Source organism: Acetobacter sp. DsW_063 (genome assembly GCF_002153745.1).
Taxonomy (GTDB): Bacteria; Pseudomonadota; Alphaproteobacteria; order Acetobacterales; family Acetobacteraceae; genus Acetobacter.
Genome location: NZ_JOPL01000006.1, coordinates 1 through 56,971, shown reverse-complemented (window position 1 = coordinate 56,971; position 56,971 = coordinate 1). Strand labels below are relative to the sequence as shown.

The 56,971-nt window shown below is 62.6% G+C and carries 46 protein-coding genes and 2 pseudogenes; 23 read left to right on the top strand and 25 right to left on the bottom strand.

Going from position 1 to position 56,971, the window contains the following annotated elements; genetic code table 11:
- Nucleotides 1–205: 205 nt before the first annotated feature.
- The 4 genes from ilvC to miaA form a co-directional block, all read right to left on the bottom strand.
- Nucleotides 206–1,225, bottom strand: a complete 1,020-nt coding sequence (gene ilvC / locus HK28_RS01545; protein WP_026396933.1) for a ketol-acid reductoisomerase — start codon at nt 1,223–1,225, stop codon at nt 206–208.
- A gap of 81 nt (nt 1,226–1,306) precedes the next feature.
- On the bottom strand, nt 1,307–1,867 hold the full coding sequence (gene ilvN / locus HK28_RS01540) for an acetolactate synthase small subunit (protein ID WP_035376147.1): 561 nt from the start codon (nt 1,865–1,867) through the stop codon (nt 1,307–1,309).
- Between the two features lie 162 nt (nt 1,868–2,029).
- Entirely contained in the window at nt 2,030–3,847 is a 1,818-nt protein-coding gene (gene ilvB / locus HK28_RS01535; protein ID WP_086642867.1) for a biosynthetic-type acetolactate synthase large subunit, read from the bottom strand.
- Nucleotides 3,848–3,984: 137 nt separating this feature from the next.
- On the bottom strand, nt 3,985–5,010 hold the full coding sequence (gene miaA / locus HK28_RS01530; RefSeq protein WP_086642857.1) for a tRNA (adenosine(37)-N6)-dimethylallyltransferase MiaA: 1,026 nt from the start codon (nt 5,008–5,010) through the stop codon (nt 3,985–3,987).
- Between the two features lie 30 nt (nt 5,011–5,040).
- Here miaA and serB point away from each other — a divergent pair, with 30 nt between their 5' ends.
- Together serB and HK28_RS01520 are read left to right on the top strand one after the other, a co-directional pair.
- Nucleotides 5,041–5,937 (top strand): phosphoserine phosphatase SerB, encoded by an 897-nt coding sequence (gene serB / locus HK28_RS01525; protein ID WP_086642866.1) that lies wholly within the window; start codon nt 5,041–5,043, stop codon nt 5,935–5,937.
- Nucleotides 5,938–6,466: 529 nt separating this feature from the next.
- Nucleotides 6,467–6,751 (top strand): hypothetical protein, encoded by a 285-nt coding sequence (locus HK28_RS01520; protein ID WP_198945755.1) that lies wholly within the window; start codon nt 6,467–6,469, stop codon nt 6,749–6,751.
- Nucleotides 6,752–7,018: 267 nt separating this feature from the next.
- On the opposite strand, the gene HK28_RS01515 is transcribed toward HK28_RS01520, so the two are convergent.
- Nucleotides 7,019–8,707, bottom strand: coding sequence for an ABC transporter substrate-binding protein (locus HK28_RS01515; RefSeq protein ID WP_086642856.1), 1,689 nt, complete (start codon nt 8,705–8,707; stop codon nt 7,019–7,021).
- Between the two features lie 111 nt (nt 8,708–8,818).
- Nucleotides 8,819–12,334 (bottom strand): bifunctional proline dehydrogenase/L-glutamate gamma-semialdehyde dehydrogenase PutA, encoded by a 3,516-nt coding sequence (gene putA / locus HK28_RS01510; protein WP_086642855.1) that lies wholly within the window; start codon nt 12,332–12,334, stop codon nt 8,819–8,821.
- 163 nt (nt 12,335–12,497) lie between these two features.
- Here putA and HK28_RS01505 point away from each other — a divergent pair, with 163 nt between their 5' ends.
- The 13 genes and pseudogenes from HK28_RS01505 (at nt 12,498) to leuD (ending at nt 22,586) form a co-directional block, all read left to right on the top strand.
- Nucleotides 12,498–13,739 (top strand): amine dehydrogenase large subunit, encoded by a 1,242-nt coding sequence (locus tag HK28_RS01505; RefSeq protein WP_086642864.1) that lies wholly within the window; start codon nt 12,498–12,500, stop codon nt 13,737–13,739.
- A complete protein-coding gene (locus HK28_RS01500) occupies nt 13,736–14,293 on the top strand; it encodes a MauE/DoxX family redox-associated membrane protein (protein ID WP_086642854.1) in 558 nt (185 codons plus the stop codon). Before HK28_RS01505 ends, HK28_RS01500 begins: the two co-directional genes overlap by 4 nt.
- Nucleotides 14,290–14,898: an alkyl hydroperoxide reductase gene (locus HK28_RS01495; protein ID WP_233140287.1), complete on the top strand. Its 609-nt coding sequence runs from the start codon at nt 14,290–14,292 to the stop codon at nt 14,896–14,898. Before HK28_RS01500 ends, HK28_RS01495 begins: the two co-directional genes overlap by 4 nt.
- The gene (locus HK28_RS01490; protein ID WP_086642853.1) at nt 14,888–15,481 is read left to right on the top strand and encodes a methylamine dehydrogenase light chain; all 594 of its coding nucleotides are present in this window, start codon (nt 14,888–14,890) and stop codon (nt 15,479–15,481) included. Before HK28_RS01495 ends, HK28_RS01490 begins: the two co-directional genes overlap by 11 nt.
- Entirely contained in the window at nt 15,478–15,948 is a 471-nt protein-coding gene (locus tag HK28_RS01485) for a cytochrome c (RefSeq protein WP_086642852.1), read from the top strand. Before HK28_RS01490 ends, HK28_RS01485 begins: the two co-directional genes overlap by 4 nt.
- Nucleotides 15,949–16,008: 60 nt before the next feature.
- Nucleotides 16,009–16,509, top strand: a complete 501-nt coding sequence (locus HK28_RS01480; protein ID WP_233140286.1) for a cystathionine beta-lyase — start codon at nt 16,009–16,011, stop codon at nt 16,507–16,509.
- A 166-nt stretch (nt 16,510–16,675) separates the two neighbouring features.
- Nucleotides 16,676–18,070: a signal recognition particle protein gene (gene ffh / locus HK28_RS01475; protein WP_086642851.1), complete on the top strand. Its 1,395-nt coding sequence runs from the start codon at nt 16,676–16,678 to the stop codon at nt 18,068–18,070.
- Between the two features lie 49 nt (nt 18,071–18,119).
- Nucleotides 18,120–18,464 (top strand): 30S ribosomal protein S16, encoded by a 345-nt coding sequence (gene rpsP, locus HK28_RS01470; protein WP_026396948.1) that lies wholly within the window; start codon nt 18,120–18,122, stop codon nt 18,462–18,464.
- A 32-nt stretch (nt 18,465–18,496) separates the two neighbouring features.
- Nucleotides 18,497–19,048, top strand: coding sequence for a ribosome maturation factor RimM (rimM, locus tag HK28_RS01465; RefSeq protein ID WP_086642850.1), 552 nt, complete (start codon nt 18,497–18,499; stop codon nt 19,046–19,048).
- A pseudogene (gene trmD / locus HK28_RS01460) lies at nt 19,045–19,722 on the top strand (tRNA (guanosine(37)-N1)-methyltransferase TrmD); the annotation flags it as partial. The gene rimM and the pseudogene trmD, both read left to right, overlap by 4 nt.
- A gap of 149 nt (nt 19,723–19,871) precedes the next feature.
- Nucleotides 19,872–20,261: a 50S ribosomal protein L19 gene (gene rplS, locus HK28_RS01455; protein WP_086642848.1), complete on the top strand. Its 390-nt coding sequence runs from the start codon at nt 19,872–19,874 to the stop codon at nt 20,259–20,261.
- Nucleotides 20,262–20,533: 272 nt separating this feature from the next.
- The gene (leuC, locus tag HK28_RS01450) at nt 20,534–21,949 is read left to right on the top strand and encodes a 3-isopropylmalate dehydratase large subunit (protein ID WP_086642862.1); all 1,416 of its coding nucleotides are present in this window, start codon (nt 20,534–20,536) and stop codon (nt 21,947–21,949) included.
- 13 nt (nt 21,950–21,962) lie between these two features.
- Nucleotides 21,963–22,586, top strand: a complete 624-nt coding sequence (gene leuD, locus HK28_RS01445) for a 3-isopropylmalate dehydratase small subunit (RefSeq protein ID WP_086642847.1) — start codon at nt 21,963–21,965, stop codon at nt 22,584–22,586.
- A gap of 121 nt (nt 22,587–22,707) precedes the next feature.
- Here the strand turns inward: leuD and HK28_RS01440 are convergent, their stop codons facing one another.
- Nucleotides 22,708–23,268, bottom strand: coding sequence for a CHRD domain-containing protein (locus tag HK28_RS01440; protein WP_369823572.1), 561 nt, complete (start codon nt 23,266–23,268; stop codon nt 22,708–22,710).
- Between the two features lie 146 nt (nt 23,269–23,414).
- Here HK28_RS01440 and HK28_RS01435 point away from each other — a divergent pair, with 146 nt between their 5' ends.
- Nucleotides 23,415–24,362 (top strand): ribokinase, encoded by a 948-nt coding sequence (locus HK28_RS01435; protein WP_086642846.1) that lies wholly within the window; start codon nt 23,415–23,417, stop codon nt 24,360–24,362.
- Between the two features lie 228 nt (nt 24,363–24,590).
- The gene (locus tag HK28_RS01430; protein ID WP_086642845.1) at nt 24,591–24,830 is read left to right on the top strand and encodes a hypothetical protein; all 240 of its coding nucleotides are present in this window, start codon (nt 24,591–24,593) and stop codon (nt 24,828–24,830) included.
- 17 nt (nt 24,831–24,847) lie between these two features.
- Here HK28_RS01430 and HK28_RS01425 read toward each other — a convergent pair whose 3' ends face one another.
- From HK28_RS01425 to HK28_RS01410, 4 genes are all read right to left on the bottom strand, one after another.
- Nucleotides 24,848–25,441 (bottom strand): histidine phosphatase family protein, encoded by a 594-nt coding sequence (locus tag HK28_RS01425; RefSeq protein ID WP_086642844.1) that lies wholly within the window; start codon nt 25,439–25,441, stop codon nt 24,848–24,850.
- Nucleotides 25,442–25,490: 49 nt separating this feature from the next.
- Nucleotides 25,491–26,423: a ribose-phosphate pyrophosphokinase gene (locus HK28_RS01420; protein ID WP_086642843.1), complete on the bottom strand. Its 933-nt coding sequence runs from the start codon at nt 26,421–26,423 to the stop codon at nt 25,491–25,493.
- 253 nt (nt 26,424–26,676) lie between these two features.
- Complete coding sequence (locus HK28_RS01415; protein WP_233140285.1) at nt 26,677–27,492, bottom strand: siderophore-interacting protein; 816 nt, start codon at nt 27,490–27,492, stop codon at nt 26,677–26,679.
- A gap of 43 nt (nt 27,493–27,535) precedes the next feature.
- Nucleotides 27,536–28,174, bottom strand: a complete 639-nt coding sequence (locus HK28_RS01410) for a PadR family transcriptional regulator (protein ID WP_086642841.1) — start codon at nt 28,172–28,174, stop codon at nt 27,536–27,538.
- 478 nt (nt 28,175–28,652) lie between these two features.
- Here HK28_RS01410 and HK28_RS01405 point away from each other — a divergent pair, with 478 nt between their 5' ends.
- On the top strand, nt 28,653–29,720 hold the full coding sequence (locus HK28_RS01405; protein ID WP_158093351.1) for a nucleoside hydrolase: 1,068 nt from the start codon (nt 28,653–28,655) through the stop codon (nt 29,718–29,720).
- Nucleotides 29,717–31,138: an amidohydrolase family protein gene (locus HK28_RS01400; protein WP_158093350.1), complete on the top strand. Its 1,422-nt coding sequence runs from the start codon at nt 29,717–29,719 to the stop codon at nt 31,136–31,138. The genes HK28_RS01405 and HK28_RS01400 overlap by 4 nt, the downstream gene beginning before the upstream one ends.
- Before the next feature lie 218 nt (nt 31,139–31,356).
- On the opposite strand, the gene HK28_RS01395 is transcribed toward HK28_RS01400, so the two are convergent.
- The 7 genes from HK28_RS01395 to fliI all read right to left on the bottom strand — a co-directional run bounded on the left by HK28_RS01395 (nt 31,357) and on the right by fliI (nt 43,677).
- Nucleotides 31,357–32,298 (bottom strand): metallophosphoesterase, encoded by a 942-nt coding sequence (locus tag HK28_RS01395; RefSeq protein ID WP_086642838.1) that lies wholly within the window; start codon nt 32,296–32,298, stop codon nt 31,357–31,359.
- Between the two features lie 176 nt (nt 32,299–32,474).
- Complete coding sequence (locus HK28_RS01390) at nt 32,475–34,211, bottom strand: alpha-glucosidase (protein ID WP_158093349.1); 1,737 nt, start codon at nt 34,209–34,211, stop codon at nt 32,475–32,477.
- 363 nt (nt 34,212–34,574) lie between these two features.
- Nucleotides 34,575–38,108 (bottom strand): double-strand break repair helicase AddA, encoded by a 3,534-nt coding sequence (gene addA / locus HK28_RS01385; RefSeq protein WP_086642836.1) that lies wholly within the window; start codon nt 38,106–38,108, stop codon nt 34,575–34,577.
- Nucleotides 38,105–41,188 carry a double-strand break repair protein AddB gene (gene addB / locus HK28_RS01380; RefSeq protein WP_086642835.1) on the bottom strand — a complete coding sequence of 1,028 codons (3,084 nt, stop codon included), beginning with the start codon at nt 41,186–41,188 and terminating at the stop codon, nt 38,105–38,107. The genes addA and addB overlap by 4 nt, the downstream gene beginning before the upstream one ends.
- Nucleotides 41,185–41,688, bottom strand: a complete 504-nt coding sequence (tsaE, locus tag HK28_RS01375) for a tRNA (adenosine(37)-N6)-threonylcarbamoyltransferase complex ATPase subunit type 1 TsaE (protein WP_086642834.1) — start codon at nt 41,686–41,688, stop codon at nt 41,185–41,187. Before tsaE ends, addB begins: the two co-directional genes overlap by 4 nt.
- Before the next feature lie 119 nt (nt 41,689–41,807).
- Nucleotides 41,808–42,248, bottom strand: coding sequence for a flagellar FliJ family protein (locus HK28_RS01370; protein WP_086642833.1), 441 nt, complete (start codon nt 42,246–42,248; stop codon nt 41,808–41,810).
- A 40-nt stretch (nt 42,249–42,288) separates the two neighbouring features.
- Nucleotides 42,289–43,677, bottom strand: a complete 1,389-nt coding sequence (gene fliI, locus HK28_RS01365; protein ID WP_086642832.1) for a flagellar protein export ATPase FliI — start codon at nt 43,675–43,677, stop codon at nt 42,289–42,291.
- 181 nt (nt 43,678–43,858) lie between these two features.
- Here fliI and ctrA point away from each other — a divergent pair, with 181 nt between their 5' ends.
- Nucleotides 43,859–44,599 (top strand): response regulator transcription factor CtrA, encoded by a 741-nt coding sequence (ctrA, locus tag HK28_RS01360; protein WP_086642831.1) that lies wholly within the window; start codon nt 43,859–43,861, stop codon nt 44,597–44,599.
- Between the two features lie 15 nt (nt 44,600–44,614).
- On the opposite strand, the gene thiD is transcribed toward ctrA, so the two are convergent.
- The 6 genes from thiD to HK28_RS01330 form a co-directional block, all read right to left on the bottom strand.
- The gene (gene thiD, locus HK28_RS01355; RefSeq protein ID WP_086642830.1) at nt 44,615–45,418 is read right to left on the bottom strand and encodes a bifunctional hydroxymethylpyrimidine kinase/phosphomethylpyrimidine kinase; all 804 of its coding nucleotides are present in this window, start codon (nt 45,416–45,418) and stop codon (nt 44,615–44,617) included.
- A 3-nt stretch (nt 45,419–45,421) separates the two neighbouring features.
- Complete coding sequence (gene glmM, locus HK28_RS01350) at nt 45,422–46,780, bottom strand: phosphoglucosamine mutase (RefSeq protein WP_086642829.1); 1,359 nt, start codon at nt 46,778–46,780, stop codon at nt 45,422–45,424.
- A gap of 110 nt (nt 46,781–46,890) precedes the next feature.
- Nucleotides 46,891–48,330, bottom strand: a complete 1,440-nt coding sequence (gene pyk, locus HK28_RS01345; protein ID WP_086642860.1) for a pyruvate kinase — start codon at nt 48,328–48,330, stop codon at nt 46,891–46,893.
- Between the two features lie 77 nt (nt 48,331–48,407).
- Nucleotides 48,408–49,436: an SH3 domain-containing protein gene (locus tag HK28_RS01340; RefSeq protein ID WP_086642828.1), complete on the bottom strand. Its 1,029-nt coding sequence runs from the start codon at nt 49,434–49,436 to the stop codon at nt 48,408–48,410.
- Between the two features lie 95 nt (nt 49,437–49,531).
- Complete coding sequence (locus tag HK28_RS01335) at nt 49,532–49,738, bottom strand: hypothetical protein (RefSeq protein WP_086642827.1); 207 nt, start codon at nt 49,736–49,738, stop codon at nt 49,532–49,534.
- 167 nt (nt 49,739–49,905) lie between these two features.
- Complete coding sequence (locus HK28_RS01330) at nt 49,906–50,694, bottom strand: molybdopterin-synthase adenylyltransferase MoeB (RefSeq protein ID WP_086642826.1); 789 nt, start codon at nt 50,692–50,694, stop codon at nt 49,906–49,908.
- Nucleotides 50,695–50,957: 263 nt separating this feature from the next.
- On the opposite strand from HK28_RS01330, the gene HK28_RS01325 reads away from it, so the two are divergent.
- On the top strand, nt 50,958–51,569 hold the full coding sequence (locus HK28_RS01325; protein ID WP_086642859.1) for a DUF2939 domain-containing protein: 612 nt from the start codon (nt 50,958–50,960) through the stop codon (nt 51,567–51,569).
- A 64-nt stretch (nt 51,570–51,633) separates the two neighbouring features.
- Here HK28_RS01325 and HK28_RS01320 read toward each other — a convergent pair whose 3' ends face one another.
- Nucleotides 51,634–51,867, bottom strand: coding sequence for a DUF3126 family protein (locus HK28_RS01320; protein ID WP_086642858.1), 234 nt, complete (start codon nt 51,865–51,867; stop codon nt 51,634–51,636).
- Between the two features lie 509 nt (nt 51,868–52,376).
- Here HK28_RS01320 and HK28_RS01315 point away from each other — a divergent pair.
- Both HK28_RS01315 and HK28_RS01310 read left to right on the top strand, forming a co-directional pair.
- Nucleotides 52,377–53,627: pseudogene (locus tag HK28_RS01315) on the top strand (IS701 family transposase).
- A gap of 356 nt (nt 53,628–53,983) precedes the next feature.
- Complete coding sequence (locus HK28_RS01310) at nt 53,984–56,689, top strand: hypothetical protein (RefSeq protein ID WP_143217272.1); 2,706 nt, start codon at nt 53,984–53,986, stop codon at nt 56,687–56,689.
- Nucleotides 56,690–56,971: the final 282 nt, after the last annotated feature.

The following is a 56,971-nucleotide window of genomic DNA, read 5'->3' as shown; positions in this document are numbered from 1 at the left end:
GTCTCAGGGCGTTCGCTCAATGGAATAGCGCGGTCGCTCTCCACACCTGAAAAATCCCTCAACCGCCTTCAAATACCCAAGCTCGGTTACCGTGACAGCGCCTCCCCACCCCCATAACCCCATAAAAAAAGCCTGCGACGCAGCACAGCGTCGCAGGCCCGACAACCGCAAGGAAGAAGCGCCGCTCTCCCTCGCTGGCTGCGTCTTAGTTCTTCGCCTTGTCGACCAGCTTCGACTTCGCGATCCACGGCATCATCGCGCGCAGTTTCTCGCCGACGACTTCGATCTGATGCTCGTTGTTGCGAGCGCGGATGGCCTTGAAGCCGATGTTGCCGGACTGGTTCTCCAGCAGGAAGTTGCGAACGAACGTGCCGTCCTGAATGTCGGTCAGAACGCGCTTCATCTCCGCCTTCGTCTCCGCCGTGATCAGACGCGGGCCGGTGACGTACTCGCCGTATTCGGCGGTGTTGGAGATGGAGTAGTTCATGTTCGCGATGCCGCCTTCATAGATCAGGTCGACGATCAGCTTCACTTCGTGCAGGCACTCGAAATACGCCATCTCGGGAGCGTACCCGCCCTCGACCAGCGTCTCGAACCCGGCGCGGATCAGATCGACGAGGCCGCCGCACAGAACCGCCTGCTCGCCGAACAGGTCCGTCTCGACCTCTTCCTTGAAGGTGGTCTCGATGATGCCCGCGCGACCGCCGCCGTTGGCCGAAGCGTAGGACAGGGCGATCTCGAGCGCGCTGCCCGAAGCGTCCTGCGCCACCGCGACGAGGGAGGGCACGCCGCCGCCACGCTGGTACTCGGAACGCACCGTGTGGCCGGGGCCCTTCGGCGCGATCAGGAACACGTCGAGGTCAGGACGCGCCTCGATGATGCGGAAATGGATCGACAGACCATGCGCGAAGGCGATGGCGGCGCCCTGCTTCAGGTTCTTTTCAAGCGAGTCCTTGTAGAGCTGGCCCTGTCCTTCGTCCGGCGTCAGAACCATGACGACGTCGGCCCACTTCGCCGCCTCGTCCGGCGTCATGACCTTGAAGCCGGCGCCTTCGGCCTTGGCGATCGCCGTGGAGCCCGGACGCAGACCGATGACGATGTCCTTGACGCCGCTGTCCTTCAGGTTGTTGGCGTGGGCGTGGCCTTGGCTGCCGTAACCGAGGATCGCGACCTTCTTGGACTTGATCAGGTTCACATCGGCGTCGCGATCGTAATAGACACGCATCTTCATTCTACCTTTCGTTGAAAATCTGCACGAGGCGGCGCAGGGAACGCGTCCCGCGCCGTCAGTCGTATCGGTGTATCCTCAGAGCGAACGCGGCCCTCTGGTCAGGGCGGCGACGCCGGTGCGGGAAACTTCGGCCAGCCCGAGCGGACGCATCAACTCGACAAAGCTGTCCAGCTTTTCCGATGCGCCTGTCAGTTCGAACACGAACGAACTTGCGGTGGTGTCGACGGCGCGGGCGCGGAACGCCTCGGCGATGCGCAGCGCTTCCGTGCGCGCCTCTCCGGTGGAGACCACCTTCACCAAAACCATTTCGCGGGCGATGTGCGGACCTAGCGTCGTCAGGTTGGCGACGCGGCACACGGGCACAAGGCGATCGAGCTGCGCGCGAATCTGCTCGATGATCGCGGGCGTGCCGGAGGTGACGATGTTGATGCGCGAGCGGGCGCCGTCATCTTCGACCGGAGCCACGGTGAGGCTCTCGATGTTGTAACCACGGCCGGAGAAAAGACCGACCACGCGGGCGAGAACGCCGCTTTCGTTGTCGACCAGCACGGAAATCACCGCGCGGTATTCGTCGTTGTCACGTCCCGAAGGAGAGGTGGAGGTCGTCGCTGACGACGCCCCTGCTGCGTGTTTCATCGTTTTGATCCGCGATCCGCCCCGCGACGAGAATTGATGGCCTGTACTCGCCACGGCGGCAAAAGAAAAGGGCGTCCCGGCGCGGAAACCTGCCGCACGCGGGAGGGAAGCCCGGCGGCGGCGGTACAGAACCGACGCCACAAGGCGATGCCTGCGACTATGTCAGACGAGCATCTTGCCCTCGTTCGTCACGACAGCGCCCTGCGCCTCTTGCTCCGGCCCAAGGATCATTTCGTTGTGAGCCGCTCCCGACGGAATCATCGGGAAGCAGTTCTCGCCCTCGGCCACGCACAGATCGACCACCACAGCGCCGTCATGCGCCAGAGCCGCACGAATGGTGTCGTCCAGCTCCGCCATGGTGCGGGCGCGGAAGCCTTTCGCATGGAAGCTCTCGGCCAGTTTCACGAAATCAGGAAGCGCAGAGCTGTAGCTTTCCGAATACCGCGATCCATGCAGCAGCTCCTGCCACTGCCGCACCATGCCCATATACTGGTTATTGATGATGAACAGCTTCACCGGCAGGCGGTACTGCGCGATCGTGCCCAGTTCCTGAATGTTCATCAGGGTGGAGGCCTCGCCCGCCACGTCGATGATCAGCGCATCCGGATGCGCGAGCTGCGCGCCGACCGCCGCTGGCAGGCCGTAGCCCATCGTACCGAGCCCGCCGGAGGTCAGCCAGCGATTAGGCTGCTCAAACTTGAAGAACTGCGCCGCCCACATCTGATGCTGGCCGACTTCGGTGGACACATAGGTGTCGCGCCCCGTCTCCAGAGCCAGTTCGTAGATGCGCTGAATCGCCTTCTGCGGCTTGATGATCGCGTCGGGCGCCGGGTCCTGCGTGAACCGCAGGCAGTCCAGCGCGCGCCATCCCTCGATATGCTCCCACCAGTTCTTCAGGGCAGCGGCATCGGGCGCCGGGCCTTCGGCTCGCTCCCATTCCTCGATCATCGCCGCGATCGTCCGTCCGGCGTCGCCGATGATCGGCACGTCGACGGTGATGATCTTGTTGATCTGCGACGGGTCGATATCGGCGTGAATCTTGAAGGAACGCGGGGAGAACGCGTCGACGCGGCCCGTCACGCGATCGTCGAAACGCGACCCCAGAGCGATCAGCACGTCGCAATCATGCGTGGCGAGATTCGCCTCGTAAGTTCCGTGCATGCCAAGCATGCCGACGAACTGCGGATCACTGGAAGGAAACGCGCCAAGACCCATCAACGTGGACGTGCAGGGAAAGCCGGTCATGTGCACCAGGCGCCCCAGCGCCTCGCACGCCTCCGGCCCAGCGTTGATCACACCGCCGCCCACATAGAACAGCGGACGCTTGCCGCGGCGCATCGCCGCGACCGCTTCGCGCACTGCCTCGCGGTCAGGCTCAACGCGCGGCTGATACGACCGGCGGCCCTGCGTCGAGGGCGGCGCATAAGGGGCCGGACCAACGGTGATATTCTTCGGCAGATCGATCAGAACCGGACCCGGCCGACCGGAGCGGGCGATCTCGAACGCCTCATGCACCGTGCGGGCCAGATCTTCTGGCTTCTTCACGAGATAATTGTATTTCGTCGCGGGTCGCGTGATGCCGGTGGTGTCGGCTTCCTGAAACGCGTCGTTGCCGATCAACTGCACCGGCACCTGCCCCGAAAGGCACACCAGCGGCACGGAATCCATCAGCGCATCGAGCAAGCCCGTCACGGCGTTGGTCGCGCCCGGTCCGCTGGTCACCAGCACGACGCCCACGCGGCCTGTCGAACGGGCGTAGCCTTCCGCCGCATGTACGGCGGCCTGCTCGTGGCGGACCAGAATGTGAAGAATTCGGTCCTGCTGGAACAGGGCGTCGTAAATCGGAAGGACTGCGCCACCAGGGTATCCAAAGACGACCTCCACGCCCTGCTCCTCAAGCGCGCGCAGAAGCACTTCGGCGCCGGAGAGCGTCGTGCTTGCGTTGGGCTGGGCGGCAGTCGTCTGAGTGGCGGCGTTCATTGTCCTCTGGCTCCCCCGACGTTCGACGGCGCGTCTGATTGCGCTGACGTTCATTCGGTATCTGGCCCGGCGCGCCGCTCCATCCGGCGGCGCCATGGCGATTTGACCTGCCGGAAAACCCGACAGGGAGCGCGGGTTTAACCCTGCTCCCCAGCCGCGTCAATCGCCTCTTTCGCAAAAGATACAATCGACGTTATTTTTCTTTCCATAAATTGCGCATCATCGCCAATTCTCTTTTCGATTGTAATCACATCACCCTCACTCGCCAGAGCGTGATGGTTAAACCACGTGGCCTGACGCCTCGTGTAACGCCCAGTAGCCAGCACTGCGCGGTCGCGCGCTTCGGTCACGTCAAACTCGCCCCGCAACATCGCCGTCAGTTCCGGCACGCCATGCGCCCGCATGACCGGGCAGGCCGGGTCGAGTCCGAAAGAAAGCAGACGCTGCACTTCCTCCACCGCTCCCGCCGCGATCATCACATCGAACCGCCGGGCGATGGCTGCGCGAAGCTCAGTGCGATCCGGGTGCAGCCGCACCGCAAGAAAACGGCACTCCGCAGGGGGCAGGCCGGGCTGACCTCGCCACCAGGCGAGGCCACGCCCTGTAGAACGCCAGACCTCCCAGGCGCGCGCCAGACGCTGCGCATCGCTCGGACGCAGTGCCCCACCAGTCTCCGGATCGACCTCAAGAAGGCGCGCATGCAGCGCCGCCGGCTCAAGCGCGAGGCGGCGCGCCTCTTCGCGCGCCTCCGCCGTCGGCGCAGGCACTTCGGCGAGCCCCTCGATCAGCGCACGCAGATACATTCCCGTGCCGCCGCACAACACGGGCGTCCGGCCTTCGGCCCAGGCAGCTTCCATGGCGGCGAGGGCTTCGGTCCGCCACCACGCGACGCTACCGACATCCGTCGCAGGCAGCACTCCGTACAGCCGATGCGGAACCCACGCCTCTTCCTCTGGCGTCGGACGCGCAGTCAGAATGCGAAGTTCGCGGTAAACCTGCATCGAGTCCGCGTTGATCACGACGCCGGGCAATCGCTCCGCAACGCCGAGCGCCAGAGCGGATTTGCCCGAACAGGTCGGCCCGGCGACGATCAGCGCGACGCGCGCACGCGATCCAGAGCTATCCGACCGCGAAACGTTCTCGGGTTTGTCGCCTTGCCTCACACCGCCATCCCTGCCACACGCATTTTTATTATGGACTGCATTTTGACTCTGGTCGCCGACCGGCGAACGACCGCTCTATCCACCGCCGACATCGACACTGCCCTTGCTCTCAGCGAAGGACGCAGGGATCGCACGCTGTCAGCCGAAGAGGCGGAGGACATCGCCTGCCCCCGCCTGTCGGGCGACCGTTTCGAAACGATTCGCGCAGCTCTGGCCTCCCGCCGGATCGACGTTCTGATGACGCCCGCCGTCGGACGACGCAAGCAACTTCTCGTCGCGGACATGGACAGCACCATGGTGGCGAACGAGACGCTGGATGACATCGCGGCCCATGCGGAGGCGTTACGCCCCGGCGTAGGAGAAGACGTCGCCGCCGTCACCCGCCGGTCCATGAACGGCGAAATCGACTTTGCGACCGCCTTGCGTGACCGGGTCGCGGTGCTGGCAGGACTGCCGTCCTCCCTGCTGGAAGAGGCTTGGAAGAGCCTGCGCCTTAATGAAGACGCCCGCACGCTGGTCGCCACCATGAACGCGCACGGCGCACGCACGGCCCTCGTCTCCGGTGGCTTCACATTCTTCACTGCGCGGGTCGCGAAGCTGTGCGGTTTTTCGGAGCATCACGCCAACCGGCTGGTCGTAACCGGAGACCAACTGGACGGAACCGTGGAAGACCCCATCCTCGGCCCGGACGCCAAGCTGGCGCAATTGCGACGCCTGCTGGCTCTCGACGGGCGGTCCGACAGCGCCGCCCTCGCCATCGGTGACGGGGCGAACGACCTGCCAATGTTGCGGGTGGCGGGACTTGGTCTGGCTTTCCACGCAAAACCCGTCGTGCGTCAGGAAATCACCAACCGCATCGACTACACGTCTTTGCGGACGGCCTTATTCGCACAGGGCTACGCAGTCTCCGATTTCGTTCTGGACTGATAATCGGAGTGAACGGCGCGGCCCAATGCCAGCGGCGCCATCCGGCATCGGACGCGGACAATGAATGCAAAGCGAAACAAAGCCGTATGGGCGCCCCAAAACCGGCGGCGCTTTTAGATAGCACAGCGCATTTTTCGTCGCCGCGACGGGCTCACGCAACAAACACGCACAAGCCCTTCCATCCCGGCTGAGACATACAATTAATCTGGACTTTTGTGCGGACCAAAAAATCGAAAATTTCTATACAACACAAGGATAGACGTGCGAAATGACGTGATGCAACTTCAGTAGGCAATCGTCTTTGTACGCCACTGAATGACATTTTCATGACGCCACGATAAGTATTCGCATGAACGAATATGATAAAATTAAGGCGATCCTTGCCAGAAGCATCCATCATTATCAAAACTTAATTCGAGACGAAACAACGCGCCTCGTGTTACGGGTGCTGCAGCCGCTCTCTACCGGGTCGACACTCGCGATCATGGGCTTTCGACTCCCGAGCAGGCGCTGTATTTTGGAGACTATCATGAAGTCAACTCGTCTTTTCGCCGCGCTCTCCCTGATCGCCATGACCGGCGCCGCTCCGGCCTTCGCTCAGACCGCCACGGATCCGACCGCTGCTGCGACGGCGCCTGCGGCCAGCGCTCCAGCTGAGACTGCGCCTGCGGCCACGACCCCCGCTGCGCCGGCCGAAGCGACGACGGCTACGACGGCAACCGACGCCGCCGCGCCGACGACCAAGAAGCACCACAGCAAGAAGCACCATCATCACAAGAAGAAGGCTGCTTCTTCGACCACTCAGAGCAACTGATCTCCGCCGGGACCGGCCCGGTTGACCGGGCCATGTGGGAAAAAAGCCGGTTCATCCGGCTTTTTTCTTTTTGGACGGACTACGTTACGCGCACTGCTGTGGAAAAGTTCCGATCGGGATTTTGAGTCCAAAACAGAGAGTTCTCTGACCTACCTGACCGATCGTCCGGAGAGACAAAACGGCGAAACGCCCAAAACCCTGCCCCACGAAAGAAAATACCCGACTCCTTCAGGCGAAAATCGCCGCCGTCAGATATTCTTTCGCCCCTTATTGCACCCATACTTTCGAAAACAGTAACTGATAGACGTTCGTATAGAAATAGTTGCCCAAGCGCGGAGAAGTCAGCGACACGGCGTTGATCTCGATAATAGGCGCGATGGGAGAGGCCCGCATCAAACGGGCGTCAGCCTGCCTCCAGAGCGCCAGCGTGCGCTCAGGTGCCAACGTAGCGTCAGATCTCGCCTGATCCATGATCTCCTGAATGGATTTGTCGCAAAATCCCGGCATGTTGATCGAACTGTCCGACCCCGGGTGAAAATTTTCACACCCGAGCAAATCATCAAGGAAGTTCGAAGGTGACGGATAATCCGCCGCCCACGATTTGATCGAAATTTGCACATGATTTGAACTGTTCTGGATATATGAGAACATGACGCCTGGGCTGAGCGCCCGCACGGAAGCCTGATAGCCAATATCCTGCAATGTATTGCGCAGGTAATTCCCCATCGCGAGATCGACAGTTCCGTTTCCGACCACAACAGTCACTTTCTGCCCTGCCGTGCCGCTTTCACGCACCAGTGCGCGCGCTTTGGCGATATCGGGCGCAACCCAGCGTGGCGCGGGGCGGTCGAAGTCCGCGCCTGCCGAATAAGGGCAGGCGTCCGTATGCCCCACAATCGACGAGGGGATCATGTCGCACAGCGGACGCGCGAGCGCCGGACCGCCATAGAAAATGACCATCGCCTTGCGTCCCATGGCGTAGTTGACCGCCTGCCGCGCCTTTTCGTTGTCAAATGGAGGAATATTGACGTTCATCGGTGCGAAAAACGCCATCGGGTGTGGATCGACATGCGTCTGCGCCGTATGCCGCGCACCCAGTTCCCCAAGGCGATCCAGCGGGATCGGATCGTACATCCAGTCGTATTGACCGTTTTCGACTGCCGTCACCGCCGCTTCGTCTGGCACGCCGAACGTATAGAGAATCGTGTCCGCATATCCATCCGGCTGCGCTTCCTCGTTCCACACCTTGAAAAATGAATTGCGCTCAAGCCTTAGAAACCTGTTTGGGTCGTAGGAAACGACCCGATAAGGTCCGGTCCCCGGCGCAGGCGTGTTCCCAAGGTCATGCGCAGGCGTGTCGGCGGGAAGAATGCTCGCGTGCGTAAAGGCCAGTTTCTGAAGAAATTCTCCGTCGGGCTCCTTCAGGTGAAAAGTGACGCTGCGTGCGGTCGCATCGCCCACGACGCCTCCATCCAGCGTGCAGCGTGCTGTGTCTCGCAGGCATGTGTCAGCGCCGACGATACTCGAATAGAACGATCCTGCGGTGGGAGACCCGACAAGGAAAATACGCCGCATCGACGCAACGACGTCATCGACCGTCACCTCCCGTCCATCGGAAAACCTCACCCCGCGTCGCAGCGTGAAAACCCAGGTCCGACCGCCGTCCTGCGGCGCAGGCAGGGCTTCCGCAAGGTCCGCGACGACCCCGTCCCCACCGCCGCCCCGCACTTTACGAAATCCCGTCAGCCCGTCGTAAACTCCCGCGAACAGGTCGATGTACTGCGCCGAATATCCAATCTGCGGATCGAGCGTCCCGCCAGAACTCGCCGCAACAAGCCGCAAGGTTCCACCCCTGTGAGAATCATCAGCTCTCGCGTCAGGGACGGGCCAAAGCAGAGACAGCGCCGCAAATAATCCTGCGCCATATAAAGACTGTTTTCTACGCACGCTCGTCATTCACCTTTCCCGCACGCGGGCCGCCAGATTCATTTCACGACAATCCGTTTGACGCGCATGGCAGATTCAGGCCGCCATTCCGCCAAAACGAGAACACGCGCAAGCACGGAATCACCCGATCATCATCAACTGCGCGTTGCCACCCGCCGCCGTAGTATTCGTGCTGATCGTACGCTCCTGCAAAAGCCACGCGGAGGGCGTCAACCGTTCCGCCGAACAGCGGAACACCGGCGTTATCGGCCCATCACGCAAGGCCACGCGCTGCGTCAGAGTCCGCAAGTCATCGTCTTCGCCAGAGAAAAGCACAAGATCGAACGGTTCGCTCTCGGGGTTTGCACTGACGATGACGCCGTCTCGCGCCCCTTCGGGCAACAAAGCGTTATCAGCCATCAGCGCGCGATTGCCGGTGCGGGCGCAACGTTCGATTTGCGCGGCGAGATCTTCCGCCGTCCCTGCGATGCACAGAGCCACGCCACGTCCCCGCGTCCGGTAGCGATTTTCTTCGCCCACAGGGCCGGGTAATAACAAATCCCCCTCCGTCGCGATGAGGTCTGACGGAGCCTGCGCCAGCAACCGCGCCAGATACAGCGGCCCGCCCGCCTTCGGCCCGGTGCCTGAAAGACCATGTCCGCCGAAAGGCTGACTACCCACGACGGCGCCCACGATGTTTCGATTGACGTAGATGTTTCCGGCGTCCGTACGCGCCGTAACGTGACGGATGGTCCCGTCTATCCGCGTATGCAACCCGAAGGTCAGACCATAACCTGTCTCACGGATCGCCGCCAGAACTGCGTCCAGCTCTTCGCGCGCGTAGCGCCGAATATGCAGGACCGGCCCGAACACTTCCCGCTTCAGATCACCCACGCGTCCGATTTCTATCAGTGTCGGCGGCACGAAAAAACCATCGGCGCAGGAGGCAGGCAGAGCGACCTGAAACACCTCGCACCCCTTGGCCCGCATTCGTTCAATATGCGCGTTAATACCGTCGCGCGCGTCCGCCGAAATGACGGGCCCTATATCCGTGGCGAATCTGTCTGGTCGCCCGACCGACAGTTCCTCCATCGCACCTTTCAACATTTCGACGACGCGATCCGCCACGTCTTCCTGCACGCACAGAATGCGCAGGGCGCTGCATCGCTGCCCGGCGCTGTCGAACGCAGAAGTCAGAGCGTCCTGCACCACCTGCTCCGCGAGCGCGGACGAATCGACAATCATCGCATTCTGTCCGCCAGTTTCCGCGATCAGCGTCACAGGGGACCCATCGGGATTGACCCGATCAGCGAGCGTTCTCTGGATCAAACGCGCCACTTCGGTCGATCCCGTAAACATGACGCCGTTGACACGATGATCCGCAACGACTTGCGCCCCGACGTCTCCGCCACCCGGTAGCAGACGCACCGCATCCTCCGGGGCCCCTGCCTCGACAAGAATCGCCACGGCCTGCGCAGCGATCAAGGGCGTCTCTTCAGCAGGTTTCGCGATGACGACATTGCCCGCCGCCAGTGCGGCGGAAACCTGTCCCATGAAGATCGCGAGGGGAAAATTCCACGGACTGACACAAGCGACGACGCCGAGAGGACGATGCGTGTCGTTGGAGAATCCGGTTCTGACCTGTTCCGCGTAATAGCGCAGGAAATCGACAGCCTCCCGAATCTCGGCGACCGCGTTGGCCAGCGTCTTGCCCGCTTCCCGCATGATCAGGCCGAGCATTACCGGCGTGCGTTCCTCCAGACAAACGCTGGCGCGATCAAGAACCGCCGCCCGCTCTTGCGGCGATCGGCTGGCCCATCCGGGTTGCGCCTGCACCGCCGCGATTAACGCAGCGTCGACAGCTTTCGGCATTGATTCAAAATAATGGCCGACCACGTCAGAGAGGTCCGCCGGGTTCAATGTCTCCCGCACGGGTGTTCCAGCCCCCGTTCCCAGAGGCGCCGCGCCCCACGAAAGCTCTGTAGCGCCCGCGAACGTATCAGCCAGCCGGGTGAGCACGCCTTCATCCGCACTGTTGACGCCATGGGAGTTTTCTCTTCCGGGACGGAAAAGATCGGCCGGCTTCGCGATACGCGGGTGCTGCGCTCCGACAGGGTCCATTGCCGCAACGACGGTCGCCGGATCAGCGGTCAACTCCGCGATCGAGACCGCCGGGTCCTGCAAGCGGTTCACGAAGGATGAATTCGCGCCGTTTTCCAGCAAACGACGGACAAGGTAAGCCAGCAGCGTCTCATGGGAGCCCACTGGCGCATAGATCCGGCACGGGCGACGCAGCTTATCAGCGCCGACGACCTCCTCGTACAACGGCTCGCCCATGCCATGCAGGCACTGGAATTCGTAATCGCCCGGTTTGAATCCCTGACCCGCCATACGCATAACAAGCGCCGCCGTGTAGGCGTTGTGGGTGGCGAACTGAGGAAACACGGCGTCGCGCGCAGCGAGAAGTTTCCGCGCGCACGCAATGTAAGACAGATCCGTATGAACCTTTCTGGTGAAGACCGGAAAGCCCTCCACGCCGTCAACCTGCGCGCGCTTGATCTCGCTGTCCCAGTATGCGCCCTTAACCAACCTGACCATCAGGCGACGACTGGTGCGACGCGCCAGATCTATGATCCAGTCCAACACGAACGGCGCGCGCTTCTGGTAGGCCTGCACGACAAAGCCGACGCCTCCCCACCCTGCAAGACCTTCTTCGAAGCAGAGGGTTTCGAGGATATCGAGGGACAGTTCCAGCCGGTCGGCTTCCTCCGCATCGATGTTAAGCCCGATGTCGTACCGCCTTGCGAGCAACGCCAACGCCGTGACGCGCGGCGCCAGTTCCGCCATGACCCGCGCGCGTTGCGACCGGGTGTAACGCGGGTGCAACGCGGAGAGCTTGATCGAAATTCCCGGTCGCTCGTATGGGCCCGCACCTTTCGCCGCTCGCCCGATCGCGTGAATCGCCGTCTCATACTCGCGGTAATAACGCGTCGCGTCCTGAGCCGTCATCGCCGCTTCGCCAAGCATGTCGTAGGAGTAGCGGAAGCCCTTCTCCTCCATCCTGACGCTGCGCTCCAGCGCCTCCTCGGTGGTGCGACCGGTCACGAACTGCTCGCCCATCATCCGCATCGCGAAGTCCACGCCACGACGGATCAGCGGCTCGCCGCCACGCGCGATCAGGCGCGTCAACGCCGCCCCAAGCCCTGCCTCGTCAACAGTGGTCGTGAGCTTGCCTGTAACGACCAGGCCCCATGTCGCCGCATTGACGAAAACCGAACGCCCTCGCCCGACATGCGCGCGCCAGTCGCCCCCGGCGACCTTGTCGCGGATCAGCGCGTCGCGCGTCGGTGAATCCGGGATGCGCAGCAACGCCTCCGCCAGACACATCAACGCCACGCCTTCCTGACTCGAAAGATCGTATTCGCGAACAAGAGCCTGAACCGCGCCGCGTCCGCCCTTTTCCCGCAATGCGCCAATCAGCCGAGCAGCGAGCCCCCGCGCCTCCTCGACCACGGAAGAGGAGAGCGTCGCCTGCGGCAACAGGCGGCCGACGCATTCCGGTTCCGACGCAAGATAATGGTACGTAATCGCATCGCGAAGGGACGACGACGGGGGAACGCTGTCGAGAAACGCAGAAAACGGCGCGTCGGGCGGCATTGCAGTTTAAACTCCGGAACACACGGCCAGAGACTAATTCCATTCCGTATTGGAGTTTACAATGATCGCCGCGCGGAATTCGAAGGACGCGCCGATCTCACTTGTTGGACGTCATGATTTACGGCAGAAGGGAAAAATGTTTCACAGGAGGAACAGCCGAACAATGCGTGACAGGCGAAGGGACGTCCCCCGGAAAGCGGCGTCCGCTCTATTCTTCCGCCTGCTTGCGCCGCGGCTCGTTTTCGCAACCTGCCTCGGCGCCGCATTGTTGTCCTCCACAACGCACGCGCGCGCCGAAGAGCCGGTTCTTCAGACAGAACAGAGCGATATCGCCAAACTCCCCCCGGCCGGGCCGCACCGTATCCTCGTTATGGACGCGGATTACCCGCACGCGAAAGACGGGCGCGTCTATGTCGTCGACACAGATGCGGGCAAGTTGCTCGGCATGGTGCAGGCCGCCTATAACGGCAACATGGTGCAGGCGCCGGACGGCCGCTTCTTCTCCGTGGCCGAGACCGTCTGGTCGCGCGGCAATCGCGGCGACCGCGCCGATCTGCTCGCCACCTATGATCCCTCGACGCTGACCATATCCAACGACGAGGTCCTTCCCGGTCGTGCGCTCGTGACGCCGAAGGCGAACGATCTGGCGATCAGCGCCGACGGCGGGCGCATCTACGTCTATGACATGATCCCCAGCAACGCCGTCCACGTCGTCTCCACGGCCACGCACATGATCGAGACCAATGTCGACATACCGGGTTGCGCACTGATCTACCCTTGGGGCCCGGCGGGCTTCTCCTCTCTGTGCGCAGATGGCGGCCTGTCGAATGTCAGCCTCTCGGCAGGCGGCGCGCCAAAGGTCACGCACACGCCATCCTTCTTCGCTCCCGACCGGGACCCGGTATTCGAAAACAGCCCAAGCGTCGCCACGGACGGCAGCGCCCTGTTCATCGCCTATTCCGGCCTAGTCTACCCCGCCAAACTCGGCGCGAACTCCACCATCGGGACGCCATTCTCGATTCAGGAGGCCGCTGGCATGAAGCGCGCCTCCGACGCTTCGGCGCCGTTCGAGACGACGTGGCGGCCGGGAGGCTGGCAACTCGCCGCGTATCACAAGGCGACGGGCCGTCTCTATGTGCTGATGCACAAGGGAACGTTCTGGACGCATAAGGAACCGGGAACCGAGGTCTGGGAGATCGACGTCGCCGCTCGCAAGCTCGTTCGCCGTATTTCTCTGCCCGCCCCAAGCGCGATGATCGGCGTCACGCAGGACGCCTCGCCGCTGCTGTTCACCACGAACGACACCGGCGACTTCTTCATCCTCGACGCCGCAACGGGCAAGTTGCGCCGTAAGATGGACCGGTTGGGCACATCGCTGGTCTTCACTCTGGCGCCGGGCCAATGAACGGCGTTACTCCCGACGTCGCCACTGTCACCCTTAACGTCGCAGGCGGCGTGGCGGGCGGCACCGTCGGGGCGCTGTTTCTCGCCGCCAGTGTCTCCAAAATGCGCGACCGCGACAGCTTCCTTGGACAACTCGCAGCCTACCGCCTGCTGCCGGATGCGCTGCTGACGCCCGTTCTGTGGCTTCTCATCGGAACCGAGACGCTTCTCGGAGCGGGGCTGTTGTCCGGCGTCGCCCCGACGGCGTGCGGTCTGGCGAGCGCGGCGCTGTTGCTGGTCTTCTCGGCAGCAATGGCGATCAACGTCCTCCGTGGACGGACTTCCATCTCCTGCGGCTGCCTGCCCGGTTCCGGTGGCGAAACGCTTTCGTGGCGCAGCGTCGCGCGCAGCGTGGCTCTGGCCTTCGTCGCCCTCTTTGTCGCCGCAGCAGGCGCCTCCGACTCGCTCGCCCTGCGCGCGCAGGGCACCATAACCGGCGCCTGCCTGCTGGCTCTGGCCATCGCAGCCAGCCGCCTGACGCTCCTTCCCGCGCCACGTCAGGAACAGACGCCATGATGACCGCACTCGTAATTTCCGAGACGCTGCTCATGGTCGCGGTGGTCGTCCTCGCGGTCATCGTTTTCGCCATGGCGCGCCAGATCGGAGTGCTGCACGAACGCCTCGCCCCCATCGGCGCGCAGACCGCCGCACCGGCGCTCTCCGTGGGGCAGGCCATCCCCCGGATCAGCATGACCACTCTGGCGGGAACCGCCTTTCCGATGGGCGAGCCCCTGAACGCGGACGCCGTACGCATGGTCCTGTTCGTCGCCCCGGACTGCCCGATCTGCAAACGCGTGATCCCGGCCGCGAATGACGTCGCGGCGTCGTCACCCGACCTCGAACTCGTGCTGGTGGGCGACGGCGCGCTACCGGAGCTGCAGTCCATGCGCGAGCGGCTTGATCTGGGCGGCGTGCCATTCGTCACCGGGCCTGAACTCGCTCTGGTGCTGCAGGTCGCGCGCCTTCCGACGCTCGTTTTGCTGGACGAGCGCGGCGTGCTGCGCGCGCGCGAAATCGTCAATACGCGGGGGCAGATCGAAGCGATGATCGCCGCCGTGCGCGGCGGAGAAAGCAGCGCCGCCGTCAACGGGAGCGAGAAGGAACTTCTGAATGCGGTCTGATCGACGCCCAGCCGCCGCCGACGCGCCGCTCATGGACAGGCTGGCCGAAAAAGCGCTCCGCGCACTCGCCGGTCGCGCGTCCCGTCGCGGCGTGATCGCCCGGATCGGCGCCGGAATCGTCGCGGCGCCCGCTCTGCCGCTGCTGCCCGCCGCGCGGGCGCACGGTCCGTCGGCCCAGCCGACAGCCGCCAAAAAAACGACGAACGAGGGCGCCAGGACGCCATTCGCAGCACAGGCGCAGGTCTCCGACGACACGAAGTGCGACTACTGGCGCTATTGCGCGATCGACGGGAACCTGTGCTCAACCTGCGGCGGCGGCGTGCATACCTGCCCGCCCGGCACGGCCCCCTCGCCTACGTCGTGGATCGGGACGTGTTTCAACCCCCACGATCGCCGTTCCTATATCGTCGCCTACCGCGATTGCTGCGGTCAGGACGCCTGCAATCAGGTCAGTTGCCTCAACACCGACGGCGATCAACCGAGTTACAGGCCGCAGGCGAATAACGACATCATCTGGTGTTTCGGAACGACGTCACTCGTCTATAACTGTTCTACTGCCGCAATTGTTGGAAGCGCTTCATGAAGTTCAAGACTCTCGTTCTCTGCTCCGCCCTCGCCGCCGCCGCGGCCTTTCAGGCGCAAGCGGCTCGCGCCGCTGACGGCGCGGCTCTGTACGGCGCGAACTGCGGCATCTGCCATCAGGCCGACGGAATGGGCGTTCCGGGCCAATTCCCCACACTGAAGGGCCGTATTGGCAAGATCGCCGGCTCACCCGAAGGCAAGACTTACGTTGAGCACGTCGTCCTCAACGGGCTGACCGGCTCCATCACAGCTGGTGGCGCAAGCTACGCCGGTTACATGCCCACCTTCGCCAGCCAGTCTGACGACGACCTCGCCGCCATTCTGAACTATGTGGCCTCCCTCGGCGGCTCTGGCGCGACTCCGACCTTTACGGCTGCCGAAATCAAGGCCGCGCGCGCCACGCCAGTCGCCGCTCCGGCTCTGGTCGACGAGCGCAAGGCTCTGGACGCCAAGCATCCTCTCCCCTGAGACTCGCGCGCCAGAAGTGGCGCGCCCGGCAACGTTCCGCCGAGTGCGCTAACAGACGCCATGAGACCATCAAAAAATAACGCATATTGCCTTACGAAGCCGTGTCGGCGGCTCCGTAAAGCGCTGTCGGGTCTCGCCATTGCGGTCACGCTCGCGGGCGGACCCGTTTTTCGTGCCGCGCACGCGCTCGACCGCACGCAAACCGCCTATCTCACCCACTGCGGCGGCTGCCATGGAATCGAGGGCAAGTCGCGCCCGAGCTTCGTGCCGTCGTTACGTGATACTGTGGGTGTGTTCACGTGCACACCGGAAGGACGGGCCTATCTGGTACGTGTGCCCGGCGTGTCGATGTCGCTGATTCGCGACGACGCGTTGCTGGCCGACGTGATGAATTTCGTCGTCTTTCGTCTGGGCGGCAAAAGCACGCCTTCCAGCGTCGCCCCCTATACCGCCGGGGAAGTTCATGCCCTGCGGGAACACCCTATCGAATCGACCGACCTGCTGACCCTTCGAGGACAGATTCTCGGACGCGCCCTGCCGAAATGCCCACCGGCGGGTTGATCGCCCGAATCTCAGCCAAAAAACGCTGGACTCCGCCATTTCGACGCCCTTCGACAGAACGGGTTTGACAATGCGCCTCCGCAGCGCGTAAAGCCCCCGCAACATCAGTCCCGCCACCTCGCGAGTCCTCGCGCAGTGGCGCGTATTCTTTTGGGGTAACCGGTTCTTGTTCGAGTCACTCTCAGGCAGGCTTTCAGGCGTTATCGACGGACTCGGCAAGCGCGGCGCGCTGTCGGAGGCCGACGTCGCCGAGGCGATGCGCGAAGTCCGTCTGGCTATGCTGGACGCCGACGTCGCGCTGCCTGTCGTCAAGGACTTCGTCAACAAGGTCCGTGAAGGCGCGGTCGGACATGAGGTGCTGGACAGCATCTCCCCCGGTCAGGCCGTCGCCAAGATCGTCAATGACGCGCTGATCGACGCGCTCGGCGGCGCAGGCGCGGTTCCGCTGAACCTCAACGCCGTGCCGCCCGCGCCGATCCTGATGGTCGGCCTGCAGGGTTCCGGCAAGACCACCACTTCCGGCAAGATCGCTCTTCGCCTCGCGACCCGCGAGAAGAAGAAGGTGCTGCTCGCCTCTCTCGATACGCAACGTCCTGCCGCCCAGCTCCAGCTCCAGCAGCTGGCCGAGCGCGCGGGTGTAACGTCCCTGCCGATCGTCGCCGGGCAGACGCCGCTCGAAATCGCCGCACGCGCGATGGACACGGGGCGTCGCGAAGGTTTTGACGTCGTCATCCTCGACACCGCAGGCCGTCTGTCGATCGACGAAGCCCTGATGGAGGAGGTGCGGCAGATCCGCGCCGCCACCAACCCGGTGGAGACGCTTCTGGTCGTCGATGCGATGACCGGTCAGGACGCCGTCAACACCGCGAAGATCTTCAACGAGGCCGTCGGCGTCACCGGCGTCGTGATGACCCGTATGGATGGCGACGCCCGTGGCGGCGCCGCTCTGTCGATGCGCGCCATCACCGGCGCGCCGATCAAGCTGACCGGCTCGGGCGAAAAGCTCGACGCCCTTGAAGAATTCCATCCGGAACGCGTCGCAGGCCGAATTCTCGGCCTCGGCGATATCGCCGGCCTCGTCGAAAAGGCCGCCGACACGCTCGACCACGAAGAGGGAGAGCGGCTGGCCAAGAAAATGATGGCCGGCAAGTTCGATCTCGACGACTACGTGTCGCAGATCAAGCAGATCAAGAAGATGGGGTCGATCTCCGGCATCCTCGGCATGCTGCCCGGCATGGGCAAGCTGAAGGACGCCATCGGCGACAAGGATCTCGATACGACGATCTTCAAGCGCCACGAAGCCATCATCTCGTCCATGACCAAAGCCGAGCGCAAGACGCCGGACATCATCAAGGCGTCGCGCAAGAAGCGCATCGCCGCAGGGTCAGGGACGACGGTTCAGGACGTCAACAAACTGCTCAAGCAGTTCGACGACATGTCCACAATGATGAAGCGGATCAACAAGCTCGGCATGAAAGGTCTCATGCGCCAGGGCCTGTCCGCACTCATGCCCGGGGGAGCGGGCCGCCCCGGCGGTCCCGGCGGCAGGCCGTTCGGCTAAGCCCCGCCCCCGTTCGTTTCACGGTTTTTCATTCTCTGGAGTTGTCTGAATGAGCCTCAAGATTCGCCTTTCCCGCGCTGGCGCGAAGAAGCGTCCCTACTACCACATCGTTGTGGCCGACAGCCGCTCCCCCCGCGATGGCCGTTTTATCGAGAAGGTCGGCGCCTACAACCCGATGCTGCCGAGCGATCACGCCGAGCGCATCCGTCTGACCAGCGAGCGCATCACGCACTGGCTGTCGCAGGGCGCCCAGCCGACCGACCGCGTCGCGCGCTTCCTCGGCAACGCCGGCCTGATGGCGAAGCCCGTGTGGAACGAGCAGCCGAAGCAGTCCGCCCCGAAGAAGAAGGCGCAGGAGCGCGCCGCCGCCGCCGCCAAAGCGGCCGCAGCCTGAGCTTCTGACGGAACGCAGGGCGCCGCCTTTCCATGACGCAGGATCGCATCCAGATCGGGGTGATTGGACGTCCGCACGGCGTGCGGGGGCTTGTGCATGTGCACAGCTTCGCCGCCGCCGCGGACTCCCTCGCTTCGTACGGAACGCTGACCGACGATCGTGGCGGCGCCTGGACGCTGACATGGCGGGCCGACGGAATCGCGCTGCTGCGTGACGCCGACGGCAAGCCGGTCGACAGCCGTGAAGCGGCGCAGGCGCTTGTGAACCGCAAGCTCTTCGTGACGCGCGACACCCTGCCGGAGCCGGAGCCGGACGAGTTCTACCATTCCGATCTTATCGGAATGGAGGCCGTCGAAAACGGCGCCGTCATCGGCCGCATCGTCACGGTGCATGACTACGGCGCGGGCGCGAGCCTGGAACTGGATTCCGGCTCGGTCATCCCCTTCACCCTGGCCTGCGTGCCGGAAGTCGATCTCGCGTCGCGGCGCGTGACCGTCTCCCGCCCGAACGAGGTCGTGGGGGAAGAGGAACACGCGCCGAAGCGTGACCGTGAAGCCGCCAGGGCGACGGGAGGCGCAGCGTGAGCTGGACCGCGACCGTCGTCACCCTGTTCCCGGAAATGTTTCCGGGTCCACTCGGCCAGTCTCTGGCCGGTCGCGGACTGGAGCAGGACCTGTGGCGGTGCGAGACGCGCGACCTGCGCCCTTACGGGCTGGGCCGTCACAACGCCGTGGACGACACGCCGTTCGGCGGCGGTGCGGGCATGGTGATGCGTCCCGACGTCATCGACGCGGCGCTCAACGACGCGAAGCGGGCCGATGGCGCGCCCTGCGTCTACATGACGCCGCGCGGTCGGCCGCTGTCGCAGGCGGACGTTCGCCGCTACGCCGCCGGGCCGGGCGTCACCGTCCTGTGCGGTCGCTATGAAGGCGTCGACGAACGCGTGCTCGAAGCGCACGAGATCGAAGAGGTCTCGATCGGCGACTACGTCCTTTCGGGTGGCGAAACTGCGGCGCTCGTGCTGCTCGACGCCTGCGTCCGGTTGCTGCCGGGCGTCATGGGCTCGGCGGACAGCGGCGTGGAGGAGAGTTTCTCCGACGGCCTGCTTGAATACCCGCATTACACCCGCCCGGCCGAGTGGAACGGTCGCGCGGCGCCGGATGTCCTGCTGTCCGGCAACCACGCCGCCATCGCAAAATGGCGGCGGGAGCAATCCGAGAGGGTCACGCGCGAGCGGCGGCCCGATCTGTGGGCGGCCCGATCCGCGGATTCATCCGCGACCGGCAGAGAAACACCCGCAGCGACGCCGCGCACCGGCGCCGATTGCGGCACCAGACACCACGGCGGGCCGCATACCGGCGCTCCGTCACATGTATCGACATCATCGGTTCAGGAAGGATTCCCGATATGAACATCATCCAGCAGTACGAGGCCGACGAAATCGCTCGCCTGAGCGCCCTCCGTGCGGTCCCCGAGTTCCAGGCTGGCGACACGGTTCGCGTGTCGGTCCGCGTCAAGGAAGGTGAGCGCGAGCGCGTTCAGGCTTACGAAGGCGTTGTGATCGCCCGCTCCAACAAGGGCCTCAACAGCAACTTCACCGTTCGCAAGATCTCGAACGGCGAGGGCGTCGAGCGCGTCTTCCCGCTCTACGGACCCACGCTGGCCGACATCACCGTCGTCCGTCGCGGCAAGGTCCGTCGCGCGAAGCTGTATTATCTGCGTGGCCGCAGCGGCAAGTCGGCGCGTATCGCCGAGCGCGCTCGCGAAGTCGCTCCGACGGCGACCGCCGGCAAGTAATCGCCTCCGCCCGGCGACCGGACCCGCCACGCTCTACGGCGAGCGGGTCCGGCGCAGGGCGTTCCGGCGTTTTCCGGGCGGCTCTCTCTTGAGCGCGTCGCCCGGACTTCCACATAGTGGTGATGTCGTCGCAGATCGGGCCGCCTTCGGGCGGCCCGATTTCGGCTACCAGCCCGGACGCGTCCACGCGTCTTTTCGTTCCGGACAACCCCGACGGGAGGCCTGACCACCCGGAAGCGTCGTCCGCCAAGCCAGTCAGGAATCGCACCGCCATGTCGCCGCGCACATTGTTCGACAAGATCTGGGACAGCCATGTCGTCGAAACCCTGTCCGATGGCACTGCGATCCTATACATCGACCGGCACCTTGTTCACGAAGTGACCAGCCCGCAGGCTTTCGAAGGCCTCCGCATGGCGGGCCGCAAGCTGCGCCACCCCGAAGCGACGATCGCCGTCGTGGATCACAACGTCCCGACGTCGGATCGCACGCAACCGATCGAGGAGCCGGAAAGCCGGAACCAGATCGAGACGCTCGAGCGCAACGTCAAGGAATTTGGCGTTCCCTATTTCCCGCTGCTTTCGGCCAATCAGGGCATCGTCCACGTAGTCGGCCCTGAGCAGGGCATCTCCCTGCCCGGCATGACCATAGTCTGCGGCGACTCCCATACCTCGACCCACGGCGCGATGGGCTCCCTCGCGTTCGGCATCGGCACGTCCGAGGTCGAGCACGTCATGGCGACGCAGACGATCCTGCAGAAACCCGCCAAAAACATGAAGGTCGAGGTTGAAGGCGCGCTTGCCCCGGGAGTAACGGCCAAAGACGTCGTGCTGGCGATTATCGGCAAGATCGGCACGGCGGGCGGCACCGGTCACGTCATCGAATTCTGCGGCTCCGCCATTCGCGGCCTCGACATGGCCGGGCGCATGACCGTTTGCAACATGGCGATCGAAGCTGGCGCGCGCGCCGGTCTGGTCGCGCCGGACGACACGACGTTCGAGTATGTCCGGGGCCGCCGCTTCGCGCCAAAGGGCGACGATTTCGACGCCGCCGTGGCCTACTGGCGCACCCTCCCCTCCGACGAGGGCGCAGCGTACGACACGACCGTCACAATGCGCGCTGAAGAGATCGAGCCGTCCCTGACCTGGGGCACCAGCCCGGAAAATGTCCTCCCCATCGGCGGCGCGGTTCCTGACCCGGCGAACGAGGCGGACGAGGCGAAGCGCGCGCAGCTTGAGCGCATGCTGAGCTATATGGACCTCAAGGCCGGACAGAAAATCGCCGGAACGCCGGTCGACGTGGTGTTCATCGGCTCCTGCACCAACAGCCGCATCGAAGACCTGCGCGCCGCCGCTGCCGTCGCCGCCGGACGCAAGGTCGCCAGCGGCGTGCGCGCCATGATCGTCCCCGGCTCGGGGCTGGTGAAGGCGCAGGCCGAGCAGGAAGGCCTGGACCGCGTGTTCCTTGACGCCGGCTTCGAATGGCGGGAGGCCGGGTGCTCCATGTGCCTCGGCATGAACCCGGACAAGCTGACGCCGGGACAGCGCTGCGCCTCGACCTCCAACCGCAATTTCGAAGGACGGCAGGGGCCGGGCGGCCGCACGCACCTGCTCTCTCCGGCCATGGCCGCAGCCGCAGCCGTGACCGGCGTCCTGACGGACGTTCGCGAACTCAACGCCCTGCCCGTTTGAGGAGCCCGCACCGATGGACAAGTTCACCACCCTGACGGCAATCGCGGCTCCGCTTCCGGAAGCCAATATCGACACCGACAAGATCATCCCGGCGCGGTTCCTCAAGACCACCAAGCGCACCGGCCTGGGCGTGCATGCCTTCGACAGCATGCGCTATCGCGAGGACGGTTCAGAAAATCCGGATTTTGTTCTCAACCGCGAACCGTATCGCAACGCGCAAATCCTGATCTCGCATGAGAATTTCGGCTGCGGCTCTTCACGCGAACATGCGCCGTGGGCGCTGCTCGATTTCGGCCTTCGCTGCGTGATCGCGCCGTCTTTCGCCGATATCTTCTTCAACAACAGCTTCAAGAACGGCATCCTGCCGATCCGTCTGCCACGCGAGGTGTGCGACACGCTGATGGAAGACGCCGCGCAGGGCGCGAACAGCCGCCTGACCGTCGATCTGGCGCGTCAGGTGGTGATCCGCCCCGACGGGACCGAAGTTCCGTTCGAGGTCGATCCACTGCGCAAGCACCTGCTGCTGGAAGGTCTGGACGATATCGGTCAGACGTTGCAGCAGGAGCAGTCCATCTCCGCGTTTGAAGCGAAACGCGCCAAGGACGAGCCCTGGCGCACGGTTATCGCGCTCGACTGATTGCCGGGCGACGACGTCCCGCAAGCCAAGCGGTTTTCGGCGTCGACCGATACTGGTTTTCTCTGACGACAAACTTGTCTGGAGAGCTGAGCACTGAAGCGCTGCTCTCCAGACTTCGCCGTTATTTCGAAAGCTGGGCGCGAGCTTCGCCTTTCGGAAAAGCCTTGGTGTGCAGGTTCACATAAACCAGCCCCTTGGCCAGTTCATCTTCCTGCGCGCTGGTCAGCGTGACCTGTCCGGACAGCGGATTCTCGTAAGGTCCGTCGATCGGGGCCACGACGCCCGCATCCACCCCATCCTTCGCCGGGCCGTGGAAATGCGCCACGGTCACGGGGCCGGTCAGGCCTTTCCATTTGATCGTGTATTTGAGGACGTTGGTCGTGGTGTCGAGCGTCGCCATGACGTCGCCCGTCGGAGCGTTCGTCGCGCCATGCTCGGCCTTGAATTCGCCCATATACATGATCTCTTCAGCGCGCGCTGCCGTCGCCAGCGATGCGGCCGAAACGAGCGTCAAACCGGCGACGGTAAATATTCTGCTGATCGTGTTCATGGTGCTCTCCCTGATCGTGAAGCCGCGCGTCTTCCGCTGACGTAAGACTCCGTCCCCCGCGCCGCTCCAGTTGCAAACAATTCTTACAATGTGGCCAATCGCGGAAAAGCGCCAGAGGCCGTCCGCGTTCATTGCAGCGATCTTCCCGACGTCGGCTATAACTCCTCAGGCGCCCGCTTCGTTCAAACCGAAACGTCGATCTTGAACGGCGCCGTGCTTTGAGCGACAGAACTGGCCGCTTCCCTTTCTGGAAGCCCACAATCCGGATCACGCCCGTCATGACAGCCACCAAGCCCCTCGTCCTCTCCTTCGGAAGCGTTAATATCGACGTCACGGCGAAAATGGCACGCCTCCCCCGGCCCGGCGAAACCGTTCTGGCGGATGGTTACGCCATCGGGCTTGGCGGGAAGGGCGGCAATCAGGCGGCTGCGGCCGGGCGGTTGGCTCAGGCCCTCGGTCTTCGGGCGGCGCTGGCCGGGCGGATCGGGAACGACGCCTTCGGTCAACAGGCCCGGCGAGAACTCGAACGATTCGGGGTCGACCTTTCCGCGCTGCGCGAGGACGAGGGCGCTCCAACCGGCGTTGCATTGATTGGCGTCGACCATAACGGGGAGAACGCGATCAGTGTCGCGGGCGGCGCGAACATGCGGATCGACGCGAGCGATATCGACCATGCAGCCGCCCTGTTCGACGCCGCCGCTGTCCTGCTCCTGCAACTGGAAATTCCGATGGACGCCGTCGTCGCTGCCGCGGAACGTGTGCGGCGCACCGGCGGTCTGGTCGTCCTCGACCCGGCCCCCGCGCCCGCGCGTGCATTGCCCGAATGCCTGTGGACGCTGATCGACGTCGTGACGCCCAACGAGACCGAAACGCAGGTCCTGACGGGCGTGGCCCCAGACTCCCCGGAAAGCGCGCAACTGGCCGCCCGGACGCTGCTTGAGCGTGGGGCCCGCGCCGCCATCGTGAAAATGGGCGCGCGCGGCGTGTGGTGGCAGGACGAGAACGCTGGCGGCTTCATCTCGGCCTTTCCTGTCGTCGCAATCGATTCTGTCGCTGCCGGCGACTGCTTTAACGCCGGGTTGGCCGTCAGCCTCGCACAAGGTCGGGCGCTGGCGGACGCCGTGCAGGTGGCCGCCGCATGCGGCGCGCTGGCGACCACACGCTCCGGCGCTGCGGACGCAGCTCCAACATGGGGAGAGGTCGAAGACCTGCTGTCTCGATCCTGACGGGCGCTCTTTGAACAGGGTGGCTGCGTCGGCCTCCACACCTTCTCGCGATTTCGCCGCAACCTCATCAATCCAACGGTTCTGGTCCCGATCGTTCAAGAACTACGGTCCGGGAATAATGATTACTCGGGCGCCTTCACCGGGCGACCCAACAACGACCCTGCCTTTCTCGCATTAACCAGCACTAAGGGCGAACGCACTAAGCTGGCGAGGAAAGGGGAGCGTCCAATGACCACGACCGCAGCCATCAGTGGCGCAGGATACGATCTGCTCGCGTCACACCACACAGGGCGAAGTTCTGCGGCCCCGGCCTCACTCGCCGCGACCGGTGTTTCCGTCTCAACACGCCATCATGGCGGTGGGACTTTCGCGATGGCGCTGGACGCCGCCGGGCGCATCACGACCGGCGACAGCGGCAACAGTCCGGGCGCGCAGAACGACTCCGCGTCCGCCCGTCTGTTCGGCTGATTCAGAAGAGGCGCCTTTCAGCCGAGTTGATTGAGGCTCCAGGGCGTCCCGCCAACACTCGGAGGATCGAGCTTCAGCGGCACGGCGTTGGGCAGACGCACGTTCGGCTCCAGCCTCATGGCGGATCGCAGCGCGCGGAACAGGGCGCCATGCGCCACGATCAGCACCGTCCCCTGTCCGGCCAGCGCCCGGTTGACGCCTGCAACAGCCCTGTCGCGCAGCAGCGCGAAAGGTTCTGCTCCAGGAGGGGTATAGTGCCCGGCGATCCAGTCGTCGTACCACTCCCCCATGGGCTGGCCTTCCTGTTCGCCAAAGCACACTTCCTGAAGATCATCATCGAAGCCCAGCGTCGGGCGGACGCCCGACGCCGCCAGAGCCTCCACAGCAATCTCCGCCGTACGCGCCGCGCGTACGAGCGGCGACGATATGACGCGATCTATTTTTGGGCCGCCCTGCACCGCCTCGATCAAGGTGCGCCCGGCCTGCTCGGCCTGCTCCAGACCCGTGGCGTTCAGCGGAATGTCGGTACGACCCTGCGAGAGTCCTCTGCGATTCCAGTCGGTCTCGCCATGCCTGAGATACCAGTATGGCGTTGGATCGATCACGGACATCGACATCTCCCAGTCGTTACAAATCCCTTGATCGCAGCCCTGCCCCCGATCAGTCAAACAATGACGAGACGGAGCTTTCGTCCGCAACAGCGCGCATGGCGCGAGCGAGCAATCCGGCGATCGTGACCTGACGAATATTTTTCGCGGCCTTCACTGCGTCCGTAGCCATAATGCTGTCCGTGATCGTCAACATCTCGATGGTCGATTCCGCAATGCGCTCGACCGCGCGTCCCGTCAGGACGCCATGCGTGACATAGGCGCCGACCGAGGCCGCGCCATGATTGGTAATTGCCTGAGCTGCATTACAAAGAGAACCGCCGCTGTCGACGATATCGTCAACCAGCAGACAATGCCGCCCCTTCACGTCGCCGATCACATTCATCACTTCCGACACGCCCGCACGCTCGCGCCGCTTGTCGATGATGGCGAGATCGGTGTTCAGACGCTGGGCGATTTCGCGAGCGCGGACGACGCCGCCGACGTCGGGCGATACAATCATCAGGTCACGGTCGCCGTAACGCTCCTTGATATCGCGCACGAACAGCGGCGCTGCGTAGAGGTTATCGACCGGAATATCGAAAAAACCCTGGATCTGCATAGCGTGAAGATCCAACGTCAGGATGCGGTCAGCCCCGGCCTCGACCAGAAGATTGGCTACTAGCTTGGCGCTGATCGGGGTGCGAGGGCCGGATTTGCGATCCTGCCGGGCATATCCGAAGTAAGGCATCACCGCAGTGATGCGGCGCGCTGATCCGCGACGCAGGGCGTCGAGCATGATCAGCAGTTCCATAAGATTGTCGTTCGTCGGCGTGCAGGTGCTCTGCACCACAAACACGTCCTCGCCGCGCACGTTCTCAAAAATCTCGACGAATATCTCCATGTCGGCGAAGCGCCGAACGGAAACATTGCAGAGGGGAATATTAAGCTCGGCGGCGACCGCCTCGGCCAGAGGGGGATTGCTGTTGCACGCGACGATTTTCATTGGGGCGGCTTTTCCTGCGCAGACCGGGACGACACGAACCCTGAACAATGCGAAGGGCTTCTAGCAACGTCGCGGCCCCCTGTCATCCGCCGATATGCGCCCCCAAACGAGGGCGCCGCAAGAGAAAACGGTAAACAACCGGGCGCCTGTCGCCCTGATCCACACTTTCAGGCGCGCACAGGCGCCAGACGTCGTCACCCGACGCCTGACGCGGAAAAAACCGAAATGAAAATTGACCGCCGGGCGTGAAAGTTCAGTCGTCGATACGGCCCGCGCCGTCGGCGACCCCGAGGCGCCAGTAGCCGCCCGCACGAATTTGCGCGCGTGGCATGGACCAATGTTCGGCGAACCACGCGCGAAGTCCGCGCGCGGTCTCGATTTCGGCGCCGATCCACACATAGATATCCGCCGCATCCATGCCCGGCGGCTGCAACGCCTCCACAGCCCGTATCAGCAAGTCCGTAGTCCCGGCCGCCGCGCCATTGCGGACAAGCCAGGTGACGCGTGCATCCGCCGCTGTCGGCAGAACGCGCTCTTCGCGCGCGTCCGCGACCTCAATCAATACGATCGCGTTCGTTCCTGCAGGAAGTTCCTCCAGCCGACGCGCAATTGCGGGCAAAGCCGTCTCGTCGCCGATCAGAACGAAAAGTCCATAGTCGTCAGGAACGACAAAAGAACCGCGCGGGCCGCCGATGCCCAGCCACTGCCCAACTTTCGCCTGAGACGCCCAGCTCGACGCTGGTCCATGGTCATGCAGGACGAATTCGATGTCGATCGTCCCCTCGCGCGTGTCGAAACGCCGGGGGGTATAATCGCGCGCTACAAGTCCGGACGGGCGTCCGCCCGCGCCGGGCTGGAGCCAGGACCGGTCCGCAGGATTTGCGCCTGACGGTGGAAAGAAAAGCTTCACGTGATCGTCCGCCGCAAGGCTGACGAAATCTTTCAGATCCTCGCTACGGAAAACAATGCTGCGCATTTTCGGCGAAATATCGGTGACGCTGACAACCTGCGCTGCGCGCAGTCGCGTATCGTGGCGCACACGCTGCGGCGTGCGAACAGGCGCGTTCATAAGGATCTCCATGACAAAATTCGGGACGGAAAATTATTGTCAATCACTCGGCTTTCCCGAGAATGTCTGCCGCCGCCCGCTCGAGAATGCGTGCAACCCGCGAAGCTTCGCTCGCTGAGCAACCTCTTTTTTGCATGAGCGCCTGCTTGAGCATGCGACGGGCGCGATGGAGTTCCTCACCCGCCTGCGGGTCCGCCCCATCAACGCCTGCAAACGCGTCACGGACTTCCGACATGCGACTACCGATACGCGCGAGGGCATCAAGGATCGCATCAGCTTGCGTCTTGCGCTGATCCAATGTTGCGCGACCATCGTCGGTCAATGCGTAGAGCTTGCGATTGCCCTCCTGCGTGACCGAAGCGTGACCGATCTCTTCAAGATAGGTCAGGGCCGGGTACACCATGCCCGGACTTGGCGCGTAAAAACCTCCGGACCGCTCCTCAAGCAACTTGATGAGCTCGTAACCATGGGCCGGTTTCTCCGCCAGAAGCGCCAAAAGAATGAGCTGGAGATCCTCCGAGCTCAGCTTGCGTCCAGCAGGAAAGTCTCCTCCGCCGAACCCTCTTCCACGACCGAAACCGCGACCTGAGCCGAAGCCCCAGCCGTGTCTGTCGCCAAAATCGCGGCCTGCGCCGCGGCGGCCGCCGCCTTGGAAGAGAGGATGGAGGGAGCGTATGTGCATATGATCTTTAAACATGTCTTACGATATGTACTATCTTAAGATATAACACAAGAGCTTTTTTTCGCCCTCCGACGCTCGGCCGTACAACGCGCCCGAACGGCCCCACTCGCGGGTCGACTAGCAGCCGCCGTTCCGGCCCCACGCGCTTCGGACGCCCCACCCAATCCCCGCGGGTGCTTACCCGGAACGATCGACACCCTCGCAACTCACTGAAGTGAGACGCCGCTCACATACGGGATCCGGCCGGGCGGGACTGACGCGCAATGCGTGGGCTAACAGATCCGCCGATCGAACCGAGGCCCACACACCGGCAACGTCGCGCAATCGGGCGCCTGCTCTCAACGAACCGGCTCAAGAAGCGTCCCGGGCGGCAGGTAGTCGGCGGCTCCAGACGATCTTCCCAATCGTGAGAACATATTTCATGTTCGCAACATCGAACCACCAACGCGCCGATGGCTCGCACAACAAGGATAAAAACATGCCCCTCGATCGCAGGCATTTTCTGGGCGGTGCCGCCCTGCTGGCCGGAGGATCGCTGTCATCCGGCCGCGTTCTGGGGCAGGCGGCCTGGACGGTCCTGGGCCAGCCTCTTTCCAGCCTTCCCTGGCTGCAGGACGTACGCCGCGTCATCATCGATACCGATCCGGGCACCGACGATCTTCTCGCCATCATGATGATGCTCAGTTCCACCCGGATCACGACCGAAGCCATCACCGTTACTCCGGGCAACATCGGATATGAGCAGGAAGTTCGAAACGCCCTTTATCTCTCGAAAACTTTGACCGATGGAAAAATTCCGGTTCACCGCGGCGTTGACCACCCGCTGCTGAACCGTCCTTACCCGGCGGCCGGCTTTATCCACGGTCGCTACGGTCTCGGCGATATGGTTGTGCCTGAAGTCGCCCTGCGACCGGCCCCGGAGCATGCGTCCGTCGCCATCTCCAGAATCGTATCGGCGCACCCGGGAGAAGTCGTTCTGCTGGCTCTTGGAGGTCTCTCAAACATTGCCCTGGCCCTGCTGCTTGATCCCTCCATCGCCCGCAAGGCGCGTGGCGTCGTCATAGTCGGCGGCCGTTATGAGGGAATTGGCACTGCGGTGAATTTTAACGCGATGGTGGACCCAGAGGCGGCAGATATTGTCCTGCGCTCAGGGCTTCAGATCGCCATGACCGGCGGCCTTGGTCCGACAGAGATGCTGACGCAGGCGGACTTCGACCACATCAAGACCTTCGGCACTCAGAAAAGTGAAATTTTCCTGAAATCCAACGCCGAGCGCCTTAAATTTGAAACCGAGCAGCGCCACAAACCGGGCGCCACCTACGCCGACCCGTTCGCCGCTGCGATGGTGCTCGACCCATCGGTGGCGTCGGAGTTCGAGGCGGTCAACGTCAAGGTGGAGTTAAACGGCGTAGAAACGCGTGGCGAATATGTGTTCGGCGGAACGCACATCTACACCGGCGACGCGCTGCCGCCAAACGTCGCCATATGCTCCAAAGGTTCTGTCGAGAAATTCCGAGCACAGGTCTTCAAGGCCCTGCGCTCATGATTCCCCGTGGAGTTATCTGGCTCCTCCTGCTCATTCCCATTGCTGTGCAGGCGGAACCTGCGTGCAAGATACACAAGGGCGTCGACGCGACCCTGATACAGGCGACCATTCTCGCCCCGGACCGCGTTCTCACGCCGGGCGAGGTTCGCATCGATCCCGACGGCCGGATCGATTGCGTCGCCGCTCACTGCCCGACTCCACCGACCGCAACGCGCATAATCTGCACTGACGCCGTTCTGTCTCCGGGATTTATCAACACGCATGATCATCTGGATTTCAACGATACGCCGCCGAAACCCGATACGGGAGAACGCTTCGCCCACCGTCACGAATGGCGCGTAGGGCTGAACGGCCATAAACGGCTGGAAGATTTCAAACCCAACCGCGATCCGCTCTCGCTCAGCTGGAGTGAATTGCGCTTTCTGGTGGACGGCACGACCTCCACAGTCGCCGAACGCATGGCGCCGGGCCTGTTGCGCAATCTCGACTTCGAAGCAGGTTTGGAATCCCTCGATATCACGCCCGCTACCTATAATATTTTCCCGCTTGATGACGCATCCGGCGTCATGAGAACGCGGAATTGCGATTATGGCCATCATCCCGTCACCCGTAATCAGGTGGCTGCGGCCAGCGCCTTTCTCGCCCACGTCGCCGAAGGCCGCGACGAAGCGGCGCGCAACGAATTTCGCTGCCAGAGCTCGACGTCTTACGACCCCACGCCGCAACCCGGCGGAGGGGGCGTCAGCAACGACTGGCTCATGCCACAGGCGGCTCTCATCCACGCGGTCGCCCTCACACCTCAGGATCTCGATCTCGTCGCGGCCAGACACGCGAGCATCGTCTGGTCTCCGCGGAGCAATCTGTCGCTCTACGGCAAGACGCTCGATATTCTCGCAGCCAGAAAGCGCGGCATTACGATCGCTCTGGGATCTGACTGGCTTCCGTCCGGCTCTATGAACATCAACCGCGAACTGGCGTGTGCGCTACATTATAATCACGCGTATCTGCACGACGCACTGAGCGACAGTGAGCTCTGGCGCATGGTGACGCATAACGCCGCGCATGTTGCCGGCGCGGAGGCGGCGATCGGAGATATAGCGGCAGGCAAACGCGCGGACCTCGTCCTCTTCGCCGACCCCGAGCATCAGAACGTTCATAAGGTTGTGCGGGCGACGCCTCAGGACGAAATGCTGGTTATGCGCGGGGGAAAGGCTCTGGTCGGGCGCTCCGCTATCGTGGACGCACTCCAACCGTCCTGTGAAGCAATCGACGTACCGGGCGCCACGCTGAAGCTCTGCCCCGAGCCAGGTCGCGCCTCGGCCGGTGAGATGAGCGCTTACGCATCCAGTCGCGGGTTGTATCCACTGGCCTTCACGGGGGTCCCCGTCAACGAGCCACCATGCGAGGTCTCACCGTAAGGGGCGTTCTTCAACTATCGAAAGGGTAGAACGCAATTTGACGACACTCGCATCTACTTCATCGCGGCATGAGAGATGCCCCGGCGACGCCACGCCTCTGTCGGCGTATATTTCTCTTACGTCCACTCACCCCGAACTTTTTCCGCAACTCCGGCGTCACAGGAATTATCCAAAATGGACGAGCCGAAACAGGAATCGGTACGGAGTGCGTAGTTGATTCAGGTGTTATGCGGATCGACGCTACGAAACCCATAGGTCTCGTAACGGGTGCTCACCTTGCCGCCCGCCACGTCCACCACCATGAAGCCCTCCGGGGTGCCATACCGCGTGCCATGCCACCAGTTACCGCTGACGGCGCCGCCTGTGATGTAGGGAACGCCATGCCATTCCACACGCTCGAGAACATGGGTATGTCCCTGAAATACGGCGATCACATTGTAATGGTCGAACAGCGGCAGCACTTCATAGGCGTTGACGACTGACAAGCCATGATGGGCCGGAGGAATGGACGGCGGCGCAGCGTAATCTTCGATTGCCGTGACAAGCGGGATGTGCGTGACGACAATGATGGGCGTCCCCGCAGGTTGCGCCGCAAGATCCTGCGACAACCACGCGATTTGCGCGGCGTCGATCCTTCCCTCATAGGCTCGGTCAGCGGTGATTCCGATTGAATCCAGCACGACGACGTGAACGCCCTTATGATCGAACGCGTAGTAGAGTTGTCCGAAATTATCTTCGAAATACTTCTTGCCATACAGAGGGTCCGTCGGCAGCGCCCCGCTTTTGGTATAAACGCCGAAGCAATCGTGGTTGCCGATCGTATGATGCACAGGCAACGTCAGATCGTCCGCCGTGCGGCGGTACAGGTCGAGCAGCATCGTCGCCCGCCCAGCGTTGACGCCAAGGGCGTCGAAGACATGATCGCCACCCTGAATCGCAAAATCAGCGGGAACTGTTTTCGCTTTCCTGAAGGCCATATGGCACCCGCCATTGGCGTCCAATTCTGGCTGCAAGTGCGTATCGGTTATGAACAGGAACGTAAACGGCTCATGGGCTAACATTGGCGGACGAGCAGGAACGGTCCCCCTGGCGCCGTTAACGGCGAACAGAGACGTTCCGACGGAAAGAGACAGAAACGAGCGCCTGGCAAGATGTAACATTGGGATAACCCGTCGTGAACGTTAGCGCCCGAAAGCCCAACACGTTTGCGCATGGAGGGCGTAAGACTCAACCGCGTCACAAAAACTTCACGGTTCCGACGTCCGTTCGAACGGTGTCTATCCCGTCAAACGCCCGTAAGGCGTAGGACCTGCGTCGCGCCTTCCAATGCATTAGATTAAATCGCGATAATCATGCCTTCCCACGGCTCCAGCGTCAGAGACGGCTCTACAATCGAGTGCTCCGGTATGTTCGCGATCAGAACTCTGGCGGGTTTCACGTCCTGCGGGATGCGGAAAATTTCGGGGGAATCCGAAAAATTCATGACCGTCAGCGTATTACCCGCAGGGTGTTCGCGTCGAAAGGCGTAAATCGCACCATTATCTGGAGAGACGTCGCGATACTTTCCATGGACCAACGCCGGTTGAGTTTTTCTGGTCTTTATCATTGCTTTATAGAAGCCAAACACGGAGTTACGATCGCCTGTCTGTGCGGCGGCGTTGATCGTCCGATAATCCGGGTTGACCAGCATCCATGGAGTTCCGGCCGAGAACCCGGCGTTGCGAGCCGCATTCCACTGCATAGGGGTACGCGCATTATCGCGTGTTGTAGCCGCAAGATTGGCCAACATGCCAGCCGACGTTACGTGATGGCCGCCGACCTGTTCGCTCCAGACATTATGCGCGGTGACGTCATTAAATTGGTCGATCGACGTGAAGGGGTAATTTTCCATGCCTATTTCCTGCCCCTGATAAAGGAAGGGCGTACCTCGCAACGACAGAAGCATGATCGCCAGCATTTTTGCCGACCGTGATCGGAACTCCGGTTTTTGCGATCCATAGCGCGAGACGGAACGAGGAAAATCGTGATCCTCCAGCCAGATCACCGGCCAGACGCCGGGTTCATTATCAAACGCGTTTCCGGCGTTGAAGGCTCGCAAATCCGATAATTTACAGGGCGTCTTGCGCCAGCCGTCTTCAATATCTTTCATCTGTAAGTCGAAAGGAAACCCTGCGGAGAGTTCGTGACGGTCCGCTTGCGTAAGCTCAACAAACAGGGTGCGATCCGCACCCCATGTCTCTCCCACAAAGTAAAGTCTGGAGTCGGCGTTGCAGCGGGCGTACATATCACGCAGATGGGCGTGCAAACGCTCGCCACGGTCGGCGAAAGAGCGACCCGCAGCAATATCCTGCGCCGAGAGGTCATAAAGTTCTAACGGCTTGGCAATGCTGGTGATCGCATCGAAACGAAAGCCATCGACCCCTTTGTCCGACCAGAACTTCAGAATTGCATACAGCTCGCTTCTGACACGCGGGTTTTCCCAATTCAAATCAGGCTGTCTGTTCGTAAACGTATGCAGATAATATTGATTGGTGTGCGAATCCAGCGTCCAGGCCGAGCCACCAAACGCTGAACGCCAGTTGGTGGGCGCAGCGCCGTCTCTACCGTCATGCCAGTGGTAAAAGTCGCGATAAAAACTGTCTTTTGACGAGCTGCTTTTCATAAACCATGAATGCTTATCGCTGGTATGGTTGAAAACCATATCCAGAATGACGCGTATTCCACGTTTTTTTGCGCGTTCAAGAAAATTGTCAAAATCCCGCATCGTGCCGAAATCAGGCATGATTTTACGATAATCGCTTACGTCATAGCCGTTGTCGGCGTTCGGGCTATCGAAGCACGCCGCGACCCAGATCGCGTCAACGCCAAGATCGGCGAGATAATCCACGCGGTCAGCCATGCCTATGAAGTCGCCGATCCCGTCGCCATTCCCGTCCTGGAACGAGCGCGGGTATATTTCGTAAAACACCGCCTCCTGCCACCAGACGGATTTCGGCGACGCGGCGCTTGTGAAACGAGGCGACGCGGCGGCGCCAGCGGCGAGCGCAATCATCGCGCGTCTCGTGATCGTCATGAGTGAATTTCCTGATCCGGCGGCACAGAACATTATGATCACAAAATGATTACGCGATGTCCAGCAGCCTACGCCACCCGCCAGAAGGCTGCCCACTCCCCCGAAACGTGAAGCCGCAAAAAAGGACACTCGACGCGCCTATTGTTCTGCTCCGGCTTCGGCAACGCCTCGCGTCGAACCCACGCCCAAGTCTCCATTTTTTGCGAGACGAATGACAGGTTCGGTTCGAGACCCATGCTCCGCACACCATAAACGTGCGGTAGTAACGCTTCACGTCAGCCCCAGCGAAAACGTCCGACGTGAATCCAAAAAGTCTCAAGAAAAATCCTTCAAAAATTTATCGAAGGCCGAAATCCCGCCTCGTCATACGCCCCCATGCTCGTCCAGAAGTGCGTCAGGCAGTTCCATGACCATCGGCGCTTCCGTCCAGACCAGACTGCACCTCACGGCGCGACCCGGATAAAGGGCGTGCAGCAGGTCGCGATAAGCCGCCATCTGGCGCAGATAGAGAACCGGCGTGCGCTCGACAGAAGCAGGCGGCCGACGATTGGTCTTGAAGTCGCAGATCATAACCGTGTCGTCGAGGACGCGCATACGATCGACCTGTCCCACCACCACATTGCCGCGCACCACACCAGCAAGACGCTGCTCCGCCCGCGCTTCCGGCGCGAAAAGCGGCTCCAGTTCGGCGTGCTCCATCACTTCCAGCACACGTGCCACCAGCCGCGCCGCCTCGCCTTCGTCCAGACCGTTGCCCGGTCTCAGCAACCAGTCATAAGCCACCTGCGTGCGGTCGGCGGCCGGCCGGTCAGGGAGAAACTGCAAAAGGGCGTGCGCAAGCGCGCCGCGCCTGAACGCCGCCTCGCGCGCGGCGTCGGGCGTAATGGACGCCATCTCCAGAGGAGAGCGGGAAGCCGGGCGCTCGCCCATGCCCACATCATCCGGGCGGCTGGGGCTGAGCGGCCGGGCGAGCGCAGACTCCCAGGGCGGCGGGGCGGGACGCCAGTCAGGGGCGGCGCCCATCCACGTCGGCATGGGCGGCGGCGGCGTTGACGGCGCGGCGGCGGCGGATTTCGCCTCGACAGTCGCCCGCTCCTCGATCACCAGACATTCGCCGCCCCACCCGAACCCGAATGACTCGGCATCAGCCTCCGCAGCCTCAAAACCCGCCAGACACCGTGCGTACCAGCTCTCCTCCTGCAGTTTGCGCGGCTCCCACCCGCACACGACCAGTCGATCGCTCGCGCGGGTCAGGGCGACGTAAAGCAGCCGGTTATATTCCTCCGCCGCCTTCACCCGCATCGTTTCGCGGAGCGCCCGCGTCGCCTCGGTTCCCAGATCGCTGCGCGGCGTCAGCACCGGCAGGGGACCAAGACGGTCGTCCAACCACAACAGTCGCGATTCCGCACGCGGCGAACCGGTCGTGTCCGGCAGGATCACCAGCCGCGCCTGCAACCCCTTGGAGCCGTGCGCCGTCATCACACGCACAGCATCGCTACTCGCCTCGGGCTCCCGTTTCACGCTCTCGTTCGATTGCCGGAGCCAGTGCAGAAATCCCTGCAACGACGGCGCATGAGAATCTTCGTAGCGCAGACTGGCCGAGAGCAACTCATCGATCGGCTCCCCTGCCTCTGGCCCAAGACGCGCAAGCAAACGCGCTCGTCCACCGAACGCGCCCAGGGCTTCCGACAAAAGTCCATAGGGAGACAGGTAATCCACGCGCCGGAACAGACCCGACAGAATATGCCAGGCCGTCGTCCAGTCTGGCCGTTGCGCATGACGCTCGCGCAGAACGGTCCACAGCGGCTCCCCATCCTGCCGCTCCATGGCCAACGCCATCAGACTGTCGTCGGCGAGACCGCCGAGCGGCGAGGTCAGCACGCAGGCCAGCGTCAGATCGTCCTGCGGCAGCAGCAACGCGTCGCAAAGCGCCATCAGATCCTGCACGACCGTCTGATCGGCCAGCCCCGTGCGCACCAGCGTCGCGACCGGCACGTCCGCAGATTTCAACGCGCGCACAAACGCTCGCACGAAGGCGGAGCGCCGGGGCACGAGCACAAGCACGTCTCCCGGGGTCAGTTGTCGCTCGCCCGGCGCGGGCGGCTTCAGCAACTCCGCTGCGATCCAGCGCGCCAACGTATCGGCCAGTCGCTGTGGTGGAGAGACGAGCCCGGCATTGCGCGTCGGCGCCGCCCACGGATCGAGCGCAACTTCCATATCCTGCGGCGCGTCTTCGCCGCCCTGCTCCACGCGAGGAACCAGAGGCCACAGTTCGACGCGACCGCCCTGCCCCGGCCGCGCGCTTTCGTGGTGCGGCGCGGGCTGACCCGGGTCGCTGACGCCACGTGCGGCCAGAGGATGTGCAAAGACAGAGTCGACGAGTTTCAGAACCGGCGCCGTAGAGCGAAACGACACGTTCAGCGCCGGCTCCCGCCACTCGCTGCCTGCATCGCGCACCCGTCGTTCGAAAATCTTTCGCCAGTCACGAAAAGCGTCCGGATCGGCGCCCTGAAATCCATAAATGGACTGTTTGTAGTCACCCACGGCGAAAACCGTGCGTGGTCCAGCCGCAGAATCGCGCGCGCCTTCGCCAACAAAAAACTCGGAGGTCAGACCTCCCGCGATCTCCCATTGCACGCGCGACGTGTCCTGCACCTCGTCCAGCAGCAAGTGATCGACGCCTCCGTCCAGCTTGTAGAGCACCCACGCCGAACCCGGATCGCGCAACAGCCCGAGCGTGCGGGCGATCAGATCGTCATATTCCACTTGCCCAAGCAGAGATTTGCGCGCGCCATAAGACTCGATCACCGGGGCCGCTGCGCCCAGAAGAGCGAGGGTCAACGCGATCAACACGCGTGCACGGCGGACTTCCTCCACACGGAGAATCCGGACGACTTCCGCCTCAAACGGCGCTAGAATGTCTTCGTGCGCATCGAGAAATTTTTTGTTGAGTCCAGCGTTTTTTCTCGACTCACCCTTGCCGGTCAGAAACAGATCCCGCCAGTCCACCCAACGCGCCGCGCGCTCCGGCGGATGCTGCGACAGCCAGTCCAGCATGGACGCAGCCATCTTCTTCGCGCTTTCCGCGCCTTCCGCCGCGACAAGCGCTATGGCGCTGCGCAAACCCTCCTCGCCCTGAAGATTCGTGCAGGCCGCAAGCAGCGGATCAGCGTCGGCATCGCCCAACGCGTCCTCTCCGACGCCAAGCGCGCGCGACAGACCCCGCCGCAAACCATCGGGATCTCTACGCGCCAGCTCAAGCACGCGGGGAGCCGCCTTCGCGCTCTTCAGCGTAGTCACCAGTTCGACAAAATCGCGCAATCCTATCTGGGATGCGAGTGCGCCCACCATCGCGGGCGGCAAACGCGCCAGTTCGGTTTCCGTCGCCTCCTGCAACGCAAGCGACGCGTCGGTGTCCTCCATAAGCTGGAAATGCGGATTGATTGCCGCCTCAAGCGGGAAACGTCGCAGCAGGGACTGGCAGAACGCGTGAATCGTGCCGATCCTCATGCCGCCAGGCATGTCCAGCACCCGCGCGAACAGGGCCCGCGCCTGCGCACGCGCCGCCACTGGCGCACGGAGGCTACGCAGGGCTGCGTCCAGTTTCTCATCAGGCAACGTCACCCACGCGCCAAGCGTGCGCTGAAGCCGGATCGCCATTTCCGCAGCGGCCGCCTTGGTGAACGTCAAGCACAGGATGCGCCCCGGATCTGCGCCCGGCAACCACGGACCGCCCGGATCGTCAGGGTTCACACGCGGCAGCATCAGCCGCAGCAGACGATCGATCAGCAACTTCGTCTTGCCGCTCCCCGCCGACGCGGACACAAAAACCGAAGCGCAGGGATCAGACGCTTCATCCTGCTCCGCGCAGGCGATTTCAATAGCCGTCCGCGTCATTCCCCGCCCTCCTCACGCGCGGCGCTCCATTCCGCGACGCGCGCAAGCTGCGCGTAATCCGCGAAACGAGGCTCCTGCCCCGGATGCGGGTGCGAGAGATAAGGTTGATCCGGATTGTCGTAATCCATAACGCGACGACGCAAACTTTCCCAAGCCTGCTCGGCGAGCTCTCCCACAGTGTCCACCTTTGACGTAACGGCGGTCTCCTCGCCGGGCGGCGCGCCTCCCGTCAGACGCCAGTACAGCAGGGCCGAAGGGGCAAGCGCTGCATCGACCGCCTTCGCCGCGGCGCTCGGGAACGCGCCCCGCGTCAGCATGGCCGCTTCCAGAGGAAGTTGCGGGCTCCAGCCTTCAAGAACGGCTTTTCCGCTTGGAACCGATCCAGTCTTGTAATCGAGAAGCGCCGCCGAACCGTCGTCGAAAAGGTCGATCCTGTCGGCGCGGCCCTTCAGTTGAAACGCGCCGCCCGGCGCATCGGTAATCGTCGCCAGCCCGGACGCCTCCGTCAGGATGGCGCGCGGTGCGCCCGTCCCTCGACGCACGCCTTCCGCCTCAGCCACCCAGTCCGCGATTCGCATCAGCCGGGGACGCCACCACGCCGCGAGCGCTGGCCGCAAGCCAGCCTCATCAAGGCAGTTTTCGAAAATCCGACGCAAACGCGCCTGCGCATCATGCGGCCATCCAACGCCAATTTCGTGCAACCACAGATCAAGCGCCGCATGCACCAGCGTTCCGTAATCCGAGGCGTCGACAGACTGCTCCAGTGGATCAAGAGGCCGCAGGCGCAGCACATGTCGCGCATAGATTGCGTAAGGATCACGAATCCAGGTCTCGATTTCGGTGACGCTCAACCTGCGTGGACGACGTGCGAGCGGCGGACGCGGCTGCGGCGGAGCCGCCGCAACGGCAGCACCTTCTGGCCTATCAAGCCGCTTGAGCCACGCCTGAGCAGGATGTTCTGGCAGCGACTGCCTGCGCCCGGCGAGAAACGCATCGAGCCGCACCAGCCAGCGGGCGGGCACCGCAGGCGCGCCATCCCTGCGTCCGGGCGTGGATAAAATCACCTCGTCAGCCGCTGCGACGCAGGACGCGAAATCATGCGCGGCCTGTCCGATTGCGCGCTCCGGGGACGGCAACCCGACGCGGGCGCGCATGGGGCGACTTAGCCACGGCCCCGGATCGGTCGCAGGCGGCCACACCGCCTCCACCAGGCCGCCGAGCACCATCACCTCGACGCTCTGCAAACGCGCTTCCGTCAAACCCCAGATGAACACACGCGGATGCAGAGTCAGGATCGCATCGTCCCGCCCACGCAATACGCGCCGGGTCGCGACGCGGTCTTCGCTCAACACGGCGCAGAGCAGTCCGTCGAGCACGGCCCAGGGCTGGGACGGCAGGATATCCGTCGCAGCGATCAACTCCGAACATCGCTGCGCCAGAGCCTCGCCTTCTTCTCCACGCCACAGCCGCTCGGCGCCCGACGTCTCCGCCGTCGTCGCCAACGCCTCGACGGTTTCCAGCAACGCCTTGACCTGCTCGGGAAGGGGCCTGTCTTCCGCCGCCGCCGTGAGCGCCGGAGCCAAACACCTGTCGAGCGTATCGAGAAAAATGTCGAGCGAGGCCGGGCTGTCCGGGCGATCGGCCGAGGAGCCGTCGTCCCCGTCGATCCGCTTTCCACGCACCGACGCCAGCCGCGCGCGCAGCCCGGCGAGTCCGGGCGCCGGGGCCGGCCCGCGCAGGAGACGGCGCTCCAGAAGGCGCGCCGAAGCGCGACAGTCTCCGACCGTAAACCCACATGCAACGAAAGGATGTTTCAAAAGAGCGAGTAGCGCCACTGGCGCCAGCGCACTGTCGACCGCCTGCACGACAAGGCGCAGCAACGTGGCGGGCGGCGTGGAGAGCAAAGGCTCGCCGGCACTATCGTCCGCCAGCACGTCCCAACGTCGCAACTCGGCGGCCACCCGCGCGGCCAAAGTGCGGTCCGGGGTGACAAGCGCCGCCCGCCGCCCCGGCGTCTCGATGGCCGCGCGCAACGCCAACGCAATGGCGGCTGCTTCTTCCTGCTGATCAGCGGGAGTCAGACGCGTCAGCCCGGCGCAGGATCCGCGTTCCTGATTCGCAGTCCAATCCCCCAGCGCCGTGGCAGGCAGCAACACGCGGGCGATCGTCGTCGCCCGCCCGGCGATCCCGGCGCGCGCACGCTCCTCCTCGCCCCCGAAAATCGAGTCCCAACGCGTCACGTCGCCGCGCGTCGTGTCCAGGTCGGCAAGTAACCGTGACAACCCGTTCTGTGGGTGTCCGTCAGGAAGGGCAGCGAAACTCTCGTCATCCATCGTGAGATCGAGACCGGGCACGACCAGCAGTCCGGCCGGATGCGCCAGCACGCCGCGCAGGGCGTCCACGGTGGCGGGCAGCGCATCGGTGAATCCCACCGCCCAAAGGCGCCCGTCCTGCCCCGACAGCGCGCCCGCGCCTTCCCAGTAACGCCCCTGCGCCCTCAGAAGCGCGATCCGCCGCGCGACCGGGTTCATCAAACCCTGCTCTTCGAGCCATTGCGGCCACGCCGCCGTGACGATGCGCAGGAAATCCAGCGTCACCCGCCAGTGATCGGCGAACCCATCCTCGACTGCGTCCGGGAGCCGTTCTGCAAGATCGACGCCTGCCCATTCGGCCTCGTCCATCAGATCGGCCAGCGCCCGCGCAAGAGGCCAAGCCTGATCCAGCGTCGGACGCGTTCCAAACGCCTGCCCGGCCTGAAGAACCAGCCGCGTCAGAACCGCCAACCGTCGCATTGTCGGAACGGCCGGAGGCAGAAGCAGGCTGTCGGAACTCCCCAGCGCAGTCTCCGCCTCGTCCAGCCCACCGATTGGCATGATGCGGGGCAGCAGAACAGCGCGCCCGTCAGCATGACGCAAGAACGCCTCGGTCAGGGCGCGGGCCGCACGTCGACCTGGTAAAAGAATAGCGCCGTCGCCGATGCGCTCGACGTCGTTATCAACTCCAGCCGCCCAACGCGCCGCGATTTCGTCAAGAAAACGCAGATGCGCCGGGATCGTGAAAACGCCTGAAGCGCCGGTCACAACACGCCCTCGCCGTCGACCCAACGACCGGCCGGATCGCGATCCGGCCACCCTTCCACCAATGCGATACGCTGCGCGTCTTCAGCGGTGAAATCCTCCACGGATTCCGCCAGGGAGGGCGTCAGCGTCACATGCAGCGCACCCGAGGGTGCCAGCGCCCCAAGCCTCTCGGGCCATTCGACGAGCACGATCCCCGCCCGCGCGTCATCCCACCCGAGCTCCTCCAGAGCGTCGGGTCCATCAAGGCGCCACAGGTCGAAATGCGCGACGACCACGTCGGGACTCTCATACATCTGGACAAGAGTGAACGTCGGACTGGGAACCTCCAGCGTCGGATCGTCATGCAGGGCGCGCAGAAAGGCCCGCGCGAAAACGCTTTTCCCCGCCCCTAGCGGTCCGGACAACAGGATCGCGTCGCCAGGACGCGCAAGGCCCGCGATGACGCGCGCCAGCCGCTCCGTGTCGACACGGGTAGGCAGTTCGACTTGTGCGACGGTCATTTCCCGACTCCTGCTGGCATGCGCCATTCTTAGCCGTCACGACCGTCATGCGTCAGGGGGCGGCGCCGGAAAAGCGGGCGACCAGAAAAGCTACGTCGGGCAGTCGGACCGCTAAGCCTTCACTCCGGTTCCGGCTCCGACGCGGACCGCACGCGACCGGCAATATCGTCGAGCGTGTTCTGCTCTTTCCGGCGACTAGCCGCCTCTTTCTCCTGACGCCTGATCTCCATCAGCTTTTCGACCGCCTCGAACGCCGCGCGTGCGAGCGTCAGGCGGGTCCGGCTCGCCTCCACCTCCATCGCCGCATCCTGCTCGAGGCCGCGGGCCCGTTCCAGTGCAGCGCGGCCGACCGGCAGCCACCGCGAATACGCTTCGACCACGTGATCGTCTGCGGAGAAATCCATCGCCGCCTCCCGCTCGTTGAGCAGGTTCTGTTCGGCGATTTTTACCGCGTCCGCCGCGATCATCGCGCGCGCCTGTGCTGCGGCCAGCATCGTTTGTGCTTCTTCCAGCTCCTGTTTTCTCAGACGCCGCAAGGAAGGAAGAGCCGAGGAAGGCATGACAATTGTCCTGAGTTAAGGTGGAAAAGACTGCGACGCATCAGGAGGGCGTGTCGTCGACAGGAACAGGCTCTTCGCGCAGGACGTCGCGCAGAGCGTCGAATGAAGCTGACAAAGTGGAGCGCTCGCGGCGATCCTGAGCCAGAACAGTCTCGATGCCGGGAACCAGGGCGATGGCTTCGTCAACTCTGGAATCCGAACCGGGTCGATAGGCGCCGAGCCGAATCATATCGGCCATATCCGCGTGCACTGACATCAGACTTCGAGCGCGACGGGTCAGTGCATTCTCCGCACCGGAATTACAACCCGGCACGGAACGGGAGAGAGAGCGCAGCACGTCGATAGCGGGATAACGACCTGCCTCGCCAATCTTGCGGTCGAGCACGATGTGCCCGTCCAGAATGCCTCTTACGGCGTCGGCGACAGGTTCATTGTGGTCGTCTCCCTCCACCAGAACCGTAAACAGCGCCGTGATCTGCCCTACCGCTCCGTCCGCCTGAGCCAGTCCCGGCCCCGCGCGCTCCAGCAACCGGGGCAGTTCGGCGAACACCGAGGGAGGATAGCCACGGGTCGCGGGGGGCTCTCCCGTGGAAAGACCGATCTCGCGCAACGCCTGACAGAAACGTGTGACGCTATCCATCAAGAGCAACGCCGACTTGCCCCGGTCGCGGAAATACTCCGCCACGGCCGTCGCCGCGTAAGCCGCCTCTCGTCGCATCAGCGGAGGCGCGTCCGACGTCGCGACGATTACGACAGAACGCGCCAGCCCTTCGGGGCCGAGATCATCCTCCACGAACTCCCGGACTTCACGCCCGCGCTCCCCGACCAGAGAAATGACGGATACGTCGCATGCGGTGTTACGGGCCAACATGGAAAGAAGCGTCGATTTGCCGACGCCAGATCCGGCGAAGAGACCGAGCCGCTGCCCCTGACGGCAAGTGGTGAACAGGTTCATGGCGCGGACGCCAAGATCGATCCGCGCCCCTAACCGCGCACGAAGAGTGGCGTCGGGCGGCGCAGCCCTCACGGCGCGCCATTCAGGACCCGGCGGAAGGGGGCCCTTGCCGTCCAGTGGACGACCGAGCGGATCGACGATGCGTCCAATCCACCCGTCCGACACGCGAAGACTCCCCCCCGGCGTTGGCGCCCGGGCGCCGATGAACACGGGCAACCTCACTTCTGCTCCAGCGCCGACGCCATCGAGGCTGCCAAACGCCATCGCCCGCGCGGTCGTCGCCGAGAAGCCCACGATCTCCGCCAGCGTCTCCGACCCGTCTCTACGCACAATCGTTACGCGGTCGCCGATACTGGCCAACCCCGCGAGACCGTTCACCGTCACCGCGAGGCCAGAAATCGATGCGATTTTCGCAGTAGCAACAGCAGAAGGAATACACGCACAAGTTGCCGATATTCGATCCAGAATACTCATCGACACGAGCAAATCTCCCAAAAAATCGATATTTGTCTAGAAATTTGATCAAAAATAATACGATGTTTCTATATTTATCATAAAATAAATGTCTTTATACACGCTTTACGAGAAATTTCTTTGGACACATACAACCATAAATGGTAACTATTGATCAACGCCACACCGGGGGGGTCGAAAAATGCGTGTACTGCTGGTTGAGGACGATATGGGTGCGGTCGGAGAGATCGCCCAAATCATGAAAAGCGCTGGTTTTACAGTGGATCACGTCGCCGCAGGCGAAGAGGCGATCGAAATGTTGCGGCATTACGACTATGATCTCGCGGTACTCGAACTGATGCTCCGCGACATGGAGGGCTATGAAGTCGTCCGCCGCGTCCGCGCCGCCCGAGTGACCACGCCGATCATCGTTCTATCCAGCCTGACGCGCCCGCAAGCGAAGGTTAAAGCCTTCTCTGTCGGCGCGGACGATTATCTGACGAAGCCTTTCGACGCAGAGGAGCTGATTGCTCGCATGCAAGCGATCCTGCGTCGCTCCAAGGGTTTCAGCGAACCCACGCTACGGATCGGCTCTCTGTGCCTCAGTCTCGACAGCCGGGAAGTCAAGGTTGACGAAGCTCCGGTCCATTTGACGGGCAAGGAATACGCAATTCTGGAGTTGCTGGTCCTCCGCAAAGGCATGGTTCTCACAAAAGATGCTTTCCTCAACCACTTATATGGCGGGATGGATGAACCGGAGATGAAGATCATCGACGTATTCATCTGCAAATTGCGAAAAAAACTGCAGGCGGCCGGAGCGGGCAATCTCATCACCACCGTCTGGGGTCGCGGCTATATGCTGCGCGAACCAAACCAGAGACTCGGCGCCGAAACGACGGAGCAAGTCAGCGAACTGGCGAACCTCGACCAGTTCGCCGCCTGATCGAACTGCGAGAGGTCAACCGTGCGCGATTTCGGCAAACGCCGCGCCATGGTTGAGCGGGCCGGCCCCCGCGCCGTACCCCGGCGCGCGCTCGATCGCCGCGCGCAAGTAAGCGCGCGCGTCCGCCACAGCGTCTCGCAAAGGGCGGCCTTGCGCCAGTCGCGTGGCTATGGCGCTGGCTAGTGTGCATCCGGTCCCGTGCGTGTGCCGGGTTTCGATTCTCGGAGCGGTAAACGCCTCCTCCATACCGTCGGCGATCAGCACATCCGTCAGTATCGTCCCCGGTAGATGACCGCCTTTTACCAAAACAGCAGTCGCTCCGCGCGCGCGCAGCAGTCGCCCGGCTTCCGCCATATCGCGCTCGTCGACGATGCGGCCACCGATCAACCGCTCAGCCTCAGGGATATTGGGCGTAATCACCGTCGCCAACGGCATTAGAACCCCGATCAGGGCGTCAACGGCGTTCTCGTGCAAAAGCGCGGCGCCGCCCTTGGCGATCATCACCGGGTCGAGAACGAACGGGACCTTGCGATAGGTGGCGATTTCCTCCGCCACTACCGCGATGTTATCGGCCCCGCCCAGCATCCCGCTCTTGAACGCGTCCGTTCCAATATCGTCGAGCACACATCGAATCTGTGTTCTCAAAAACTCCGGAGGCGTTTCAACCACGCCAAAAACACCCACAGTATTCTGTGCGGTCAGGGCGGTTATCGCCGTCATCGCGAAGCCACCCAGAGCCGTGATTGTCTTCAGATCGGCCTGAATCCCGGCCCCGCCGCCAGAGTCGCTACCCGCGATACTGAGAACCCGCCCTTGCAAGGGTCAGGCCGGAACGCAGGCGTTCTGGATCGCGGCGCACATATCGTCGACTGCCGCCTCCACGATGGCGGCGTCTTCGGCCTCGACCATCACCCGCACCAGCGGCTCCGTTCCACTTTCCCGCAACACAAGCCGTCCGCCATCGCCAAGCCTCGCGACGATGGCGTCCCGCGCCGCCTCCACATCCGGAAGCTTCAGCGGGCTGGGGCCGGCAAAGCGGATGTTTTTCAGCTTTTGCGGAAATGGCGTGAACACGCTGCAAACTTCGCTGGCCGGACGCCCGTCCTCGATCAGCACAGCGAGAACCTGCAACGCCGCAACCAGCCCGTCGCCGGTCGTTGCGAAGTCCGACAGCACCACATGTCCGGACTGTTCCCCGCCCAGATTCGCGCCACCCTCCCGCATACGCTCCACGACGTAGCGATCGCCGACCGCAGTCCGGACGAGATCGAGGCCCAACGAGGACAGAAAGCGCTCCAGTCCCATATTGGACATCACCGTCGCCACAACTGAAGGCGTAGCCAGCCTGGCCTGCGCAGCCCACGACCGGGCGATCAGTCCGATAATCTGATCGCCGTCGATCAGCCGTCCCGTTTCGTCGGCAAGCAGCATCCGGTCTGCGTCGCCGTCCAAGGCAATCCCCAGGTCCGCACCGTGCGCCACCACCGCTTCGCAGAGCGATTCCGGGTGCGTCGAGCCGCACCCCTCGTTGATGTTTACGCCGTCCGGCGCGCAGCCAATGCGAATGACGTCCGCGCCGAGTTCCCACAGAGCAGTCGGCGCGACGCGATATGCTGCGCCGTGAGCGCAGTCGATGACGATCTTCAAGCCATCCAGACGGCGACCACGCGGAAAAGACGCCTTGGCATGCTCGACATACCTTCCGGCGGCGTCGTTAAGGCGGGACGCGCGTCCGATCTCGGACGGCGAGGCGAGACGTGACGACAGGTCAGCGCCCATCAACGCCTCGATGGTCGTTTCCTCCCGGTCCGACAATTTGAAACCGTCCGGCCCGAACAGCTTGATGCCGTTGTCGCCGAATGGATTGTGCGACGCAGAGATCATGACGCCTAGGTCAGCGCGTAGCGAGCGCGTCAGCATGGCGATGGCGGGCGTCGGCATCGGCCCCACAAGCGTCACGTCCATCCCGGCCGACAGGAACCCGGCGACCAGCGCGCATTCGATCATATAACCGGACAAGCGCGTGTCCTTGCCCACCACGACACGATGGCGGTGTGCGCCCCGCCTGAAATGCAACCCCGCCGCCTGTCCCAGCTTCTGGGCCACCTCAACCGTCATGGGCGAAGTATTGGCCGTGCCCCGGATTCCGTCGGTGCCGAAATATCGTCGTGTCGTGTTCATGCCGCGCCTGTAATGCTCGCATGAGGGCCTATCCGCCCTCACGCGCCAGATTTACCCCTTCTTAGGCCCGGTCGCGCGGAAGAGCCACCATCGGCGCGACATCCTTACCCTTATCCGGCAGCCTTAGGCGCCTTGGCCACGCGCAGCGTATTGGTCGAACCGCTGACGCCAAACGGCATCCCCGCCGCGATGACGATGGACTCTTCCGACTTCGTGAAACCACCGCCGATTGCGATATCGAGCGCCGTGGAAACCATGGTCTCCGCGTCGCGCACGGGCTTGTCCGGATTACTGACCCGAGGCTGCACGCCCCATACGACCGCAAGCCTGCGCGCCGTGTCGATGGTCGGCGTGACACCCAGAATAGGCGACATCGGCCGCTCGCGGGCGACGCGCAAGGCTGTTGGGCCGGTATGAGTGTAGGCGACGATCGCACTCGCGCCGATGGTCGCAGCCACTTGTTGTGCAGCGCCAGCGATCGCGTCAGCCACGTAATGCTCGGGCTCCAGTCGCCCGGCCTGCATCAACGTCCTCCAGCCTGCGTCAGCCTCCACGCGCTGCACAATCCGGTTCATGATCGTCACCGCCTCGCGCGGATATTGACCGGCAGCCGATTCCGCCGAAAGCATCACCGCATCCGCGCCGTCGAAAACGGCCGTGGCTACGTCCGAGGCTTCTGCCCGCGTCGGCGTGGGCGCCGAGATCATGCTCTCCAGCATCTGCGTCGCTACAACCACCGGCTTGCCCAGCGTGCGGGCCAGACGAATGATGCGTTTCTGCGCAAGCGGCACGGCTTCCGGAGGCAACTCGACGCCAAGATCGCCACGAGCGACCATGACTGCGTCGGAGGCCGCGAGAATCGCTTCCAGATTGTCCATGGCCTGAGGTTTTTCGAGCTTGGTCATAATCCAGGCCCGGCCGTCAGTAAGGGTCTTCGCCTCCAGCACGTCTTCAACGCGCTGAACGAACGATAGCGCCACATAGTCGACGCCAAGATCGAGCGCGAACGCCAGATCGGCGCGGTCTTTTTCCGTCAAAGCCGGGATCGGCAGCACCACGTCCGGGACGTTGACGCCCTTGCGATTGCTCAGCGGGCCGCCGAAGGTCACTTCGGTGTCGAGAAAATCCGGACCGACGTGAGTGACGGTGAGTTTGAGCTTACCGTCATCGAGCAGCAGCGCGCTGCCCGGTCGCGCCGCAGCGATGATCTCATGATGCGGCAGGTTGACGCGCGTCGTATCGCCGGGCGTCGGGTCGAGATCCAGGCGGAACGGCGCACCCTGCTCCAGCACCACCCGGCCTTCGGCGAACACGCCGACCCGGAGCTTCGGCCCCTGCACATCGGCCAGAATCCCGATCGGCCTGCCGAGCTCAGCCTCAACCTGCCGAACGATCTTGTGACGGGCCGCGTGGTCTTCATGCGAACCGTGCGAGAAATTGAAACGAAAGACGTCAGCTCCCGCGAGGGTAAGATCGCGGATGACTTCGTACGTCGAGGACGCCGGACCCAACGTCGCGACGATCTTCGTTCGGCACTGCAAAGCCGCCATGCTTTTAGACCTCCCTTGGTATGCCCTCGGGACGCTGTCCGCCGCGCCGCTCGTCAGAGGCAGGCGGCGCGAACGCATCAGGAAGGCGGATACGCCTCGTCGGCCGATACGCCCCAGACCGAAGAGCGACGCAGCCAGCCATCGTATTGGCGCACCGACACCTTGCACCAGGCTGAGCCCGCCGCACAGGTGCGTAACGTGCCGACCACGCCAGGTTTCAACACCGCGACGACCGGGGCGGTGTCGTCGCCTGACGCGCGCAGCATCACTGCGCCGGACGTCTTCAGGGCGTCGGCCTCCTTCGGCACAGACCCGATGACGCGCGGTTCCATGTGCCCTGCGGGCGGCTGGTCCGCATGTCCGGTTGACGATTGAGTCGCTGTCTGACCCTGCTGAGGCGGCGCGGCGCCGGGCGTTGCCGCCGGGGTTTCGGGGCTTGCGCCGGGCACTACAAAATCTCGCGATCCGACCAGCGTCGCCTGATGCACCCACCCTTTTACGCCGTCCGAATCCTCGACCAGACGCCAGACGTCGAATTCGCGCTCAATCACCACCGGCAACCCCCGACGATGATACACCCACTGGATAGGGTAACGCTGCCCCGGCCCGGCGCGCATGTTGACTTCGTCGGCCCGGAAGGCCGCATAACGCGGCAGGGGCAGACCGGTATTCGTTCCCTTCTGCGCATCGGGGGCCGCTGCTGGCGCGCCCGGCGCGCTGGCGTCTGGTTGCTGCAGAGCCGGCGCGCCGTCCGGAATGGGCATAGGCGCCGGGACCACAGAGCCTGCGGTCGGAACCGCATGGTGGTGCGGCAGAGGGTGCTTCGCCGGATGGTGGTGGGCAGCAGATTTATGCGCGCCCTCTGGCGTGGCCGGATGCTTCGCCTTGGGGCGCCCTTCATGCGCCACGTGGTGTGCGTGCGCGCCATGCGCCGCCTTGGCGGTGGGGGGCTTGGTGGCCATCGACTTCGCGGAAGCAGCCGCCTCTGCGTGGTGATGATGGTGATGATGCGGCGTGGTCGCCGTATCGGCCGCATGGGCGCCGACGGCGAACGTTACGGATGTCGCCAGAAGCGTGGCGGCGCACAGGGAGCGAGTGGCGGTCATGCGCGCATCCGTGCCAAGCCCTGCGCCTTACGGCAAGTGGGTTCTGCAGGCGGCGCGCTGAATTCTCTTGTTTGAAAGGGCGTCTGACGCCGTTTTCACAGCGGACAGGCGCGATCCTGCAGCAAAGGCAAGCGCAGCGCCGACGTTGCAGAAATGGGGCCGCGCATCCTCTCGTCGACGCCGGAACCATGGTGACGGACGACTGTGACGCATCCCTGAAACGGGCCGAACAATACCGAGCCAGTAGAAAGATCGGCCACGAAGGTCCCGAGTCGCAACTGATCGCCGACGGCGGCGCTCATGAAACAGAGCCCTTAAAGCCTCCGACCAGGAAAACCCGACCGAATTGCCACTTGATGGAGCAAGGCTCAGGCACCTCGCACTATTGAAGGCGGCAATCGCATGAAGCTGAAGGCGCTGCGTGCCCTAAAACGCGGAACGGCAAAGGCTGGGCACGAACCTTCCGACCTTACGTCGCAACTGCGGCAACCTGGTCGGAAACCCTGCCGCACACCAGACAATGCGGATCACGGCCAATTCGAATCGTGGTGAAGCGGGTCGCAAGCGCGTCCCAGAGAATAAGCCGCCCATCCATGCTTTCCCCGAGATCAAGCAGTTCCTTAAGGGCTTCTGTCGCCTGGAGCGTTCCAAGAACGCCCGTCACTGCGCCGAACACGCCTGCGTCGCCGCAACTCGGCGCGTCAGGCGCGGCTTGCGTCTCCGGATAGAGGCAATTGTAACAAGGGCCGCCGAGATGCGGACGAAAAGTCGTCAGTTGTCCTTCGAAACGGGTCACAGCCGCAGAAACAAGCGTGCGCTTGGCTGCAATGCAGGCCCTGTTGACCACGTAACGCGTGTCGAAATTGTCGCAGCCGTCGCATACGAGGTCATACCCGCCGACCAGCGCCGCCGCATTGCCGTCGGTCAGACGCACCGCATGCGTTTCGATCGCAACCTCGGGATTAAGCGCTGAAAGCGCGCGAGCGGCGGACTCGACTTTCGCGACGCCGACGCGGTCGGTCGTGTGCAGGATCTGCCGTTGCAGATTGGACAGTTCGACCCGATCGTCATCGACAAGACCGACCCGTCCGACGCCCGCCGCCGCAAGATAACAGGCGAGCGGGCTCCCAAGCCCTCCTGCGCCGACGATCAGGACCGAGGCATTGCGCAGGCGCATCTGCCCTGTTCCGCCGACCTCGGGCAGAAGAATGTGGCGGGAATAGCGCTGAATCTCGCTCTCGGTCAGTTCGGCAAACACAGGCGCCTCGCACGTCGGAAGACAGGCCGGGACCTCACGCCCTGATAGAGACGCGACGGTAACTCACTGATTTTAAGCGTATGCGTCGTAAAATCTCCAGCACGGCTCCGTGACGTATCGACGCAAACCACACGCTGCGCGGCGATCACACATTCCCACAAGACAACTTCACGTTTTCGTGATATTGAATGCGCGAAGCAGGCCCATGAATGCATGGCTGCGTTGCGCATGTTATGGTGGGGCTCAGTCAACAGGATTCAACCATGAAGGCCGCCGAGATCATTCCCTATACATTCATGACGGAATGCCCGCGCCGTCGCAGCGCACGCAAGGTTTGCGTCGCTGCGTTCCTGACGTCGTTCGCGATCTACGCGGCGTCGCCCTTCATGGCGATGTGGTCGATCGCGACGTCGGTCCGGCAGCACGACATGGTGACGCTAGGCCATGCGATTAACTGGGGCCTGCTCGACGCTTCGCTAAAACAGCAGGTGCTGGCGGATCTCAACCTCCAGCCGACGAACGCGTCTGACGACCTGCCGGCTTTTGGCGAATCCTTCGCGACCAACGTCGTGTCCAACGCCGTCGATATCCACGTCACGCAGAACAACCTCGGCGTCGTAGTGGACGAAGCCATGGCGGCCATCCCCAAGGCAACCGGCGGCGGGACAATTTTCGGAACGTTGAGACACGCCTCCGGCCACTTCACGCGTCTCGACGCGTTTCAGGCGCAGGTCACGCTTCCGGGACACGAAAACGACACGCCGCTCGCCATCGAACTGCGGATCGAAGGCTGGCGCTGGAAGCTGACGCGTATCGACCTGCCCGCGCCCAAGCATCCCGTTATGGAAGCCTCGGCGACCCCGCATAACGCCTGAGCACTCTGCGTGCGGGCGAGGTAAGCATTCTCGCCCGCTTTAGCCTCCGTGTTTCGGTCGATTCTTACTTGCCAGCCGTAGCGGGCAGGTCTTCTTCCAGAACGACCAGATTGATCGCGTAAGACACTTCGCCCTCGTCTTCGTCGCGATGAACTGTACCGACTACTTCGCCGTTAACAGCGATTTCCACGGACAATCCCGGACGCGGCGGAGCGTTGACGGTCAACCCCTTCGAATCCAGCAGACGGCGCAGGCAAACTTGCAGCCGGGCGATTTCAGATGATGAGATCGTGCTCAAGGTCGGGTCTCCAGAGAATGAATTCACTTCAACTCGTCGCAGCCCGAATCTGACAGGGCAGCGTTCGCTCGGCGCCTCTATGCTCACCTCGGAATCGGGCAGGCGACGGCGGATTTGGCAGGGCTATAGGTGCTGCGCTCCAACATCGCAACCTTGATCTTGGGCGAAGACGATCCCGCAGCATGGAACTCGCAGTCAGGACATCCTAACGATTTTCACCGCTACGCCAGCACGAAACATGTGGATATGACTGTCGCAGCAAGTTCATGCATCATGATGAAGAGGGTAAAGTGACGAGAGCGCACAAGCTCGATCCGGCGCAATCCACCTGACCTCGCGCATGGCCTGAAGCCTGCGCCGACCCGCGCCCAAGCGCAGAACTTCCGATGTCACACAGCTTCGGCAAAGCGGACATATACTACGGAGCGCTGATAGTTTCGCCACCAGTCGACGGAACCTATTAGCGCTACAGTTGCATATTATATTGAGTTTTGAATCTATGGGTAACCATGATTCAGGATATGATGAGTGGCGGTGCATCTGTTGAAGATACGCTGGATTTGTGGGCGTCCGGGCTTCGGTCCGCCAAGGAACGGATCGCGCCGTTGCTTACGCAGAAGCGTGTTGCGGCTTCTGCCTGCGCCTTCCTTGACGTTGTGAGTGGCAATGAACCACGCAAGACGGGATGGATGCGCGTGGAAGCCGCAGGAGATCGCGGTCCATGGCGGCAACAGGCGCTTCTGGGTCGCGGGCACTGGGATGCCAATGCCCTTCGCGATGTCGTCAGGGAGCATGTGGTCGAGCATCTGGGCACAGAAGATGGCGTGCTGGTCATCGATGAGACCGGCTTGCAGAAGAAAGGTCAGGCGTCGTGCGGTGTGGGGCGGTAGTATACGGGATCTGCCAGCAAGATCACGAACTGCCAGATTGGTGTATTTGCCGCCTATGTATCGGCGCGGGGCCATGCCTTTGTTGACCGCGCCCTGTATCTTCCAAAAGACTGGACGTCGAACCGTGAGCGCCTGAAGCGAGCCCACGTTCCTGATGACGTGGTGTTTGCAACCAAACCGGCCCTGGCCTCGATGATGATTGAGCGGAGTATTGAGACCGGCGTGCCCTTCCGCTGAGTTGCAGCAGAAAGCGTGTATGGCGTGGGCTATGTGGAACGCATGCTTCGTCGGGCAGGAATTGGATATGTCGTTTGCGTCAAAGGCAATCACCGGTTCGGGTCATGGGCGACAAATCCGCTGATTGCAGGCGAAGCCAAAGACATCGCTGCGGATCTGTCCGCGCAGGACTGGCGCCGTCTGTCTGCGGGACATGGCATAAAAGGTGAGCGTCTGTATGACTGGGCGTATCTCTCCCTTGCCGATCTGGATGCTGAAGAATTTGACTGCCCTACAGCCGGACCATGGACACGCGGCCTGCTGATCCGCCGGAACACCGCCGATGGAGACCTTGCCTGTTTTACGACATGGTGTCCGAAAGGGACGACCATGCAGGAACTCGTGAACGTTGAAGGGGCGCGCTGGAGGGTCGAAGAATGTTTCGAGACAGCCAAAAACGAATTCGGTCTTGATCATAACGAAACCCGTTCCTGGTATGGTTGGCACCGGCATACCTCTCTGGTCATGCCCGCCTATGCCGTCATGGCAAGTGTCCGGTATCAGGCAAACTCACTGAAACCGAAAAAAACACAGCACCGGACACGACAGTCCTTGTCCGCTGGTCCATACAGGAAATCAGGCGTTTCGTCGTAAAACTCTCACAACGCAGACTCCCCGTCGCCCACATCCTCAGATGGTCCGTCTTTAGACGAACACATCAGGCCAGCGCTATCCGCGCTCATTCACAATACAAAATGCAACTGTAGTGCTAGAGCCGCACACACTACGCCTCCTCCTCAGATCACCATCACCCAGTTTCAGTCACAACTCCCAGCAAACTCGGGCAACCTCCGCCCGATCGCGCTTTCTTGTCACGAACTGAAGGGGACTGGCCTATAATTGCCAACCTCAGATATAAAGACTGGGGAGTTGTCATGGCTATCGCAATCTATACCGCGAGCCACGATAGCGGAGATACATAGAATAAAGACTAAGGAGCGGACCGCGTAGTGCCCCGAACCATAACAAACCCGATTACTCGGGAATGGCTGGCTTTAATCGTTTTGCTGGCGCTTCCTTTCGTGATCCATGCGCCGGGTCTTCTGGGTTTTCTGTCGGAAGATCCAATTTACAGCTTTCTGAAATTCGGCCCGCTCCCGGAGGATCCGGTTCTTCCCGGCTTTCCGGGATGGCTTGACCCCAACTCCGGGGCCACTACGCAAGCATTGGGCGCGTCGGCGGCGCGGCAGTGGCTTTCTGGACACGTACCGTGGTGGGATTCCTATTCCGGCATCGGAATGCCAATGGCGGCGGAAATGCAAAGTTCCGCGCTATTTTTCCCGTTTGTTCTTCTTCTCGCCCTACCGAACGGTCCGGTTTTATTGAAAATCGCCATGCAATGTCTCGCAGGGTTCGCAATGTATGGTCTAGCGCGAGAGATGCGGCTTTCTTTCGGCGCGCGTATCGTCGTCAGCACTCTTATGGAGTGCTCGGGAACTTTTGCGTGGTTTTCGCATGGACCGATCATGCCTGTGCCGTTTTTGCCGATGCTGGTCTGGGGAATCATGAGATGCGGCGGGAATCGGGACGCGGAGCGTCGCTGGGGATGGCTTCTCGTCGCATTGGGCATCGGTGGTTCAATTATCGCAGGATTTCCGGAGACAGCGTTTCTTGATGGGCTTCTTGCGCTTGTGATTGCTATGTGGCGAATCGGTATCTCCCGCCACGGCCTGCCCACGGCTCTCCATATTATCGGTGGCGGGCTTTTGGGAGTGCTTCTTTCCGCCCCCGCATGGGTTCCGTTCATTCTTCTGATTCGCGATGCCTATCTTGGCCAGAATTCCGATATAGGGACAGCCCACGCTGATGTTGCGAATGCGGCCATGCTGTTGTTTCCTTATCTTCTTGGGCCACCGCAATTCGCGTTTTTCGTTCAGGCTAGTGAAACCGCTAGAGCTTTGTGGTGGCACACTAGCGCCTATTGCGATTTCACTTTGATCCTGGCAGCTCTTGTCGGGTTGGCAGGCGCAGTTTTTTCCTCTCGTCGGATCGGGAGTGTTGCATGGCGTGGTTTGCGAGTGGTCCTTGGCCTCTATCTGCTAATGACGGGGATGAAGGCTTTTGGTATCCAGCCTGGACAATACCTGATGGATATGATTCCAGGCATCCGTCAGACCATGACGCATATTTATATCGGGCCGAGCTGGTGGTTCGCTCTCAGCCTGCTCGCCGGACTGGCATTCGATGATACGCGCACAGCCCCAAAAGCGGCTGTGCGGCACGCATGCGTGCTGACGTTTGTTCCGCTTGCAATGACAAGCGTTCTGGTGGTGGGCGGCGCACGCAGTGCTATTGCCGAGTTGTGGACGCACGGCCACCATTACCACGCTCTTGTCGCATGGTCTTTCATGTGGGCCGTAACTACAGCGACGCTTCTTCTCTGGGGATTCTGGAAATCCGGAAAGAGCGGAAGAGTGTTGGCAGGAATGACACTGTTGGTCAATTCCGTTGTCCTGTTTTCGGTCCCTCTGCTCTGTGGTGTGAAACCAGTAAGATCCGATGAGACCGCTCTATCTGTCTTGCGGCATCTGACCCGACTGCAGCGGGTGCTGAGTCTTAATGCTCTAGCTCCCAATTATGGTGCCTATTACGGGATCGCTTCGATCAATTACACCTATCTTCCAGTGCCACGGAATTTTGCGAACGAAATCGCGGCGCATGCGGTCAGTGACGGTGACCCAACACAGTATATTCCGGCGGGACTTAGTCGGGCTATGTCGGATACTCCCGAGTATTGGCAGAACATTCAGACCATCCCACAGCTTGGTTCTGGACAAACGTTGGAGTGGTTGCGCAAACAATCCGTAGGCTTCATCGTGGCCCGCAACGGTACGGACGTATGGAGAGACCGTGCTGCATCCTCCATTGGCCCCGGGAGTGCTGTGCCCGTACCTCTAGGCACGGGTACCGTCCACGGGCAGATCACGCTCCCCGCGCCGGGAAAAGACGGTAAAGAGACAACCGCGACGATCCGAAAAATCGGTGTGTCTTTAGGAACCTATCAGGGCGCGTCTCGTGGGCGTATAGAGATGTCGCTGTGTGCGTCCGATGACTGTGCCACGGCGACTGGCGAACTGGATCGCGCTAATGACAATAGGCTGACATGGCTAGATCTTTCGCGTCCTCTGACAGTTTCTCAGACTGAGGAACGAACGTTGGATGTAACGATCAGGGGCAGTCAAACGGATCGCCCGGCAGCGCTCTGGATGTGGCCCGCACGACAGAGGCAGGCCGAGCACATTCCTTTCTTTGCCGTGGACTACAATTTTAATCAGACGGGGCTGGAGACCGTCTACAGAGACCCTTACGTATTTATTCAGACCATCTCTGGTGCAGCACCCTATTTTTCGGCTCCCGGCTGCATAATGAAGCCGACAGATCGTAATGCGTTGAGCGCCGACTGCCCGGTGGGAACGACGCTGGTCCGGCATGAATTGTATGCAGAGCATTGGCGCGCGACATTAAACGGAGCCTCGGTTCCTGTCGGGATGACGGAGGACGGGCTACATCAGACGGTGACGCTCCCACCGGGAAAATCAGCGATTATATTTGATTATAGGCCCCCGGGATATCGGCTGCTGTGCACGCTGTTCGGTTTGGGGTTGGCAGGATGCGCAGGATGGCTGATGATGGAAAGAAGAAGGCAGCGTCTTTAACGGTTTGTGGAATTCGGGCTTTAAGGACCGAATCATCTCGATTTACGCACGAGTCATAAGCATATGAGAAATCCTGGGACATCTGCTTGAAATCTATGCTGTGGAGCCTGTCGGGGTCCCCAGACGACATTATGCACTTTGCATGACCAGGTTAGCAACGTTTCTGAGCATGAGGGATGCGCAGGCGATGGTGTGCATTTCAGCAAGTGTTGAGGCGCAGCGCTCGTAGTCTTTCATCTGGAGGGATCGAAGAGCCGTTGATTGATGCGCTTGGCCCGTAAT

Excerpts from the sequence above, each read along its gene's own strand:
- ilvC (WP_026396933.1), bottom strand. The coding sequence starts at position 1,225 with ATGCGTGTCTATTACGATCGCGACGCCGATGTGAACCTGATCAAGTCC.
- ilvN (WP_035376147.1), bottom strand. The coding sequence starts at position 1,867 with ATGAAACACGCAGCAGGGGCGTCGTCAGCGACGACCTCCACCTCTCCT.
- ilvB (WP_086642867.1), bottom strand. The coding sequence starts at position 3,847 with ATGAACGCCGCCACTCAGACGACTGCCGCCCAGCCCAACGCAAGCACG.
- serB (WP_086642866.1), top strand. The coding sequence starts at position 5,041 with ATGGACTGCATTTTGACTCTGGTCGCCGACCGGCGAACGACCGCTCTA.
- HK28_RS01520 (WP_198945755.1), top strand. The coding sequence starts at position 6,467 with ATGAAGTCAACTCGTCTTTTCGCCGCGCTCTCCCTGATCGCCATGACC.
- HK28_RS01515 (WP_086642856.1), bottom strand. The coding sequence starts at position 8,707 with ATGACGAGCGTGCGTAGAAAACAGTCTTTATATGGCGCAGGATTATTT.
- putA (WP_086642855.1), bottom strand. The coding sequence starts at position 12,334 with ATGCCGCCCGACGCGCCGTTTTCTGCGTTTCTCGACAGCGTTCCCCCG.
- HK28_RS01505 (WP_086642864.1), top strand. The coding sequence starts at position 12,498 with ATGCGTGACAGGCGAAGGGACGTCCCCCGGAAAGCGGCGTCCGCTCTA.
- HK28_RS01500 (WP_086642854.1), top strand. The coding sequence starts at position 13,736 with ATGAACGGCGTTACTCCCGACGTCGCCACTGTCACCCTTAACGTCGCA.
- HK28_RS01495 (WP_233140287.1), top strand. The coding sequence starts at position 14,290 with ATGATGACCGCACTCGTAATTTCCGAGACGCTGCTCATGGTCGCGGTG.
- HK28_RS01490 (WP_086642853.1), top strand. The coding sequence starts at position 14,888 with ATGCGGTCTGATCGACGCCCAGCCGCCGCCGACGCGCCGCTCATGGAC.
- HK28_RS01485 (WP_086642852.1), top strand. The coding sequence starts at position 15,478 with ATGAAGTTCAAGACTCTCGTTCTCTGCTCCGCCCTCGCCGCCGCCGCG.
- HK28_RS01480 (WP_233140286.1), top strand. The coding sequence starts at position 16,009 with ATGAGACCATCAAAAAATAACGCATATTGCCTTACGAAGCCGTGTCGG.
- rpsP (WP_026396948.1), top strand. The coding sequence starts at position 18,120 with ATGAGCCTCAAGATTCGCCTTTCCCGCGCTGGCGCGAAGAAGCGTCCC.
- rimM (WP_086642850.1), top strand. The coding sequence starts at position 18,497 with ATGACGCAGGATCGCATCCAGATCGGGGTGATTGGACGTCCGCACGGC.
- rplS (WP_086642848.1), top strand. The coding sequence starts at position 19,872 with ATGAACATCATCCAGCAGTACGAGGCCGACGAAATCGCTCGCCTGAGC.
- leuC (WP_086642862.1), top strand. The coding sequence starts at position 20,534 with ATGTCGCCGCGCACATTGTTCGACAAGATCTGGGACAGCCATGTCGTC.
- leuD (WP_086642847.1), top strand. The coding sequence starts at position 21,963 with ATGGACAAGTTCACCACCCTGACGGCAATCGCGGCTCCGCTTCCGGAA.
- HK28_RS01440 (WP_369823572.1), bottom strand. The coding sequence starts at position 23,268 with ATGAACGCGGACGGCCTCTGGCGCTTTTCCGCGATTGGCCACATTGTA.
- HK28_RS01435 (WP_086642846.1), top strand. The coding sequence starts at position 23,415 with ATGACAGCCACCAAGCCCCTCGTCCTCTCCTTCGGAAGCGTTAATATC.
- HK28_RS01430 (WP_086642845.1), top strand. The coding sequence starts at position 24,591 with ATGACCACGACCGCAGCCATCAGTGGCGCAGGATACGATCTGCTCGCG.
- HK28_RS01425 (WP_086642844.1), bottom strand. The coding sequence starts at position 25,441 with ATGTCCGTGATCGATCCAACGCCATACTGGTATCTCAGGCATGGCGAG.
- HK28_RS01420 (WP_086642843.1), bottom strand. The coding sequence starts at position 26,423 with ATGAAAATCGTCGCGTGCAACAGCAATCCCCCTCTGGCCGAGGCGGTC.
- HK28_RS01415 (WP_233140285.1), bottom strand. The coding sequence starts at position 27,492 with ATGAACGCGCCTGTTCGCACGCCGCAGCGTGTGCGCCACGATACGCGA.
- HK28_RS01410 (WP_086642841.1), bottom strand. The coding sequence starts at position 28,174 with ATGCACATACGCTCCCTCCATCCTCTCTTCCAAGGCGGCGGCCGCCGC.
- HK28_RS01405 (WP_158093351.1), top strand. The coding sequence starts at position 28,653 with ATGCCCCTCGATCGCAGGCATTTTCTGGGCGGTGCCGCCCTGCTGGCC.
- HK28_RS01400 (WP_158093350.1), top strand. The coding sequence starts at position 29,717 with ATGATTCCCCGTGGAGTTATCTGGCTCCTCCTGCTCATTCCCATTGCT.
- HK28_RS01395 (WP_086642838.1), bottom strand. The coding sequence starts at position 32,298 with ATGTTACATCTTGCCAGGCGCTCGTTTCTGTCTCTTTCCGTCGGAACG.
- HK28_RS01390 (WP_158093349.1), bottom strand. The coding sequence starts at position 34,211 with ATGACGATCACGAGACGCGCGATGATTGCGCTCGCCGCTGGCGCCGCC.
- addA (WP_086642836.1), bottom strand. The coding sequence starts at position 38,108 with ATGACGCGGACGGCTATTGAAATCGCCTGCGCGGAGCAGGATGAAGCG.
- tsaE (WP_086642834.1), bottom strand. The coding sequence starts at position 41,688 with ATGACCGTCGCACAAGTCGAACTGCCTACCCGTGTCGACACGGAGCGG.
- HK28_RS01370 (WP_086642833.1), bottom strand. The coding sequence starts at position 42,248 with ATGCCTTCCTCGGCTCTTCCTTCCTTGCGGCGTCTGAGAAAACAGGAG.
- fliI (WP_086642832.1), bottom strand. The coding sequence starts at position 43,677 with ATGAGTATTCTGGATCGAATATCGGCAACTTGTGCGTGTATTCCTTCT.
- ctrA (WP_086642831.1), top strand. The coding sequence starts at position 43,859 with ATGCGTGTACTGCTGGTTGAGGACGATATGGGTGCGGTCGGAGAGATC.
- glmM (WP_086642829.1), bottom strand. The coding sequence starts at position 46,780 with ATGAACACGACACGACGATATTTCGGCACCGACGGAATCCGGGGCACG.
- pyk (WP_086642860.1), bottom strand. The coding sequence starts at position 48,330 with ATGGCGGCTTTGCAGTGCCGAACGAAGATCGTCGCGACGTTGGGTCCG.
- HK28_RS01340 (WP_086642828.1), bottom strand. The coding sequence starts at position 49,436 with ATGACCGCCACTCGCTCCCTGTGCGCCGCCACGCTTCTGGCGACATCC.
- HK28_RS01335 (WP_086642827.1), bottom strand. The coding sequence starts at position 49,738 with ATGAGCGCCGCCGTCGGCGATCAGTTGCGACTCGGGACCTTCGTGGCC.
- HK28_RS01325 (WP_086642859.1), top strand. The coding sequence starts at position 50,958 with ATGAAGGCCGCCGAGATCATTCCCTATACATTCATGACGGAATGCCCG.